Below are 56,118 nucleotides of genomic sequence, written 5' to 3' on the forward strand. Positions count from 1 at the left end.
CAGCATGATGGGCAGCGAGATCAGGCCCATCGAGATCACCGAGGCAGCCACCACGCCGGTGGTTGCCGCGAGCAGTGCGCCGACGAAGATCACCGCCAGGGCGAGGCCGCCGCGCATCGGGCCGAAGACCTGGCCGACCGTGTCGAGCAGGTCTTCCGCCATGCCGCTTCGCTCGAGGATGAGCCCCATGAGCGTGAAGAACGGCACCGCCAGCAGCGTGTCGTTGGCCATGATGCCGATCAGCCGCTGGGGCAGCCAGGCCATCACCGAGGACTGGAACACGCCCAGCTCGACGCCGACGAGGCCGAAGAACAGGCCGCAGGCACCGAGGCTGAAAGCGACCGGGAAGCCCAGTAGAAGGAAGCAGATCAGCCCCGCGAACATGATCGGGGCGAAATTGGCGACGATGAATTCCATGGTGTTCGGTGCTCGCCTGTTCAGTGCTGAGGCTTGGGCGCGGCGCCCGTTTCGGCCGCGGCTTGTGCGGCGTCCTTTTCGGCCTGCAGGCGCAAGGCCTCGATCAGCTCGGCCTCGGCCGTCTTGTCGGTCAGGCGGCCCATCGGGTCGGGGCCCTGGCCGCGCAGGAAGGCGATGCGCTTGATGAGCTCCGACCAGCCCTGCAGCAGCAGCAGCGTGAAGCCGGCCGGCAGCGCCGCCCACACGGGCCAGCGGATCAGGCCGCCCGAGTTGCCGGACATTTCGCCCGATTGATACATCTGGATGACCACGGGCACCGACAGGTAGAGCACCGTCAGGCACAGCGGGGTCAGGAAGAACGCGAATCCGATGATGTCGATCCAGACCTGCTTGCGCTTGGACAGGCGGCTGTTGAGCACGTCGATGCGCACGTGTTCCCGGTGCAGCAGCGTGAAGCCGGCGGCGATCAGGAACGACCAGGCGAACAGATACCACTGCACTTCGAGGAAGGCGTTCGAACTGGTATTGAGCACCTTGCGCACGATGGCGTTGAGTGCGCTGATCACCGTGGCGGCCAGGATCAGCCATATCGCGTACTTGCCCACCTGGGCGTTGAGCCAGTCGATGGCCCGGGACAGCTTCAGCAAGCCTTGCATCACATCTCCATTTTTGTATTGGATCGCCTCCATATACGAACGCACCCGACGCACCGGCGTTGTGCGCCGGCGGGTCGGGTGCATGAGGCGGGGTGGATTTTATAGGTGCAATCGAAAGTGTCGTTTGGGGGGCTACCCGGGGGAAGGGCCGTGGCGATAATGCCGGATGGCCCACACACCGCGCCTTCCTCCGGCCGCGGCTGCGGCAACGCCGCAGTCCATCGACTCCCCCGACATGTGCCGGGCCGGCCGCGACATGCTGTCGCTGGCGTTGATCGACGCTCGCAACCACACCCTGCACCTGTTGTCGCTCTTCGAGCAGGCGCTGGGGCGGGCAATGCGCGTGGAGCCGATGCCCGACGTGGTGCCGCCCGTCTGGCTGGCCGGCTACATCGGCTGGTTCGCCGAATGGTGGATCGGGCGCAACACGCAACGCTCCTTCGGCAGCGACTGTCCGGTGCGTCCGACCCGGCTGGCGTCCATCGAGCCTGGCGCGGACGACTGGTGGAGCCTGCAGCGGATGCCCCGGGCGCAGGAGCACGCAATTCCGGACCTGCCCGATCTCGCGCAGACCAAGGCTTATCTCCTGGACACGCTGGAGAGCACGCTCGACCTGCTCGACAACGCGGCCGAGACCGATGCCGGGCTGTACTTCTACCGTCTCGCGCTGTTCCACGAGGACATGCGCGGAGAGCAGTTCGTGGTGATGGCGCAGACGCTGGGGCTGCCGCTGGGCGTCGAGCAGGCGCCCATCGCCGTCACCCGCGAGCCGCTGCTGTTGCCGGCCACGCGCTGGGAGCTGGGCATGCCCGAGAGCGGCTTCGCCTTCGCGCAGGAACGCGCCGCGCACCGGGTGGACGTACCCGAATTCGAGATCGACGCGCAGCCCGTCACCTGGAACCAGTACATCGAGTTCGTCGAGGACGGCGGCTACGACCGCGAGGAACTTTGGCACGGCGAAGGCTGGCGCTGGCTCGGCGCGCAGATCGAGGGCCGGCGCGGGCCGCGCCACGTCGAGCAGATCGGCGCGGCGCGCAACGGCACGGGCGGCTCGGTGCTGCAGCGGCGCTTCGGCGCCACCGTGCGCGCGGCCGGCCACCACAGCGTCGTGCACCTGAACTGGTGGGAGGCCGATGCCTGGGCACGATGGGCCGGGAGGCGCCTGGCTACCGAGGTCGAATGGGAGATCGCTGCCCACCACGCCGTGCGGCGCGGCTTCCGCTGGGCCGACGTTCATGAGTGGACCGCGGGCACCTTGCAGCCCTGGCCCGGCTATCGGGCCGATCCGTGGAGCGAGGGTACCGGGTTCGATCCGGCAGCGGGCTTCGGCCGGGCACGCGTGCTGCGTGGAGCGTCGTTCGCGACGCGGGCACGCCTGCGATCGCTGCGCCGCCGCGGCTTCGCGCTGCCGGAGCGCGACGACGGCTTCTTCGGCTTCCGTACCTGCGCGCTCTGACTGTAAAGCTGCTCAGCGCTCGCCGCCGGTCTCGGAGGCAAGCGGCGGCGCCACTTCCTCCAGCGGCTTGCGTTCCGCATCGACCGCGTGGCGCAGCGCCAGCAGCCCCGCCACGATGACCAGTCCGGCCCCGATGCAATAACCCACCATCACGGCGCCGCGGCTGCCGGTCTCGATCAGCAGGCCGAACAGCAGCGGCGCCGCGAAGCCGCCCGCGCCCATGCCGACCGCATAGAAGATCGCGATGGCGATCGCGCGCATCTCCAGCGGAAACACCTCGCTCACGGTGAGATACGCCGAACTCGCCGCCGCCGACGCCAGGAAGAACACCGCCGACCAGCACAGCGCCTGACTGCGTGCGTCGAGCCAGCCCTGCATGAAGGCCCAGCCGGTGAGCGCGAGGCCGACGCCCGCGAGCACATAGGTCAGCGCGATCATGCGGCGCCGGCCCACACTGTCGAACAGCGGCCCCAGCAGCAGCGGCCCCAGCACGTTGCCCAGCGCGAACGGAAAGATATAGAGCGCCACGCTACCCTCGGGCACGCCGTAGAAGCGGGTGAGCACCAGCGCGTAGGTGAAGAAGATCGCGTTGTAGAAGAAGGCCTGCGAAATCATCAGCGCCAGCGCGACCATGCTGCGTTGCGGATAGCGCTTGAACAGCACGCGGGCCACCTGGCGCATCGGCGGGCTGTTCGGTCTGGCGGCTGTGTAGTTCACGACGAAGCCCCGCGGCGCCGGCAGCGGGCCGTGCTGCGCCTCAACCTCTGCTTCTATGCGCTCGACGATGCGTTTCGCCTCGTCGGCCCGCCCGTGCGCAATGAGCCAGCGCGGGCTCTCGGGCACGTGGCGCCGCACCAGCAGGATGGCCACCGCCAGCACCGCGCCCAGCGCGAACCCGGCGCGCCAGCCCCACACCGGGCCGATCACGCGCGCGTCGAGCAGCACCAGGCTGAGCGCCGCGCCCAGCGCGGCACCGATCCAGAAGCTGCCGTTGATCGCGAGGTTGACACGCCCGCGCACCCGCGCCGGAATCAGTTCGTCGATGGCCGAGTTGATGGCCGCGTACTCGCCGCCGATGCCCAGCCCGGTAAGGAAGCGACACAGCGCGAAGAAGGCGAAGTTCGGCGAGAAGGCCGTGGCCAGCGTGCCCACCGTGTAGACCGCCAGCGTGATCAGGAAGAGCTTCTTGCGCCCGAGCCGGTCGGTCATGCGCCCGAAGAGCAGGGCCCCGACCACCGCGCCCGCCACGTACACCGAGCCCGACAGCCCGATCTCGCCGGCCGTGAGCCCCAGCGTGTCGGGCCGCTCCAGAACCGCGCCGATGGAGCCCACCAGCGTGACCTCCAGGCCGTCGAGAACCCAGGCCACGCCCAGCGCGATCACCACGCGCCAATGCCAGCGCGACCACGGCAGGCGGTCCAGGCGGGCGGGGATGTCGCTGCGCAGAGCCGTCATGCGCGAAATTATGTGAAGCGCGCCGGCTCCACGGTTGTAGGACCGGCGCTGCAATGCGCCGGTCGAATGGCTCTGGCGTTCGGGTCCCGGCGTTCAGGCCGCGACGGGCACCGACACCTGCCGGATGCCCATGGCCTCGAGCGTGTCGGCAATGGCCGCCACCGCGCCCGGGATGCCCGCCTMGCCGAAGTGCCCCATGCAGCCGACGCGGAAGGTCTCCACCTGCGTCAGCTTGCCGGGGTAGAGGATGTAGCCGCGCTTCTTGACCTCCTGGTAGAAGGTCTTGAAGTTGTAGTTGGCGTCGTCCGGCGCGTGGAAGGTGATGATGATCGGCGCCTGGATGGCCGGGTCGAGGAAGCTGCGGAAGCCCAGCGCGGCCAGCCCGTCGATGAGCCCCTTGCAGTTGCGCGCGTAGCGTGCGCCGCGCGCCTTCAGGCCGCCTTCCTCGACGTACTGCGCAATGGCTGTGTCGAGCGCCGCGACCACGTGCGTGGGCGGCGTGAAGCGCCATTGCGTGGTCTTTTCCATGTACACCCACTGGTCGTACAGGTCCATGCTCAGCGAGTGGCAGTTGCCTTCGCATTTTTCGAGCGTGCTGCGCTTGATGACCACGAAGCCCATGCCCGGCACGCCTTCGAGGCACTTGCCCGACGCGGCGACGACCGCGTCGAAGGGCGTCTTGCGCGCATCGATCTCGATGGCGCCGAAGGAACTCATGGCGTCGATGATCAGCCCGCAGCCGTGCTTCGCGACGACCATCGCGATCTCGTGCAGCGGGTTGAGCACGCCGGCGCCGGTCTCGCAATGCACCACCGCGACGTGGGTGATGCTTGGGTCGGCCGCGAGCGCGCGGTCGACGTCGGCGGGCGAGACCTGCTTTTCTTCCGTGTAGTCGATGGTGCTCAGCTTGCGCCCGAGCACCTTGCAGATCTTGGCCAGGCGCTGGCAGTAGGCGCCGTTGCTCGGCACCAGCACATGGCCGTCGCGCGGAACCACGGTGCCGATGGCCGCTTCCACCGAGAAGGTGCCGCTGCCTTGCAACGGAACGCATTCATGCGTGCCCGTGCCGTGCACGATGTTCAACACTTCCTTGCGGATGCGCGCGGTGATCTGGTTGAAGTCGGCGTCCCACGATCCCCAGTCGCGCAGCATCGCATTGCGTGTGCGGTCCGAAGTGGTCAGGGGGCCGGGGGTGAGCAGGATGGGGTAGTCGGCTTGACTCATGATGTCTCCAGGCAAGGAAGGGAACGGGGGCAAGGGTTGTCTTGGCTTCAGCCGCGGCTCAGGTTGCGCCAGGCCTGCGTGCGCGACAGCAGCACGCGCGTGAGCAGCGAATAGGCGATGCACACGACGGTCGAGGTGACGACGATCAGGCTGGCCAGCGCCGCCGCCGGGCCGATGTCGCCGGCGTCGTCCAGATGCATGATCGCGACCGAAGCCAGGATGGTCTCCGGCGTGTAGAGAAAGATGGCGCAAGACAGGCTGGCCATCGACACCACGAAGAAATAGCGCCCGATGTCCAGGATGGCCGGCAGGCACACCGGCACCGTCACCCGCAGGAAGGTCTTGAAGAACGGCACCTTGAGCGAGGCCGACACGGCCTCGAACTCGTTGTCGATCTGCTTGAGCGCCGTCACGGCCGTGAGATGGCTCGAGGTGTAGTAGTGCACCACCATCGAGATGATCAGGATCGCCATCGTCTGGTAGAGAAAGTTCAGCGGGTTGGCCGGATGGTTGAAGAACATCACGTAGCCCAGGCCGAGCACCAGGCCCGGCACCGCCATCGACAGCACCGCCATCAGGTGCATGCCCTTGCGCATCAGGCCCAGGTTGCGCGTCTTCTCGATCAGGTAGGCGCCCACGAACACGATGAGCGAGCCGGCCACGGCGGTGGCCATGGCGACGATCAGGCTGTTGGTGTAGGCGTCGGCCATGTCGCTTTCGATCAGCACGAAGTGGTAGTGCTTGAGCGTGAGCGACAGGTCATAAGGCCACAGCGAGATCAGCGAGGTGTAGATCGCCATGCCGATGGTGGCCAGCAGCAGGCCGCACACCACGGTGCAGAACAGCGTCAGCAGCGGATCGGCGAGCTTGCGGCGCTTGGGGCTGTAGGGCACAGAGCGGGCCGTGAGCTGCGCCTTCAGCTTGCGCCGCACCACGTAGTCGATGACGAAGGAAATGATCGACGGAACGAGCAGCAGCATGCCCACCACCGCTCCGATGGAGAAGTTGTGCTGCCCCACCACCTGCTTGAACACATCGACCGACAGCACGTTGAAGTTCCCGCCGATCACCTTGGGTGCGCCGAAGTCGCTCACCACGTAGGTGAAGACCACGGTGGCCGCGCTGATCAGGCCGTACTTGCACGACGGCAGCGTGATGGTCATGAACTGGCGGAACGGCCGCGTGCGCAGCGCGGTAGCCGCTTCGTACAGCCGGCCGTCGGCCAGCGACAGCGCGGTGACCAGGATCATCAGCGCATGCGGAAAGGTGTTGTAGACCTCCGCCATGATGATCCCCGGCGCGCCGTAGATCGACACGCCGCCCAGCAGGAACTTGAGCGCTCCCTGGTTGCCGAACCACTGCACGAAGGAAATGGCCGAGAGCAGCGAGGGCGCCAGCAGCGGAATCAGCGCGATGAGGCGGAACACCGCCTTGAGCGGCGTCGGCATGCGGCTGCGTGTGAGTGCGTACGCGAAGACGAAGGCAGTGGGCACCGAGATCATCACCACGGCAGCCGACACCCAGATCGAGTTCCATGCCGCGCGCAGCAGGCTGGGCGTCTGGAAGTAGGTGATGAAGTGGGTGAGGCCGACGAAGCGGCCCTCCCTGTCCTGCACCGCATGCGCCAGGATGGTCAGCAGCGGCGCGATCAGGAACACGAACAGCATCACCATCACCACGAGCAGGATCGCCCGGGCAATGGTTTCGTCTCGGCTCCAGCGCATGACGGGGCGTGCGTTGAATGCGGCGAGTGCGGGAAGAGGGCGGGCCAGCGTGTTCATGGCTTCGGTGCGCGGGCGGAGAAGGCGCGGATGCGGTTTGCGCGCAGCGCGATGTCGATGGTGTTGCCTTCGCGGATGTCCAGGTCGTGCAGCTGGTTGAGCGAGAAGTGCAGGCCCAGCGCCTGGCCGTGCAGCGCATCGGCTGTGACCTCGGCGATGCAGAGGCCGCCGAGGAACTCGACCTTGGTGACCAGCGCCCGCAGGCGGTTGGCCGTGTCGTCACGCAGGTGCTCGACCGCACGGTCTTCGGGGCGCAGGTAGAGATTGACGGCTTCGCCGGGCTCGAAGGCGCCGTCGCAGGCATCGCACTGCAGTTCCATATCGCCCACCTTGAAGCGCTGGTTGCCCAGCGCCACCGCGCGCAGCACGTTGACCTTGCCGACGAAATCTGCAACGAAGGGCGTGGCCGGCTGTTCATAGACTTCCATCGGCGTGCCGACCTGCTCGATCACGCCGTGGTTCATGACCACGATGCGGTCCGCCATCGACAACGCTTCTTCCTGGTCGTGCGTGACCATGATGGTCGTGATGCCGACCTGCTTCTGCAGCCGGCGGATTTCGCCGCGCAGCCGGATGCGCTCCAGCGCATCGAGCGCCGACAGCGGCTCGTCGAGCAGCAGCAGGCCGGGCCGCGTGGCAAGGGCCCGTGCCAGCGCCACGCGCTGCTGCTGCCCGCCGGAGAGCTGGCTGGGGTATTTGCTGCCCGAGGTCGGCAGGCCGACCAGCTTCAGCAGCTCTTCGACGCGGGCCTTGATCTCGCCGCGCCGGGCACGGCTGTTGACCAGGCCATAGCCGATGTTCTCGGCGATCGACAGGTTGGGAAACAGCGCATACGACTGGAACACGATGCCGTAGTCGCGCCGGTTTGGCGGCAGCCACGAGACGTCCTTGCCGTTTTGCAGGATCTGCCCGGAGGTCTGCGTCTCCAGCCCCGCGATGATGCGCAGCAGCGTGGTCTTGCCGCAGCCCGAGGGGCCGAGAAAGCACAGCATCTCGCCCGGGTTCACCCGCAGGTGCACGTCGCGCAGCGCACTGAAGGATTCGAAGTCCTTGCGCACGCCGATGATCTCGAGCGCTGCGGGAGCGCTAGCAGGCACCGGGCTGGCAATGAACTTGGTGTCGGTCATATCCATTTTTCGCACTCGTCGTTGGCGCACGCCTCGGGAATGGGCGTCGCGGGTTGTGAGAGGGACTACGGGCCTGTCGAACCGATTCGTGGGACACCGCGGAACCGGCTTTGCCGGGCCGCAGGTGTCGCCCCCGGTAGGGGGTTGGCGAAGCGACACGAAGTGCGCGCAGCCTGGGGGCGAGCCCTATTTCGGTTCGGCCTTGCCTTCGTAGCGCTTGCTCCACTCGGCCAGGATGCGCTCGCGGTTCTTTGCCGCCCAGTTGATGTCGTTCTTTGCCAGCAGCTTTTCGTAGTTGTCCGGAATGCCTTCCAGCTTCGAGGCCACGCCGGGGTAGGCCACCACCGCCCACCAGGTGGAAGTGATCTGGTTGGCCTCCTTGCTGGCCATCCAGTCGGCGAAGCGCTTGGCCTGGTCCAGCTTCTTGCTCGTCTTCATGATGCTGGTGGCCTCGATGTCCCAGCCCAGGCCTTCCTTCGGGAAGATCAGGTCGACCGGCGCGCCCGACTTCTTGACCTGGTGCGCGCGGAACTCGAACGAGATGCCGATGGGGAACTCACCCGCGCCGGCCTGCTTGCAGGGCTTGGAGCCCGAGTGCACGTACTGCGCGATGTTCTGGTGCAGCGCGTCCATGTACTTCCAACCCTCGGCGTCGCCCATGTTCTGCAGCCAGGAAGACACGTCGAGGTAGCCCGTGCCGCTGGAGGCCGGGTGGGGCATGGTGATCGTGCCCTTGTAGACCGGCTTGGCCAGGTCCTGCCAGGTTTCCGGCTTGGGCAGGTTCAGCTTCTTGGCCTCTACGCGGTTGAAGCAGATGGTGGCGGCCCACACGTCCATGCCCACCCAGGCCGGCGGGCGCGCGGCATCGGAGTAGGCCGGGTTCAGCTCCTTGAAGCCCTTGGGCTCGTAGGGCAGGAGCATGCCTTCCTGCTGCAGCAGCGCGAGGCTGCTGGCGGCCAGGCCGGCCACCACGTCGGCCTGCGGGTTGGCTTTTTCGGCCAGCAGCTTGGCGGTGACGATGCCGGTGGAGTCGCGCACCCACTTCACCTCGATGTCGGGGTTGGCTTTTTCGAAGGCGTCCTTGTAGAGCTTCATGGCGTCGGTCTCGAGCGCCGTGTAGACCAGGAGCGAGGTCTTTTGCGCCCATGCGGCGCCGCTGGCCGCAAGGCCCAGCGCTGCCGCACACAGAACCGCCGTGAGACGGCGCGTGCTTTGTTTCATCGTCATCTGTTTCTCCTGAGAGGGCTTGCTGTCACTGGAAGGGGTGAGTGGCGGGCTCCGGCAATGGCTGTACCAAGCTCCGGTGAGCAAAATGTAGATTGGTGATTGAAGACTGTCAATAAAAAATTGTTGACAGTTTTCAATTCATCGGGAAAATACGCCCCCATGGTCACCAGCAATCACTCCGCCGCCCTCGCATTCCTCCAGTCCAGCTCGCTGCCGATGCTGATGCAGGAAGAAATCGAGCGTTTGATCATGACGGGCGAGCTTCCCGTCGGTAGCCGCATCAACGAGAGCGAGCTTTCGCAGCGCTTCAACACCAGCCGCGGCCCCATCCGGGAAGCGCTGCGGGCGCTGGAAGAGGCCGGCCTCGTGCGCAACGAAAAGAACCGCGGCGTCTTCGTGCGCGAGATCGCGTTCGAGGAAGCCGACGAAATCTACGAGCTGCGCGAGGCGCTGGAAGAAGTCATCGGTCGGCGCGTGGCGGTTGCCATCAAGCCCGACGCCATCGAGCGCCTGCGCGCCATGCTCGACGCGATGCGTTCGGCAGCCCAGGCGCAGGACGTGGAGCAATACGCGCAGCTCAACCTGCAGTTCCACGAAATCCTGCTCGACACCGCAGGCAGCAAGAAGCTGACCGAAACCTACAAGCGCCTGGTCAAGGAACTGCACCTTTTCAGAATGCGCGCGCTCGACAGCGGCGGCGGCCTGCGGGTCTCGGCCGACGAGCACCGCGTGATCGTCGATGCCATTGCCAGCGGCAATCCCGACATCGCTGGGCAGGCGCTGCGCCAGCACGTCGCCGACAGTCGCGCCCGCATGCACAAGGCCTTCGGCCGCGCCGATTCCGCTCCCATTGAAGCCCCGAACAACCCACCCCAAAAGGAAGTCTGAAATGACACAGGAGACACTCGAAGTCAACGCCCGCAGCTACCGCTGGATGTCGCGCCCGGTGGTCGTGGTGTGCGTCGACGGCTGCGAGCCCGCGTACCTCGACGCGGCGATCGCCGCCGGCGTGGCCCCGTACTTCGACCGCATGAGAAAGTCCGGCGCCGACCTGCTGGCCGACTGCGTGGTGCCCTCGTTCACCAACCCCAACAACCTGTCCATCGTGACCGGCGTGCCACCCGCCGTGCACGGCATCTGCGGCAACTACTTCTTCGACCGCGAACTCGGCCAGGAAGTCATGATGAACGACCCCAAGTACCTGCGCGCGGGCACCGTGCTGGCCGCCTTCGCGGATGCGGGCGCCAAGGTCGCGGTGGTGACCGCCAAGGACAAGCTGCGCAAGCTCCTGGGCCACCGCATGAAGGGCATCTGCTTCTCGTCGGAGAAGTCCGACCAGGTGACGATGGAGGAGAACGGCATCGACAACGTGCTCGACATGGTCGGCATGCCCGTGCCCTCGGTGTACAGCGCCGAACTGTCGGAGTTCGTCTTCGCCGCCGGCGTCAAGCTCATGGCGTCGCGCCGCCCCGACCTCATGTACCTGTCGACCACCGACTACGTGCAGCACAAGGCCGCCCCCGGCAGCCCCGCCGCCAACGCCTTCTACGCCATGATGGACGGCTACCTCGCRCARCTSGACGCCCTGGGCGCCACCATCGTCGTCACCGCCGACCACGGCATGAACGACAAGCACGACGCAGCCGGCGCGCCCAAGGTCATCTACCTGCAGGACGTGCTCGACGGCTGGTACGGCCAGGACGAGGCACGGGTCATCCTGCCGATCACCGACCCCTACGTGGTGCACCACGGCGCGCTCGGCTCCTTCGCCACCGTSTACGCGCCCGCTGAAGCCAGCGTGCCCGGCTGGATCGAGCGCATCAAGGGCATCCCCGGCATGGAGCTGGTGCTCTCGCGCAAGGACGCCGCCGAACGCTTCGARCTGCCGCCCGAYCGCATCGGCGACATCGTGGTGGTCAGCGAGCAGAGCACGGTCATCGGCACCTCGGCCAGCCGGCACGACCTCTCGGCGCTGGAAGTGCCGCTGCGCTCGCACGGCGGCGTCTCSGAGCAGCGCGTGCCGCTGATCTGCAACCGCCCGGTCACCGGCATTGCCRCCGGGCGCCGGCTGCGCAACTTCGATGCGCTGGACATCGCGCTGAACCACGCCCAGTAACGACAACGACTCCCGGAGCACTTCCCCATGAGCCAAGCCATCCTGAAGCCAGGCACCGTCCACCGCGAGGCCCTGCGCATTGCCGGCGAGCGCGTGCACCGCGACCGCACGATCGAGGTGACCTACCCCTACACCGGCGAAGTCATCGCCACCGTGCCCAAGGCGACGCTGGACGACGTGCGCCATGCGCTGCGCGTCGCGCGCGACTACAAGCCCACGCTCACGCGCTACGAGCGCTACAGGATCCTGATGCGCGCGGGCGAGMTCATCGCCTCGCGCCTGGACGAGATCTCGCGCGTCATCACGATGGAGTCGGGCCTGTGCCGCAAGGACTCGCTGTACGAGGTRGGCCGCGCCTCCGACGTGCTGCTGTTCGCGGCCAACCAGGCCCTGGTGGACGACGGCCAGGTGTTCTCCTGCGACCTCACGCACCACGGCAAGAGCCGCAAGGTCTACACGCTGCGCGAGCCGCTGCAGGGCGCGATCACCGCGATCACGCCGTTCAACCATCCGCTGAACCAGGTGATCCACAAGGTGGCGCCGGCCATTGCGACCAACAACCGCATCGTGCTCAAGCCCAGCGAGAAGACGCCGCTGACGGCCTTCCTGCTGGCCGACATCCTGTACGAGGCGGGGCTGCCGCCGCAGATGCTGTCGGTCCTCACCGGCGATCCGGCGGAGATTGCCGACGAGCTGCTGACCAACGCCGACGTCGATCTGGTCACCTTCACGGGGGGCGTGCCGATCGGCAAGTACATCGCGGGCAAGGCGGTGTACAAGCGCCAGATCCTGGAGCTGGGCGGCAACGACCCGATCATCGTGATGGAGGATGCCGATGTCGAGGAGGCGGCGACGCTGGCGGCCAGCGGKTCGTACAAGAACTCGGGCCAGCGCTGCACGGCGATCAAGCGCATGCTGGTGCACGARTCGGTGGCCGACCGGTTCGTCGAGCTGYTGGTGGCCARGACGAAGGCGCTGAAGTACGGCGATCCGATGGACCCGGCCACGGACATGGGCACGGTGATCGACGAGGCGGCGGCGATCCAGTTCGAGTCGGTGGTCAAYGAGGCCATCAAGGCCGGTGCGAAGCTGCTCTATGGCAACGAGCGCCGCGGTGCGCTGTACTCGCCGACGGTGCTCGACCATGTGGACCCGCAGATGACGGTGGCCAGGCACGAGACCTTCGGGCCGGTGTCGCCGGTGATCCGCTTCAGGAACATCGAAGAAGCGATCCGCATCTCCAACGGCACGGCCTACGGGCTGTCGTCGGCGGTGTGCACGAACCGGATGGACTACATCACGCGCTTCATCCGCGAGCTGAACGTGGGCAGCGTCAATGTGCGCGAGGTGCCGGGCTACCGCCTCGAGCTCACCCCCTTCGGCGGCATCAAGGACTCCGGCCTGGGCTACAAGGAAGGCGTGCTCGAGGCCATGAAGAGCTTCACCAACACCAAGACCTATTCGCTGCCCTGGTAGACAACGATGAGCTTGAGCATTCCCGACATCGTCGGCCTGTTCGAAACCAAGGGCGGCGCGCAGTACGACGGCGAGCCGGTCACGCAACTGGAGCATGCGCTGCAGTCGGCGCACCTGGCGGAGCAGGCTGGCGCCGGCAGCGAACTGATCGCCGCCTCGCTGTTGCATGACCTGGGCCATCTGCTGCACGACTTCGGCGGCACGCCGACGCAGCAGGGCCTGGACGACCTGCACCAGTACCGCTGCCTGCCGTTTCTTCGCGCGTTGTTCGGCCCGGCCACGCTGGAGCCGATCCGCCTGCATGTGGATGCCAAGCGCTTCCTCTGCGCCAGGGAGCCCGGCTATCTCGAAGCGCTGTCGCCCGATTCGAAACGCAGCCTGCAGTTGCAGGGCGGCGTGTTCGACTCGGCGCAGGCCAGCGCTTTCGAGGCCCTGCCGTATGCAATGGACGCGGTACGCCTTCGGCGCTGGGACGACACGGCCAAGTGTGCCGATGCGAAGACGCCAGACCTGGCGTACTACGCACGACATCTGGCGATCGCGTCGAAGCCGGCTGCCACGGCACCGGCATGAGCGCCGCGTCATCGGTCGATCTGACCAGACGCCAGGCCACGGCGCAGGACATTCCCTTTCTGCTCGCGCTGAGGCAGCAGACGATGAACGGCCACGTCATTGCGTCAGGGGCCGAGGTCAGCGACGCGCATCACATGGCGCGGCTGATGCATCGCTTCGAGTGCGCCGAGGTCCTGCTGCACGAGGGGATGCCGGTGGGCCTGCTCAAGGTGTCGCGCGACCCGCATGAATGGGTCGTCATCCAGATCCAGCTGGCGCCCGGCTATCAGGGCGGCGGCATCGGCACCGGGCTGCTGGCCGAAGTCATCGACGAGGCCGCACGCGTGGGCGTCGACCTCACGCTCAGCGTTCTGAAGGCGAATCCCGCGAAGTCGCTCTATGAGCGCTTCGGGTTCGTCGTCGAGCGGGAGTCCGAGTTTTCCTACGAGATGCGGCGCAAGCCCTGAAAAAACTGCGAGCCCGACATGCGCCCCTTCTGGATCGAACAGGCTCTCTTCAACGACGGTGACCTTGCGCCCGCGCTGCAGGGCGAGCAGAGCGCCGATGTCTGCATCGTCGGCGGCGGCTTCACCGGCCTCTGGACGGCCATCCAGGCCAAGCTGCAGTCGCCCGCGCTCGATGTCGTCATCCTCGAGAGCGATCTCTGCGGTGCAGGCGCGAGCGGCCGCAACGGCGGCTGCCTGCTCACATGGTCGGCCAAGTTCCTCACGCTGCGCCGGCTGTTCGGCGAGGACGAGGCGGTGCGCCTCGTCAAGGCATCCGAGGCCGCGGTGCAGCACATCGCCGACTTCTGCGCCGCGCACGGCATCGACGCCGAGCTGCGGCAGGACGGCACGCTCTACACCGCCACCTCGCAGGCGCAGATCGGCACGCTCGACCCGATGATGCAGGCGCTGGAGGCACGCGGCATCCATTCCTACCGCACGCTGCCGCCGGAAGAGGTGGCGCGGCGCTCCGGCTCCGCGCGCAACCTGGCGGGCGTGTATTCGCCGATTGCCGCGACCGTGCACCCCGGCAAGCTGGTGCGCGGGCTGCGGCGAGTGGCGCTGGCCATGGGCATCCGCATCCACGAGCGCACGCCGATGCTGGACTTCGGCACCGGCCATCCCGTCGTGGTGCGTACGCCCACCGGCAGCGTGCGCGCGAAGAAGCTGGTGCTCGCGATGAACGCATGGATGGCCAGCACCTTCCCGCAGTTCGAGCGGACCATCGCCATCGTGTCGAGCGACATGGTCATCACCGAGCGGTGTCCCGAGCTGCTGCAGAAGATCGGCCTGACCGACGGCGTGTCGGTGCTCGATTCGCGCACCTTCGTCTATTACTACCGCAGCACGGTCGACGGCCGCATCATGCTGGGCAAGGGCGGCAACACCTTCGCCTGGGGTGGCCGCATGGCCAAGGTGTTCGACGAGCGCTCGCCGTACGAAGCCGAGCTGACGCAGGCCCTGCGTTCCTTCTTTCCGGCATTGAGCGACACGCCGATCACGGCCAGCTGGAACGGCCCGTCCGACCGCTCGGTGACGGGCTTTCCGTTCTTCGGCAGGCTCGATGGCGCGCCGCACATCTACTACGGCTTCGGCTACTCGGGCAACGGCGTCGGGCCGACCTATATGGGTGGACAGATCCTGTCGTCGCTGGTGCTCGACCAGGACAACGCATGGACCCGCAGCCCGATCACGCGGGGGCCGCTGGGGCACTTTCCGCCGGAGCCGGTGCGCTACATGGGCTCGATCGTGGTGCGCAACGCGATCCGCCGCAAGGAACTGGCCGAGGACGAGAACCGCCAGCCGTGGCTGGTGGACCGCATGCTCAGCAAGCTGGCCAACGCCGCGGGCAAGGCCGACAAGGCCTGATGCCCCGCGCGGCCCTGATCTGCTTCAGTTGGTTTCGGCGAGGGCGTCGGCCAGCGCGTTGACCATGCGGTCGATCTCGGCCTTCTCCGCGATGAAGGGCGGTGCCAGCTGGATGGTGTCGCCGCCGTAGCGCACGTAGAAGCCCTTCTTCCAGCAGTTCATCGCGATCTCGTACGGGCGGCGCGCGGGCTCGCCCGGCAGGGCGGCGATGGTCAGGCCGGCGGCCAGGCCGTAGTTGCGGATGTCGGTGATGTGCTTGCTGCCCTTCAGGCTGTGCACCGCGTTCTCGAAGTGTGGCGCCAGCGCCTGCACGCGGCCGATCATGTCTTCCTTCTGCAGCACGTCGAGCGCGGCGATGCCGGCGGCGCAGGCCACGGGGTGTGCGCCGTAGGTGTAGCCGTGCGGGAACTCGAGCATGTAGTCGGGGCCCCCTGCCGCCATGAAGGTGTCGTAGATGTCCTTGCTCGCCACCACCGCGCCCATGGGCTGCGCGCCGTTGGTGATCTGCTTGGCGATGTTCATGATGTCGGGCGTCACGCCGAAGGCCTCGGCGCCGGTGAGCGCGCCGCAGCGGCCGAAACCGGTGATGACCTCGTCGAAGATCAGCAGGATGTTGTTGGCGGTGCAGATCTCGCGCAGGCGTTTGAGGTAGCCCTTGGGCGGAAWGACGACGCCGGCCGAGCCCGCGAAGGGTTCCACGATGACGGCTGCGATGTTCGATGCGTCGTGCAGCGCGATGATGTCGAGCAGGCGATCGGCCAGCTCGACGCCGTTGTCGGCCATGCCGCGCGTGAAGGCGTTCGAGGCGAGCTGCGTGTGCGGCAGGTGGTCGGCTTCCACGCCCTGGCCGAAGAGCTTGCGATTGGCCGCGATGCCGCCGACCGAGATGCCGCCGTAGTTGACGCCGTGGTAGCCCTTCTCGCGGCCGATCAGGCGGGTCTTGCTGGCCTGGCCCTTGGTGCGCCAGTAGGCGCGCGCAAGTTTCAGCGAGGTATCGGCCGCCTCGGAGCCGGAGCCGGTGAAGAACACGTAGTCGAGGCCGGCGGGCGTCATCTCCTTGATCTTGTTGGCCAGCTCGAAAGAGAGCGGGTGGCCGAACTGGAAGGCGGGCGAATAGTCGAGCTTGGCGATCTGGCGGCTCACCGCCTCGGTGATCTCGGGGCGGCCGTGGCCAAGGCCCGAGCACCACAGGCCCGAGAGACCGTCGAAGATCTTGCGGCCGTCGGCGTCGGTGAAGTAGGCGCCCTTGGCTTCCACGACGATCCGCGGATCGGCTTTGAAGTTGCGGTTGCCGGTGTAAGGCATCCAGTGCGCATCGAGCCAGGCGGCGTCGGTGCGCGCGGCGGACGTCGGTTCGATGGCGGGCGTGGCGATGGTCATGGCGTTTCCCGCGCGCTGGCGGGCTCCGGAGGGTGATGGGATGTGCCGATTGTTCGCAGACCCTTCAGTGTGGAGAATGGCGCAATATCAATGTTCACTTGACGTTTTATGCAAGTAAAGGAGATGGCCCCAAATGGTGCCTCCGGCACCCGCAACCGCGCTGTTCTGGGGCAGCTCAGCGACATGGACCTGCGCCTGCTCAAGGTGTTCAGGAGCGTGGTCGACTGCGGCGGCATGGCGGCGGCCGAGCTGGAGCTGAACATCGGCACCTCCACCGTGAGCCGCCATGTGAAGGACCTGGAAACGCGCCTCGGCCTGGTGCTGTGTCGTCGGGGCAGGGCGGGCTTCGCGCTCACCGCCGAAGGGCAGCGGGTGTACGACGAGACGCTGCGGCTGCTGGCATCGGTCGACGCCTTCCGCGGCAGCATCGACGACATCCACAACCGCATGGGCGGGCAGCTCGACGTGGCGCTGTTCGACAAGACGGCGACCAACCCGCAGGCGCGCATCGGCGATGCCATCGCGCGCTTCACCGAGATCGCGCCCGAGGTACGGCTGGCCGTGCACGTGGGCTCGATCAACGCCATCGAGCAGGGCGTGCTGGAGGGCAACTTCCAGATCGGCATCATCCCGGCGCACCGAGCTTCCAAGAGCCTGGTGTACGCCGACCTGTTCGACGAGACCATGCTGCTGTACTGCGGGGCGGGGCATCCGCTCTTCGGCATGAGCCACGGCAAGCTCACCTGGGCACGGCTGCGCGAGCACCATTTCGCGGGGCTGGGCTACCACTCGCCCAACATGGAGCTGAGCCATCGCGCGAAGCTGTCGCGCATGGCCACGGGCTTCGACCAGGAGGCGATCGCGACGCTGATCCTCTCGGGGCGCTTCCTGGGCTTTCTGCCCGACCACTATGCGCAGGTGTTCGAGGAGCGCGGGCTCATGAAGGCGGTGCTGCCGGCGCGCTTCAACTACGCGTGCCGCTTCGTCAGCCTGCTGCGGCGCTCGCCGAAGCCGTCGCGGGCGGTGCTGGCGTTCCAGGAGTGCCTGGAAGAGGCGCACCGGAAGTAGGAGCGAGCGAAAGGGTCAGCGCTGCCCGCTGGGCAGCAGCAGATGCTTGGCGCCGATGTGCGCCTCCATCTCGTGCATGTGCTGCTCGGCGTCGACCATGTGCTCGGTCATCAGCCGGCGTACCTCGTCGGCGTCTTCCTTGCGGTAGGCCGCGAGCAGCTGCGTGTGGTAGTCGACATTCGCCTCGCCGAAGTGGTGATGGTCGAGCGCCTTCTTGTAGACCACGAGGTCGCGCAGCAGGTCGTTGAGGAAGCGGCACATGAAGGAGAGCACCGGATTGGGGCAGCTCTCCGCCAGCATGGTGTGGAAGGCCAGTTCGGCCTCGCGCTGGATGCGCAGTTCGTCCTCGCTGGTCGGTTCGACCGTGCACAGCCGCACGTTTTCTTCCAGCTTCTCGAACTGCTCGGGCGTCAGTTTGCCCACCACGCTCGCGGCCAGCTCGGGCTCCAGCGCCTTGCGCAGCTGGTAGATATGGTGGCCGTCCAGATGATGGAAATGCAGGAAGTTGCGCAGCGGCTCCGACGCATGCTCCACCGACACCTGCTGCAGATAGGCGCCGCCGCCGGGGCCGGTGCGGATGGAGATCAGGCCGCGCACCTCCAGCGCCTTCAGCGCCTCGCGCACGGTGCTCTTCGAATAGCCGAAGAGCTCGATCAGTTCCTTCTCGTTCGGCAGCCGGTCGCCGGGCTGCTTGCGCTCCGCCACGATCCATCGCTTGACGTCTTCGACGATGACGTCCGAGAGCTTCTGCCGCTTAGGACGGTTCTGCCCCACTCTCATTGAAACGCTCCATGCACATCGGGAGATGCGCGGGATGCGCAACAGCGCGCGATCTTAAACGGCGCGCTGCGGGGGATCGGTGTGGTCTTGGGCACAGGGCTTGCTAGCGGGTTTTTACCAGCATATTAATCCAATTTATCCGCTTAAATTCGCCGGCAATCGCAGGCACCCCCGTTTCCTTCATCCCTTTCTTCCCACCAACCTCGACCGGAGAACTCATGCAACGCAGACAACTTCTTCAGCTGGCCGCCCTGTCGGCTGCCCCCGCCTCGCTCCTGGGCGGCCGCGCCGCCTTCGCCCAGTCGGCGGACGCGATCCGATTCGGCTGCCCGGTCCCGATGTCTGGCGCCTTCGCCGCCAACGGCAAGTACGCCGACCTGGGCATGAAGCTGGCCATCGAGCAGTACGGCAGCGTGCTGAAGCGTCCGCTGGCCTACACGGTGCTCGACACCGAAGGCAAGCCGGCCACCGCCGTGCGCAAGGTGCAGGAAGCCTCGCAGCAGCAGGGCACGAAGTTCTTCGCGGGCGGCATCCTGTCGTCGGAAGCGCTCGCCATGGGCAAGGAGGCCGAGAAGGCCGGCGGCCTGTTCATCACCACCGCGGGCGCCGACGAGATCACCGGCAAGGACTGCAACCCCGCCACCTTCCGCTGGTCGGTGCCCACCTTCGGCGCCATCGAGCAGACGGTGCGCCCGCTGATCGCCAGCATGCCCAAGGCCAGGCGCTGGTACACCATCACGCCGCAGTACGTGTTCGGCGACGGCCTGCTGAGCGCCGCCAAGACCATCTTCCAGGAGAAGGGCATCGAGCACGTGGGCAACAGCTACCACTCGCTCAACGAGAAGGAGTTCAGCGGCTACCTCACCAACGCCATGGCCGCCAAGCCCGACGTGCTGCTGCTGCTGAACTTCGGCGCCCAGTCGTCGGCCGCGCTGCGCCAGGCGGTGAGCTTCGGCATGCACAAGAACATGACGATCCTGATGGCCTGGGCCTCGGGCCTGGAGCAGTTCGACGAACTCGGCGCGGACCTGTGCGACGGCGTGTACTTCGGCGCGCAGTACTGGCACACGGCCGACACCCCGCTCAACAAGGACCTGGTGAAGCGCACCGCCGACAAGCTCAAGATCGTGCCCAACTACAGCCTCGCCGGCTCGTACATCTGCACCAAGATCCTGATCGACGGCATCGTGAAGGCGGGTACGGTCGACCAGAAGGCGGTGATCGCCGCGCTCGAGGGCATGAAGTTCGACGGCCTCACCGGCATCGAGGAAATCCGCAAGGCCGACCACCAGGTCATCAAGGACTACTACCTGCTCAAGGGCAAGGCCAAGTCGAAGATGGCGAACCCGGCCGACTATGTCGACGTGGTGAGCTCCGGCAAATCCTTCCTCCCGGTCGACAAGACCGGCTGCAAGTTGGGCTGACCCCCAGGCTTGCCCACTTCGTGTGGCCGCCAACCCCCTTTCAGGGGGCAACACCAGCGGACCGGCAAAGCCGGTTCCGCGGTGTTCCTGGAAGGGGCCGCGCGTGCGGGGCTGCACTCTGCAACTACCTACATCTATGTCCGTCTACCTGCTCCAGACCATCAACGGGATCGGCATTGGCATGCTGTATTTCCTGCTGGCGGTCGGCCTGTCCATCGTGTTCGGCCTGCTGCGCTTCGTGAACTTCGCGCACGGGGCCTTCTACCTGCTGGGCGCCTACTTCTGCTTCCAGGCCATGCAATGGGGCCTGGACTTCTGGGCCGCGCTGGTGCTGGTGCCGCTCGTCGTGGGCGCGCTGGGCTGGCTGGCCGAGAAGCTGCTTCTGCGCCGCGTCTACGCCAAGGCGCATGAATTCCACATCCTCGTTACCGTGGGCCTCGCGCTCGCGGTGCAGGAGATCGTCATCGTGTTCTGGGGCCCGCTGGGCAACAGCGTGTCCACGCCCGACCTGCTGCAGGGCGTGGTCATGTGGGGCTCCTTCGTCTATCCGAAGTACCGGCTTTTCGTGATCGGCTTCACCGCCGTGCTCGCGGTGCTCCTGTGGTGGGTGCTCGAGGGCACGCGCCTGGGCAGCGCGGTGCGCGCGGGCAGCGAGTCGACCGAGATGGTGTCGCTGCTCGGCATCAACGTGTTCCGCGTGTTCAGCCTGGTGTTCGCGCTCGGCGCGGCCACGGCGGCGCTGGCCGGCGTGCTGGCCGCGCCGATCCGCGGCGCCGAGCCTTTCATGGGCGTGGAGGCGCTGGCCGTGGCCTTCGTGGTGGTGGTGATCGGCGGGCTCGGCAGCTTCGGCGGCGCGCTCGTGGGCGGGCTGCTCATCGGCATCGTGCAGAGCCTGATGAGCACCATCTGGCCGCCGGGCGCGAGCCTGATGATCTACATCGCGATGGCGGCCGTGCTGCTGCTTCGTCCCCATGGCCTGCTCGGCCGCAAAGCATGAACGGACACGCCATGCCGAGAAAAATCACTTTCCTCCTGGCGCTGGTCGCGGTGCTGGGCCTGCCGCTGGTGCTGAGCTCGGGTTCGCTCGCGAGCGAGGTGCTGATCTACGCGCTGGCCGCGCTGGGCTGCAACCTGCTGCTGGGCTACACGGGGCTGCTGTCCTTCGGGCAGGGCATCTTCTTCGGGCTGGGCAGCTACACCATCGCCATCCTGCTCACGCGGCTGAGCCTGCCGATGCCGCTCGCGCTGGCCGCGGCCGTGGCCATGGGCGCGCTGGGCGCGGCGGTGGTGGGCTGGGTCGCCATCCGCCAGCGCGGCACCTACTTCGTGATGCTCACGCTGGCCTTCGCGCAGATGTTCTATTTCATCGCCTACACCGCCACCGGCCTCACCGGCGGCGACAACGGCCTGCTCGACGTGCCGCGCCCCGGCTTCATGGACACGCCCTGGAAGTACTACGCCTTCGTGGCCGTGGTGTTCCTCGTCGCGTTCGGCCTGCTGCTGCGCGTGACCGATTCGGTCTTCGGCCGCACGCTGCTGGCCATCCGCGACAACGAGGACCGCGCCGCCGCCGTGGGCTACGACCTCAAGCGCTTCAAGCTGCTGGCCTTCGTCATCTCTGGCGCCGTCACCGGCCTCGCGGGCGGGCTGCACGCCATGATGACCGGCATCGCGCCGCTGTCGAACGCCGAGTACCACACGAGCGAGATGATCCTGGTCATCACCGTGATCGGCGGCACCGGCAACCTGTTCGCATCGGTGCTGGGATCGGCTTTCTACGTGCTGCTGGCCGACTGGCTCTCCACGCTGTGGCCGCGCTGGCTGCTGTTGCTGGGCCTGCTGCTGATCGGCGTGAGCATCGGCATGCAGCGAGGGCTCTGGGGGCTGGGCGAGAGCGCATGGCGGCGCATTTTCCGCAGGGCGGACCCCGGTGCCGTTGCTCCAGTCACACCCCCCGCACAGGGAGAAAAAGCATGAGCGACGTTCTCATCGAAGCCGTCGGCGTCACCAAGCACTACGGCAAGTTCGCGGCGCTCGGCGGGGTCGACCTGAAGATCCGGCGCAACACCGTGCATTCGGTGATCGGCCCCAACGGCGCGGGCAAGACCACGCTGTTCCACATGCTCACCGGCACCGGCATGACTACCGGCGGGCGAATCCTGTTCGACGGCCACGACGTGACGCGCGAGCCCGACCACAAGCGCGTGCAGCGCGGCATGGCGCGCTCTTTCCAGGTGACGGCGCTGTTCGCGAGCCTTCCGGTACGTGAGAACCTGCGCGTGGCGGCGCAGGGGGTCTCGCCGCGCCAGGCCATGAACTGCTGGCGCGCGCCGGTCGGCGAGCTGGCCTGCACGCGGATCGTCGACGAGGTGCTGCAGCGCATCGGGCTGGAGCGGCTGGCGGACACGCCGGCCGGCGAGCTCTCGCACGGCCAGCAGCGCCGGCTCGAAGTGGGCATGGCGCTTGCGGCGAGGCCGAAGGCGATCTTCCTCGACGAGCCGACCTCGGGCATGGGCATCGACGACCTCGACGACATGAAGCAGCTGATCCGCGGCCTGCGCGACGCGCACACCGTGGTTCTCATCGAGCACAACATGAACATCGTGATGGACATCTCCGACACTGTCACCGTGATGCAGCTGGGCCGCGTACTGGCCGAGGGGCTTCCGGGCGACATCCGCGCCGATGCGCGCGTGCGCACCGCCTACCTGGGCAACATGATCACGGGAGGCAAGGCATGAACATCCTCGAAGTCGAGAAGCTGCACGCCCACTACGGCAAGAGCCATGTGCTGCAGGGCGTGTCGATGACCGTGGGCGAGGCCGAGCTGGTCACGCTGCTGGGGCGCAACGGCGCGGGCAAGTCGACCACGCTCAAGAGCATTGCCGGCGCGGTGGCGCCCACCGGCGGACGCGTGCGCTTCCAGGGGGCCGACATCGCGGGCATGCCGGCGCACCGCATCGCCACCCGCGGCGTGTGCCTGGTGCCCGAGCACCGAGGCATCTTCAAGCTGCTGACGGTGGAAGAGAACCTGCTGCTCGGCCTGCGCCGCCAGTCGCCCTGGCAGCTGGCGGACATCTACCGCATCTTTCCGCGACTGAAGGAGCGCCGGCGCAACGGCGGCGGGCAGCTCTCGGGCGGCGAGCAGCAGATGCTGGCCATCGGCCGGGCGCTGATGAACCACCCGCGCCTGCTGATCCTCGACGAGCCGGTCGAGGGCCTGGCGCCGGTGATCGTGGAAGAGATCGTCGCGCAGCTCAAGACCATCAAGGCGGCCGGCGTGGCGATCCTGCTGGTTGAGCAGAACCTCGAAGTCTGCGTGCAGCTGGCCGACCGCCACTACATCGTGGAGCAGGGCGTGATCGTGCACGAGGCCGGCAACGCGGCCTTCATGGCCGACCACGAAGTGAAAGACCGCTATCTGGGCGTGGGCCTTGCTTGAGGCTTCCCGCAGACCCTCCATTCCTTTTCGCAAAGCCATGAAGAACTCTCAAAACGAACTCCGCATCGACGGCCGGCGGCTCTGGAACTCGCTGATGGAACTGGCCCGGCTCGGCGCCACCGAGAAAGGCGGTGTCTGCCGCATCGCGCTCACCGAGCTCGACCGCCAGGGGCGCGACCTGTTCTCGCGCTGGGCACGCGAGGCGGGCTGCGAGCTGCGCGTGGACGCCATCGGCAACATCTTCGCGCGCCGCGCCGGGCGCAACAACGCGCTGCCACCGGTGGCCACCGGCAGCCATATCGACACCCAACCCACGGGCGGCAAGTTCGACGGCAACTACGGCGTGCTCGCCGGGCTGGAAGTGATCCGCACGCTGAACGACGCCAGGGTGGAGACCGAGGCGCCGCTCGAGGTGGCGGTGTGGACCAACGAGGAGGGCTCGCGCTTCGTGCCGGTGATGATGGGCTCGGGCGTGTTCGCAGGCGCCTTCACGCTGGAGCATGCGCTGGCGCAGCGCGACAACGACGGCATCAGCGTCTCCGACGCGCTGGCTGCCATCGGCTATGCCGGCAGCGCTCCCGTCTCGGCGGCGGCGTCGCCGGTGGGCGCGTACTTCGAGGCGCACATCGAGCAGGGCCCGGTGCTCGAAGCCAACGAGCGCGTGATCGGCGTGGTCGAGGGCGCGCTGGGCCAGCGCTGGTACGACGTTGTGGTGCAGGGCATGGAAGCCCACGCCGGCCCCACGCCGATGGAGCTGCGCAAGGACGCGCTGCTGGCCGCTTCCGAGCTCGTGATCGAGGTCAACCGCATCGCGCTGGCCCATGCGCCGCATGCGCGCGGCACCGTAGGCTGGATCGAAAACTATCCCAACTCGCGCAACGTGATTCCGGGCCGCGTGAAGCTCAGCGTCGACCTGCGCGCGGCCGACGACGTGGTGCTGTCGGCGCTGGACGCCGCGCTGAAGGAGACCGTGCAGCGCATCGCCGCGAAGGCCAAAGTGGAGATGTCGGTGGAGCAGGTCGTGTACTTCCCGCCGCAGCCCTTCACGCCCAGGCTGGTGTCGGCCGTGCGCGAGGCCGCGCAGGCGCAGGGCATGAGCTGGATGAACGTGATCAGCGGCGCGGGCCACGACGCCGTGTACCTCGCGCGCGTGTGCCCCACGGCCATGATCTTCGTGCCCTGCCGCGACGGCATCAGCCACAACGAGATCGAGGACGCGCAGCCCGATCACCTGGAGGCCGGCTGCAACGTGCTGCTGCAGGCGATGCTCCAGAGCGCGGGAGTGGCGCAATGAAGGTGCTGATCGCGCGTCTCAACCACGAGACCAACACCTTCTCTCCGGTGCCCACGCCGCTCGCGGCCTTCGGGCCCGACGGCCCGACCTTCGGCGAGCAGGCCTACCGCGACAACAAGGGCATGCGCACCGCGATGTCGGCCTTCATCGACCTTGCCGAAGCGGCGGGCGCCACGGTGGTCACGCCGGTATCGGCCTCGGCCAACCCGAGCGGACCGGTCGATGCGCAGGCCTACACCTTGCTTACCCAGTGCATCGTCGACGCGGCGCCGGGCTGCGACGCCATCCTGCTCGACCTGCACGGCGCGATGGTGGCGCACAACAGCGCCGACGGCGAAGGCGACCTGCTGCTGCGCCTGCGCGCGTCGGCGCCGGGCGTGCCCATCGGCGTGGCGCTGGATCTGCACGCCAACGTCACGCCCGCGATGGTGGAGAACGCCGACGTGATCGTCGGCTTCAAGACCTACCCGCACGTCGACATGTACGAGACCGGCGAGCACGCCGGCCGGCTGCTCTTCGACATGCTTGCCGGACGCAGCAGGCCGCACATGCGCTGGCACCGGCTGCCGCTGATGGCGCACACGCTGCGCAGCGCCTCCTTCACCGGCGCGATGAAGCAGGCCATCGAGGCGGCGCGGGAGGCGGAAGAGTCGGAATCGCTGGCTGTGTCGATCCTCGCGGGCTTCTCGCTGTCGGACATCGAGGCGCCGTGCATGAGCGTGATCGCGGTCGATGCGCATTCGCCCGAACGCGCGCAGGCCACGGCCGACCGCATCGCGGCACAGATGTGGGCGCAGCGCGAAGCCTTCGTCTACCGCAGCGAGCCGCTGGCGGAGTCGATCGCGCGCGCAAAGCTCATCGCCGAGGGCGCGACGCGCCCGGTGCTGCTGCTCGACCATGGCGACAACTGCATGTCGGGCGGGAGTTGCGACACCATGGACGTGCTGCAGGAAGCGCTGGCCCAGGGACTGCACGGCATCGGCGTGGGGCCGCTGTGCGACCCGGAGGCGGTGGCGCAGCTTGTCGCGGCGGGCGAGGGCGCGCAGATGACGGTGGCGCTCGGCAACAAAGTCTCGCTCGCGGGCATCGGCCTCGAGAAGACGCCGGTGCGCCTGACGGGCATCGTGCGCACCATCGGCAACGGCGAGTACGTCATCACCGGGCCCACCTACACCGGCCAGCGCAGCAGCATGGGCCGCACGGTGCTCTTCGACATCGGCGCGGCGCGCATCGTGGTGACCGAGCGCACGCAGGAGCCGTGGGACATCGGCGTCTTCGAGTGCGCGGGGCTCGATCCGCGCAAGGAGCGCTTCCTGCTGCTCAAGTCGCGCATGTACTGCCGGCCGGTGTTCGAGCCCCTCTCGGCGGCGCTGGTGGAGTGCGACAGTCCGGGCGTCACGAGTTCGGACTACGGCCTGTTCCCGTTCAGCAAGGTGTGCCGGCCGGTCTTTCCCCTCGACGCCATGTGATTGCGAGGAGCGGTGAGGGAGGAGGGGCTCCGGCAGCCGCATTCCATGACCTGCGAGGTCATCGACCCGTTTCGCACGCGGCGCGACCATTCCTTCACCCCGCGATGTTGCGGGTCGACACCCCGAAAGGAATGGTCAACATGAACACTGCCGCACACGATGCCACCACCATCGCCCAACGCTACATCGCAGTCTGGAACGAAACCGATGCCGAGCGCCGCGCCGCGCTGATCGAAGCCGGCTGGACCGCCGACGCTCACTACGTCGACCCGATTGCGCAGGCCAGCGGACGCGAGCAGATCAGCGCGCTGGTCGGCGCGGTGCATCAGCGCTATCCGGGTTTCCGCTTCAACCTGCTGGGCAAGCCCGATTCGCACGGCGAACACCTGCGCTTCTCGTGGACATTGGGACCGAGCGGCGCCGAAGACATGATCCAGGGCACCGACTTTGCGCGGATCGATGCGGGCAAGCTGCGTTCGGTGACGGGCTTCCTGGACAAGGTGCCGGTCGGCGCCTGATCGGCGAAGACTGAACGAAAACTGAACGAAAACTGAACGGAGAAGGCCTGCTTCAGTCCTGCGCCCCGGCAGGCCGCCCGCGCCAAAGCTTGCGGTAGACGGTCGCGCGGCTGATGCCCAACGCCCGTGCCGCTTCCGCCACATTGCCGCGCGCATCGGCCACCGCCTTTCGGATCAGCGCGGCTTCCACGTCGCGCAGCCGGGGCCGCCCGTCGGCGGAAACGGCGGCGCAAGAGGCGCTGGCATTGCCACCTCGCTGAGGCCGCACCTGCACCCGCAGGCCGGACCACAGCGGCACCTCGAGCACGGCGTCGCCGCGACGGGCCGCGTCGAACATCATGTGAAGGGGCAGGGCGAACAGGTCGTTGAAGTTCAGGGCGTGGTCGCTGTGCGGCAGCGGCTGGTGCAACATCTGCCGGGCCGCTGCGTTGGCTCCCGTCACGGTGCCGGCCGCGTCGATGCACAGCAGCCCTTCGGTCGCTTCACTGCCCGAACTGCCCGGCCATGCCAGGTGCAGCAGCAGTTCGCAGGGCTCGCGCATCACCAGCATGTTCTCGATGTTGCGCGCGGAGAGAGTGGCCAGGTGGCGCAGTTCGGGCCGCTCGACCACCTGCACGCCGGTCAGGTCGAGCATGCCGATGCAGTCGCCCCGGGGGCCGAAGAGGGGGGCGCCGGCGCAGCTGTAGACGCTGGTGTCGTCGAAGAAATGCTCACCGCGGTGCAGCCACACCGATTCCTGCTCGGCCAGCGCGGTACCGATGGCGCTGGTGCCGATGGCGCGCTCGGACAGATCGACTCCGATTCGTCCGATGTCGCGCGCGTAGCGGCTCGCCGCATCGGTGCCGTCGGGCAGGTTGCCCACGTCGACCACGATGCCCTCGGCATCGGTGAGCACGGCGAAATAGCGGGTGTCGGCGATGGCACGGGAGAGTTGCTCGATCACCGGCCGGGCCGCGGCGACCAGCGCCCGGTTGCGCTCGACGATGTCGATACTGGCCGATCGGCTCACCGGCTCGAATGCGACGCGCTGCTGCGGCCGCCGGCCGGCCTCGATGCAGCGCTGCCAGGAGCGGGTGATCCATGAATCGATGCGGGCGGCCCCGCGTGCCCGCTGGGGCGCCTCGCCCTCGATCAGTTCGCGGCGGGCTTGGGCGATTGCCAGGGAGCGCTCAGGAGGCGGCGAAACGATTGATACGGACATCGTGGTTTTTCGCGCTTGTACGCGGGCTTTTCCTGGCCCGCCGGACGGCAAGCTGTTTCATTTTGAGAATTTCGCGCGCTCTGTGCAAGTGTCAAGGGTTTTGCCTAGGATAGTGCGAAAGGTCGGCATCCAAGATGCTTTCGCTGAAACAGCCATCACCTTTTACGGAGACAGCCAAATGCAGGTCGCATTCAAGGTCAACGGCCGCCAGGTCACGGTCGACGCCCCTCCCAACACCTTCCTCGTCCACGCGCTGCGCGAGCATCTCCATCTCACCGGAACGCACGTCGGCTGCGACACCGCCCAATGCGGCGCCTGCACCGTCCACGTGAACGGGCGCGCGGTCAAGTCGTGCAACGTGCTGGTGGCCCAGGCGGCCGGCGCCGAGGTCACCACCATCGAGGGCATCGCCGAGGCCGACGGCACGATGCATCCCATGCAGGCGGCGTTCAAGGAATGCCACGGTCTGCAGTGCGGCTTCTGCACTCCCGGCATGGTCATGAGCGCCATCGACCTGTGCACCCACCATCCCAAGTCGAGTGAAACCGAGATCCGCGAGCTGCTCGACGGCAACCTCTGCCGCTGCACGGGCTACCAGAACATCGTCAAGGCAGTGAAGATGGGCGGCGAGGCGATGGCCTCGGGCACTCCCGTCAAGACAACCGTCACGGCGTGAAGGGAGCGACATCATGGGTGCTTCCGACTTCTCGAACCTGCCCCACATCGGCGAGGCTCTGCGCCGCAAGGAGGACTACCGCTTCCTGACGGGCGCCGGGAACTACACCGACGACATCACGCTGGCCAACCAGAGCCATGCGGTCTTCGTGCGCTCGCCGCACGCCCACGCCGTCATCAAGTCGGTCGACACCGCCCAGGCGCTGAAGATGCCCGGCGTGGTCGGTGTCTTCAGCGGCAAGGACATCGAGGGCAAGATGGGCGGCCTGCCCTGCGGCTGGCTCATCAACAACCCCGACGGCACCCCGATGAAGGAGCCGATGCACCCGATCCTGGCCATCAACAAGGTGCGCTACGTGGGCGACCACGTGGCCATGGTGGTCGCCGAGACGGTGGAGCAGGCAAGGAACGCCGCCGAGGCGGTGGTGGTCGACTACGAGGTGCTCCCCGCGCTCGTGAGCGTGGCCGACGCCGCGAAGAAGGCCGGCGGCGTCACGCTGCACGACGAGGCGCCCGACAACCAGTGCTACAAGTGGGCGCTGGGCGACAAGGCGGCGGTCGATGCGGTGTTCGCCAATGCCGCGCATGTGACGAAGCTCGACCTCGTCAACAACCGGCTGGTGCCCAACCCCATCGAGCCGCGCGTGGCCATCGGCAGCTACAACCGCGCCGGCGACGACTACACGCTGTACGTGTCCAACCAGAACCCGCACGTCGAGCGCCTGCTGATGACGGCCTTCGTGCTGGGCCTGCCAGAGCACAAGGTGCGGGTGATCGCACCCGACGTGGGGGGCGGCTTCGGTTCCAAGATCTTCCTGTATGCCGAGGACGTGTGCCTGACCTGGGCAGCGAGACAGCTCAACCGCAACATCAAGTGGACGGCCGACCGTTCGGAATGCTTCCTGTCCGACGCGCATGGCCGCGACCACGTGAGCCACGCCGAGATGGCGATGGACAAGGATGGCAAGTTCCTCGCGCTGCGCGTGCATACCGACGCCAACCTCGGCGCCTACCTGTCGACCTTCTCGACGGCGGTACCGACCATCCTCTACGCCACGCTGCTGGCGGGCCAGTACACCACGCCGCAGATCTACGTCGAGGTGGATGCCTGGTTCACCAACACCGCGCCGGTCGACGCATACCGCGGGGCGGGGCGGCCCGAAGCCACCTACCTGCTTGAGCGGCTGGTGTCGCGCTGCGCGTGGGAGATGAAGCTGGGGCAGGACGAGATCCGCAAGCGCAACTTCATCACCGCCTTCCCGTACCAGACGCCGGTAGCGCTGCAGTACGACACCGGCGACTTCCATGCCTGCATGGACAAGGCCCGGGTGCTGGCCGAGGTCGACGGCTATGCGGCGCGCAAGGCGGCCAGCGAAGCCAACGGCAAGCTGCGCGGCATCGGCTACTCGAGCTACATCGAGGCCTGCGGCATCGCGCCGTCGAACATCGCGGGCGCGCTCGGTGCGCGCGCGGGCCTGTTCGAGTGCGGCGAGATCCGCGTGCATCCCACGGGCAGCGTCACGGTGTTCACCGGCTCGCACAGCCACGGCCAGGGCCACGAGACCACCTTCGCGCAGGTCGTGGCGGCACGGCTTGGCATTCCGGTCGAGAACGTCGACGTGGTGCACGGCGACACCGGCCGCGTGCCCTTCGGCATGGGCACCTACGGCTCGCGTTCCATCTCGGTGGGCGGCGCGGCCATCATGAAGGCGCTGGACAAGATCGAGACCAAGGCCAAGAAGATCGCCGCGCACCTGATGGAGGCGAGCGACGCCGACATCGAGTTCGCCAACGGCGAGTTCACGGTCAAGGGCACCGACAAGAAGATCCCCTTCGGCCAGGTGGCGCTCACGGCCTACGTGCCGCACAACTACCCGCTCGACAAGCTGGAGCCGGGCCTGAACGAAACCGCCTTCTACGACCCGACCAACTTCACTTTCCCGGGCGGCACCTACATCTGCGAGGTCGAGGTCGACAGGCAGACCGGCGAGGTCAGGGTCGACCGTTTCACCGCGGTGGACGACTTCGGCACCATCATCAACCCGATGATCGTCGAGGGCCAGGTGCACGGCGGGCTGGTGCAGGGCATCGGCCAGGCGCTGCTGGAGAACTGCGTCTACGACAACGAAACCGGCCAGCTGCTCACCGGCAGCTTCATGGACTACGCCATGCCGCGCGCCGGCGACTTCCCGCAGTTCAAGCTGGACACCGTGTGCACGCCGTGCACCCACAACCCGCTGGGCACCAAGGGCTGCGGCGAGGCGGGGGCCATCGGCTCGCCGCCGGCCGTGATCAACGCCGTGCTCGACGCGCTGGCGCCGCTGGGCGTCAAGGATTTCGACATGCCCGCTTCTCCCGCCCGCGTGTGGGAAGCGATGCAGGCTGCAGCCGCCAACCCCTGAACCAAGACGAAGAACAAAGAAGGAATCACACCATGTACGCCTTCACACTTGAACGGCCCGCCTCGGTGGCCGACGCGGCAAGGCTCGCGGCCGCCGGCGCCAAGCCGCTGGCCGGCGGACAGACCCTGCTGGCTTCCATGAAGCTGCGGCTTTCTGCGCCCGAGCAGCTCGTGGACCTGAGCGGCATCAAGGAGCTCACCGGCATCACGAAGACCGGCGACGCCATCACCATCGGCGCCATGTCGCGCCACCTCGACGTGGCGAACAACGCCGACGTGAAGGCCGCCTACCCTGCGCTGGCCGACCTGGCTTCGCGCATCGGTGACCGGCAGGTGCGCGCGATGGGCACCATCGGCGGCTCGGTGGCCAACAACGACCCGGCCGCGTGCTACCCCAGCGCGGTGCTGGCCTCGGGCGCGACCATCGTCACCTCCAGGCGCGAGATCGCGGCCGACGACTTCTTCCTCGGCCTCTTCACCACGGCGCTGGAAGACGGCGAGCTGATCACCGCGATCCGCTTCCCGGTCCCGAAGCGCGCCGTGTACGAGAAGCTGCGCCAGAAGGCGTCGAACTTTCCGCTGGTCGGCGTGTTCCTCGCGCAGTACGACAGCGGCGTGCGCGTGGCGGTCACCGGCGCGGGCAACGGCGTGTTCCGCCATGCCGGCCTGGAAGACGCGCTCAACAAGAGCTTCACCGCAGCCGCTGCCGCGGCCGTGAAGATCGACGCGAGCGATCTGAACAGCGACCTGCATGCCTCGGCCGCCTACCGCGCGAACCTGATCAGCGTGCTGACGCAGCGCGCAGTCACCAAGGCCCTGGGCTGAAGAAGCCGGGGTCGTTGTTCGCTCACCGGAAGACGCGACAGCTTCGCGTCTTCCGCTACGCTTCGCCATGATCTTCCCGAGCATCGACTCCCTCTCCGCCGGACTGATGCAGGCCGGCTACTTCGCCGACCGGCGCCTGGCCACGGCCGTGTTCCTCGCGCTCAAGCTGCAGCGCCCGCTGCTGCTCGAAGGCGAGCCCGGCGTCGGCAAGACCGAGCTGGCGAAAGCACTGTCGACCGCTCTCAACCGCGAGCTGCTGCGCCTGCAGTGCTACGACGGCCTGGAGCAGCGCGAGGCGCTCTATGAATGGAACTACGCGGCGCAGCTGTTGCATATGCGCGCCGCGGAGGCCACTGGTGCCGCCCGCGACGTGGAGGCCGAGGTCTACCAGCCGCACTACCTGATCCGCCGCCCGTTGCTGCAGGCGCTGCAGACGCCGCTGCCCGGCGCCGTGCTGCTGATCGACGAGGTGGACCGCGCTGATGAGCCCTTCGAGGCCTTCCTGCTCGAATACCTGGGCGAGTACCAGGTGAGCATTCCCGAGCTGGGCACGGTGCGCGCGGTGGTGTCCCCCGTCACCATCCTCACGAGCAACCGCACCCGCGAGCTCAACGACGCGGTGAAGCGCCGCTGCCTCTACCACTGGCTCGACTACCCCGAGCGCGAGCGCGAGCTGGCCATCGTGCGCGCGCAGGTGCCCGAGGCTGGAGAGAAGCTCTCGGCGCAGGTGGCCGCCTTCGTCGCGCGGCTGCGTGAGACGCCCTTCGCCAACGCCTTCCAGCGCGCGCCTGGCATCGCCGAGAGCGTCGAATGGGCGAGGGCGCTGATCGCGCTCGACACCGTGGAGCTCGACCCCGAAGTGGTGGTCGACACCGCCGGCATCCTGTTCAAGCAGCGCGACGACGTGGCCGCGCTGACGCAGGAGCTGGCGTCGGATCTGCTCAAGCCCGAGGCTTGATCGACCGATGGCCAGCACCGGTGTCCAGCAGCTAGGCGACGTCCGCAGAGGCAAGCTCGCGGGCAACATAGCAGCCTTCGGCCGTGCGCTGCGCCGTGCAGGCGTTCGCACCGATGCCATGCGCATCGCGCTGGCCGCCGAAGCGGCCTCGCTGGTGGGCGTGGAAGACAAGCTCGACCTGAGCGCCGCCATGGAAGCGGTGATGGTCAGCCGCGAGCAGGACCGCATGGTGTTCCGCGAACTCTTCGATGCCTGGTTCCGCGACCCGGAGCTGGCCAACAAGCTGCTCGCCCAGATGCTGCCGAGCGCCGAAGGCAAGGCCGAGCCATCGAAGCGCCGCCCGCGCGTGCGCGAAGCGCTCAGTGCGCCGCGCAACGCCGCGAAGCCGCTGGAGCCGGCCAGGCCCGACCGCGAGATCGAGTTCGATGCCGCCATGACGTCGAGCGACCGGCAGCGCCTGCAGCACGCCGACTTCAACGCGCTCGGCGCCGCCGAATACCGGCTGGTCGAGCGCCTCGCGCGCGACATCCGCCTGCCCATTCCCGAGCTGCCTTCGCGCCGCCTGCGCCCCGCCGGCGACGCGGGCCGGCAGCATGCGCGCATGCACTGGCCGGGCGTGCTGCACGAGGCGGCGCGCACCGGTGGCGAGATCCTGCGCCTGTCCCGGCTGGCCCGGCGCGAGCAGCCGTTGCCGTTATTGGTGCTGGTCGACGTGTCGGGCTCGATGGAGCGCTATGCGCGGCTGCTGCTGGCCTTTCTGCATGCCGCGACCCGGCGGGCCGGCCGGCGCGACGTGTTCGCCTTCGGCACCCGGCTGACCGACCTGACGCCGGCCTTCCGGCTGGCCGACACCGACGCGATGCTGGGCGCCGCCAGCCTCGCCATCGACGACTTTGCGGGCGGCACGCGGCTCGGCGCCTCGCTGGCCGAACTGCGCCGCGCCCATGCCCGCCGGCTGACCGGCCGCCGCACGCTGGTGCTGGTGATCAGCGACGGCCTGGACACCGGCGAGCCCTCCGTGCTGGAGCAGGAGCTGCTGTGGCTCAAGCGCCATTCGCGCCGCCTGCTGTGGCTCAACCCGCTGCTGCGCTTCGAGGGCTACGCCCCTCTGGCGCGTGGGGCCGCCGTGCTGCACCGGCAAGCGGGTGCGATGCTGGCGGTTCACAATCTCAGCGCACTCGAACAGCTCGCAGCGAGCCTGGCCGCCCTGATGCGGTCCGGCCGCTAGCGGTGCCAAGGAAGGAAGACAAAGGAAACCCACCATGGAAATGCTCGGAAACCGCCGCCTGGGCGTCACCCAACAACAGGCCTGGGAGGCGCTCAACGATCCCGAAACGCTGAAGAAGTGCATTCCCGGCTGCGACAAGTTCGAGCTCACGGGCGACAACCAGTACAGCGTCGCGCTTGCGGTCAAGATCGGCCCGGTCTCGGCCAAGTTCAACGGCAAGGTGATGCTGTCGGACATCGTGGCGCCCGACGGCTACAAGCTCACCTTCGAAGGGCAGGGCGGCGTGGCCGGCTTCGCCAAGGGATCGTCGAGCGTCACGCTCAAGCCAGTCGCTTCTGAAGCGGTGGCTGCTCCTGATGTCCCGGCCGATGGCGGCGCCATCGCGCACGAGGCGGATGCCGCGACACCGCCCGCCGCCCCCGCAGGCTGCGAACTCGACTACACCGTGCAGGCCCAGGTCGGCGGCAAGATCGCCCAGCTCGGCCAGCGCCTGATCGACGGCGCGGCCAAGTCCACGGCCGACGATTTCTTCAAGCGCTTCGAAGCCGAGATGCAGAGCCGCTACGGCCCGCCGCCCGCGCCGGCCGCGGAGCCTGCCGAGGCGCCGGCGGAGAAGGCCGGCATGATGTCCGGGCTCATGAAGAAGATCGGCCTGGGCAAGAAGGACGACAAGGACGCGCCCGCCGCACCCGGCGGCGACGCCGCCTGAAACCCCGGACCGCACCGTCATGGAAAACCTCGACGTCATGGTGCTGCGCACGCTGCGCGACTGGCGGCGTGCCGGCAAGCGCGCGCTGCTGGCGACGGTGGTGCGCACCTGGGGCTCGTCGCCCCGGCCCGTGGGCTCGATCATGGCCCTGGCCGAAGACGGCGCGGTGGTCGGCTCGGTCTCGGGCGGCTGTATCGAAGACGACCTGATCGCGCGCTACAGCCATGCCCACGGCAAGGCGGAAGACGTGCCGCTGGGCGCGCCGCCCGCACTCGTGAAATACGGCATTACCGCCGACGAGGCGCACCGCTTCGGACTGCCCTGCGGCGGCACGCTGGAACTGCTGCTCGAATACGCGCCCGACGCCGGATCGCTCGAACTGCTGGTGGCGCAGCTGGAGCAGGGCAAGCTGATGCAGCGCACGGTGACGCTGGCCACCGGCGCGGTGCGCATCGCCGAGGCGACGGCGCCCGACGAGCTCACGGTGAACGACACCGAGCTGACGAACACCTTCGGCCCCGAATACCGCATGCTGCTGATCGGCGCCGGCCAGCTCGCCGAATACCTCGCCACCATGGCCAAGTTCAGCGGTTTCGCCGTGACCTTGTGCGACCCGCGCGCCGAGTACCGCACCGCATGGTCGCTGCCCGGCGTGCACATCACGACCGAGATGCCCGACGACGCGGTGACCGCCTTCAGGGCCGACCGCCGCAGCTGCGTGGTCGCGCTCACGCACGACCCCAAGCTCGACGACCTTGCGCTGCTGGAGGCGCTGCGAAGCGACGCCTTCTACGTCGGCGCCATCGGTTCGCGCCGAAATGCCGACGCGCGGCGCGAGCGCATGATCGAGCACTTCGACCAGACCGAGGAGTCGCTCGCGCGGCTGCGCGGGCCCATCGGCATCTACATCGGCAGCAAGACGCCGCCGGAGATCGCGGTGAGCGTGATGGCGGAGATCCTCGCGGTGAAGAACGCGGTGACGCTGCCGCGCGAGATGGAAGTGGCGCAGGCCAAGGAGCGGCTGCTGGCCGCCTGAGCCGGCGGCGCGGCCTTCCTTCGTCGATCAGCCCTCGTAGGGCGGGATCGGTCCCTGGTCCGAAGGCGCCGGCGGCGGCACGTCGCCGTTCTTCTGCCGCTCGCGGAACAGCGCGGCGCGCATCAGGAAGATGGTGGTGACCGGCGTGGTGAGCGCCACGAACAGCACGATCAGCACCGCGTGCATGAAGAGGCTGTGGCCCTGCGCCGAGAAATACACGATGGTGGCGACCGTCATCGACCACACGCCGCCGGTGGCGCCCAGCGTGGGCGCGTGGATGCGGCGGAAGAAGGTGGGCAGGCGCACGAGGCCGAAGGAGCCGATGGCCGCGAAGGCGGCGCCCAGCACCGCGAAGACGGCGGTGACGATCTCGGCCCACAGCGGCAGCGGACCCGCGATGAAATCGTTCATCGGAATACCTCCGTGCTTCGCACTGCGGTGCGAGCTTGCCTGGGGCGGCCCGGCGCGGCGCTCATTCGATCACCTCCCCGCGCAGCAGGAACTTGGCCATCGCCGTCGAGCTCACGAAGCCGAACAGCGCGATCAGCATCGCGGCACCGAAGTACACGTCGCTCGCATAGACGATGCCCAGCACCAGCATCATCAGCATGCCGTTGATGTAGAGGCAGTCCAGCGCCATCACGCGGTCCTGGGCGGATGGGCCGATCAGCAGGCGCGCGACGGCGCACAGCATCGCCACCGCCAGCAGGAACAGCGCGAACTTGAGCGACCAGAAAAGGATGGGCGTCATGATTCGAAGATCTCCATCAGCGGACGTTCGTAGCGGCTCTTGATCTGCGCGATGAAGGCCGCCTCGTCCTCGAGGTCGAACACGTGGATCAGCAGGGTGCTGCGGTCGAAGGCCACCTCGCCCCAGGCGGTGCCGGGCGTGAGGCACATGATCATCGCGAGCACCGCGAGGCCGTTGGGGTCGCGCATGTCCAGCGGTATGCGCAGGAAGCTTGCCTGGATCTTCTCGCTGCGGCGCGTGAGCAGCGCGCGCGACACCGCGAACACCGACACCGACATGTCGTAGAGCACGACGCCGCACAGCCGCAGCGCCACGCCGGGCCGGCGCATGCGTACCGTGGCGGGGCGCAGGCCCTTGGTCAGCAGCGGCACCGCGATGGCGAGCAGCACGCCCGACAGCAGCGTGCTCGCCTCCAGCGACTGGTTGAGCAGCAGCCAGATGACGAACAGCGCGAGCGACAGCGGCGGAGACGGGATCAGGCGCCTCATTGCGAGCCTGCCTTTTCTTCGGCCTTGGCGGCGGCCACCGGGTTCGGCACCTGCCGCGCCTCCATCACCGCCGCGCGATAGGCCGTGGGCGTACGCAGGCCCTCGGCGGTGGCCATCGCGTGGCGCATCACCGGCTCGGCCCAGACCGTCAGCGCGATGCAGGTCGCGATGAGCCCGGCCACCGGCAGGACCTCCAGCGCCGGCAGCGAGGGCAGGTTGCCGTGCGGCTGGGTCCAGAAATGGCGGATGCCGGTGCGGCTCAGCGCGATCAGCGCGATGAAGCCCGAGGCGATCAGCAGCACCAGGAAGGTCCAGCCGGCAGTGCCGATGGCACCGCTGCCGTTCATCAGCCCCGAGAGCATCGCGAACTTGCCGACGAAGCCCGACAGCGGTGGCAGGCCGGTCAGCAGCAGTGTGCAGATCATGAAGCTCAAGCCGAGGAAGGCGACGCCCGCCGGAATGGCCCGGCCGTAGAGCGCCTGCGCGTCGTCGTCGAGGTTCACGTCGCTCAGCGCGCTCAGGTCTTCGGCCAGGAAGGGCGCCGTGCCCGCGGCCTCGTGCGGCGCCACGCTCATGCCGGCATTGCGCCAGCGCTCGATCATGTCGGTCAGCAGGAAGAAGGCGCTCACCGCCAGCGTGGAGCTCAGCAGGTAGAAGAGCGCGCCGGCCCACACGGCCGGCTGCCCCAGGCCGACGGCGGCGAGCAGCGTGCCGGCCGACATCAGCACGCTGAAGCCCGCGAGGTTGGAAAGCCGCTGCGTGCCGAGGATGCCCAAGGCCGCCACGAAGAGCGTGGCAATGCCCGCGCCCACCAGCACCGGCTGGCCGAAGGCGGCCGATGCGCCGGTGTCGGGTGCGAACAGCACCGTCCACAGCCGCAGCACGGTGTAGACGCCCAGCTTGGTGAGCAATGCGAACACCGCGCCCACCGGCGAGACGGCCGCGCTGTAGGCCGGCACCAGCCAGAAGTTGAGCGGCCAGGCGCCTGCCTTGGCGAAGAAGGCGGTGAAGAGGATGGCGGTGGCCGCATGCACCAGCCCGCGGTCGCCCGGCGAGAGCTCTGCGATGCGCAGCCCCAGGTCGGCCATGTTGAGCGTGCCGGTCACGCCGTAGAGGATGGCCGCGCCGATAAGGAACAGCGAAGAGGCCGCGAGGTTGATCGCGATGTAGTGCAGACCCGCCTGCACGCGCAGCCGGCCCGAACCGTGCAGCAGCAGGCCGTAGGAGGCCGCGAGCATCACTTCGAAGAACACGAACAGGTTGAACAGGTCGCCCGTGAGGAAGGCGCCGTTCAGGCCCATGAGCTGCAGCTGCAGCAGCGGGTGGAAGTGCACGCCCGCGCGGTCCCAGCGCGAGGTGGAGTAGATCGACGCGGCGAAGGCGATCACGCCGGTGAGCGCCACCATCATGGTCGAGAGCCGGTCGGCCACCAGCACGATGCCGAATGGCGCGCGCCAGTTGCCCGGCAGGTACACGCCGATGGAGCCGGGGCCGCCGCCGGTGTCGGGCGCGTTCACCCAGCGCAGCAGCGCCAGCGCGGCCAGCAGGCCGACCAGGCCCGAGACCACGCTCAGGGCCGACTTGGCGCGCCGGCGGTTCTCGCCCAGCAGCAGCATGAGCGCGGCAGTGAGCATGGGCACGAGGACCGGTACCGCCACCAGGTGCGGCATGCTGAACTCGAGCAGCTGGTCGAGCAGATGAAAGACGTCCTTCACTCTGCCTCCTGCCGTTCTTCACCGTCCACATGGTCGGTGCCGGTGAGGCCGCGCGAGGCGAGCATCACGACGAGGAAGAGCGCCGTCATCGCGAAGCCGATCACGATCGCGGTGAGCACCAGCGCCTGCGGCATCGGGTCGGCCGTGTTGGCCAGTGTGGCGGTCAGGCCCTTGATGAGCACCGGCTCGCTGTCGACCTTGAGCCGGCCCATGCTGAAGATGAAGAGATTGACTGCGTACGAGATCAGCGTCAGACCCATGATGACCTGGAAGGTGCGGGGGCGCAGCAGCATGTAGACACCCGAGCCGGTGAGCACGCCGATGGCAAGTGCGAGCACGATTTCCATCAGCCAGCTCCTCCCTCGGAGGTGGCGGCGGCGGTCGCCTCCGCCTCTTTTTCTTTTTGCTCGTCGGCCCAGCGGTGGCTTCGTATCGACTGGTGGGCCAGCGCGGTCAGGATCAGCATGGTGGCGCCGAGCACCAGCGCGAACACGCCGGTGTCGAAGAAGAGGGCGCTGGGCACGTGCACCTCGCCCAGGAGCGGCAGGTGCAGGTGCGCGGTGTGCGTGGTGAGGAAGGGATAGCCGAGGAACACCGCGCCGACGCCGGTGGCAAGCGCCAGCAGCAGGCCGATGGCGATCCAGCGGCGCGGGTAGATGCGCAGGTGCTCCTCCACCCATTCGGTGCCAGAGACGATGAACTGCAGCACCAGCGCGACCGACATCACCAACCCCGCGACGAAGCCGCCGCCCGGCGCGTTGTGGCCGCGCATGAAGAAATAGACCGACACCAGCACCGAGACCGGCAGCAGCAGGCGCACCAGCACGGCCGGCACCATCAGGTAGCCGACGGCGGTGTCCTTGGCGCGGCGCGGGTTCAGCAGGTCGCTGCTGCCGTCGTCGGCCTGCAGCCGCTGCTGGATCGGCAGCGCCATCGACTCGATGGCCGGGCGGAAGCGCCGCAGCAGTGCGTACACCGTGAGCGCCACGATGCCCAGCACCGTGATCTCGCCGAAGGTGTCGAAGCCGCGGAAGTCGACCAGCATCACGTTGACCACATTGGTGCCGCCGCCCTCGGTGAGCGCGCGTTCGAGGAAGAAGGGCGAGATGCTCTGCGGGAAGGTACGCGTCATCATGGCCCAGGCCAGCGCGGCCATGCCGCTGCCGGCGATGGCTGCGATCAGCAGGTCGCGCCCGCGCCGGCCCCACGGCTTGAGCCGTGCGCGCGCGGGCTGCACCACGTCCTTGCTGCGCATCGGCAGCCAGCGCAGCCCCAGCAGGATCAGAACCGTGGTGACGGCCTCGACCACCAGCTGCGTCAGCGCGAGGTCGGGCGCCGAGAACCAGATGTAGGTGACGCACGAGACCAGCCCCGCGGCCGCGGCCAGCATCAGCGCCGCCAGCCGGTGGAACTTGGCCTGCCAAGCGGCGGCCACCGCGCAGGTGCCGCCGATGAGCCATGTCATGGCGAACATCGGCGAGAAGGGCAGCCGCTCGCGTGTGCCGGGCGCGGCGGGTGTGAGCCAGAGCGAGGCGGTCGCGCCGGCGACGGCCACCACCACCAGCAGCAGCAACTGCCACTGCATGCGCTTCGTGCCGAAGAGGCGGCGGCTGCGCCGGCCGGCCTCGCTCAGCAGCGCCATGATGTGTTCGAAGATGAGCTGGCCATCGAAGCGGTGCAGCAGCGGCGTGTGTTCGAGCCCGCCGCTCGCGCGCTGTCGGCGGTGCAGCAGGTACAGCGCGGCGCCGCCCGCCAGCGCCACGAAGCTCATCAGCAGCGGCAGGTTGAAGCCGTGCCACACGGCCAGGCTGTACTCAGGCAGCGTGCCGCCAACCACCGGCGTGGCCGCGGCCGCGAGCATCGGGCCGACCGACCAGGCCGGCGCCACGCCCACCACCAGGCACAGCAGCACCAGCAGCTCGACCGGCACCCGCATCCAGTGCGGCGGCTCGTGCGGATGCTTGGGCACCTCGTCGCCGCAGGGCGGGCCGAAGAACACGTCGAACACGAAGCGCGCGGAGTACGCCACGCTGAAGATGCCCGCCACGGTGGCGATCAGCGGCAGGCTGACGTCTACCCACGGCGTGGCCTGGATGAACACCGTCTCCGCGAAGAACATCTCCTTCGAGAGAAAGCCGTTGAGCAGCGGCACGCCGGCCATCGAGGCGCTGGCGATGATGGCCAGCGTGCCGGTGATGGGCATGAGCCGCATCAGGCCGCTGAGCTTGCGGATGTCCCGCGTGCCGGTCTCGTGGTCGATGATGCCCGCCGCCATGAAGAGCGACGCCTTGAAGGTGGCGTGGTTCATCACGTGGAAGACCGCCGCCACGGCCGCGAGTGGGCTGTTCAGCCCCAGCAGCAGCGTGATGAGCCCGAGGTGCGAGATGGTGGAGTAGGCCAGCAGCGCCTTCAGGTCGCGCTGGAACATCGCGATGAAGCCGCCGAGCAGCAGCGTGATGGCGCCGGCGCCGCCGACCATCCAGAACCACTGCTCGGTGCCCGAGAGCACCGGCCACAGCCGCGCCATCAGGAACACGCCCAGCTTCACCATGGTGGCCGAGTGCAGGTAGGCCGACACCGGCGTGGGCGCGGCCATGGCGCGCGGCAGCCAGAAGTGGAAGGGGAACTGCGCGCTCTTGGTGAAGGCGCCGAGCAATACCAGCGTGAGCGCGACGGGGTAAAGCGCGTGCGCGCGGACGAGGTCGCCAGAGGCCAGCACCACGTCGAGTTCGTAGCTGCCGGTGATGCGGCCCAGCACCAGCACGCCGGCCAGCAGGCACAGCCCGCCCGCGCCGGTGACGGTGAGCGCCATGCGCGCGCCGCGCCGCGCGTCGCGGCGGTGGTGCCAGTAGCCGATCAGCAGGAAGGAGAACAGGCTGGTGAGCTCCCAGAACAGCACCATCTGGATCAGGTTGCCCGAGAGCACCACGCCCATCATCGCGCCCATGAACGCGAGGAAGAACGCGAAGAAGCGCGGCACCGGGTCGGAGGCCGACATGTAGTAGCGCGCATAGAGCACCACCAGTGCGCCGATGCCCAGCACCAGCATGCAGAACAGCCATGCGAAGCCGTCCATGCGGAACACGAGGTTCAGGCCGAGGGCGGGCAGCCATTCGATCTGCTGCCGCAGCACGCCGCCGTTGGCGATCTGCGGGAAGAACCATGCGGCCTGGATGGCGCAGCCCAGCGCGACCAGCCCCGCCAGCGTCGACTCCCTGTTGCGTGCGTTGGACGGCATCAACGCGGCCAGCACGCTGGCGATGAAGGGGAGGGCGACGAGAAAGACCAGGGGCATTGGGGTCGATTCTATCGGCGGGCCTTATGGAAAGCCTTATCTATAACCGCAAGACATAAGGCGGATTTAGCGCAGCTTTCACCGGACTCAGGATGAAAACGCCTGCACCGTGCGGACGCCCAGCCAGGTGAGGAAAAGCGATCCGCCCAGATGGGCCGCGGCCGTCACCATGGCCACGCCCAGCCTGCCCTCGAGCAGCATCGTCGTGACTTCGGCCGAGAAGCTCGAGAAGGTGGTGAGGCCGCCGAGAAAGCCGGTCACCAGCGCGAGCCGCCAGACAGGATCGAGGTTGGGCAGCAGCTGGAAGGTGGCGATGGCAAGGCCGATGAGATAGCCGCCGATCAGGTTGGCCGCCAGCGTGCCCCAGGGCATGAGGCCGCCGGCGCCGAACCAGAGGGCGAGGCCCCAGCGGGACAGGGCGCCGATCGAGGCGCCGATGCAGATCGCGAAGATTGGAAGGAGCATGCCCCCGATTGTCAGGGCGCCATCTGCTGCGGCAGCCACGTCACCAGCTGCGGCACGAAGTAGATGATGAGCACCGCCGTCACCATGAGGAAGAACATCGGCAGCGTGACGCGCGCGATGTAGAGCAGGTCCTTGCCCGTCATGCCCTGCAGCACGAACAGGTTGAAGCCCACCGGCGGCGTGATCTGCGCCATCTCGACCACCACCACGACGAAGATGCCGAACCAGACCGGGTCGATGCCCGCCGCATTCACCGTCGGCATGATCACACCCATGGTCAGCACCACCATCGAGATGCCGTCGAGGAAGCAGCCGAGCACGATGTAGAACACCGCCAGCATCAGGATCAGCTGGAACTTCGACAGGCCCAGCGAGCCGATCCATTCCGCCAGGTGGCGCGGCAGGCCGATGTAGCCCATGGCCAGCGTGAGGAAGGCCGCGCCAGCGAGGATCAGCGCCATCATGCAGTACAGGCGCGTTGCGCCCAGCAGCGCTTCCTTGAAGCTGTTCCAGGTCAGCGAGCCCTGCGCGCCCGAGATGACCATCGCCCCCACCACGCCCACGGCGGCGGCCTCGGTGGCCGTGGCGATGCCCGCGTAGATGGAGCCGAGCACCGACAGGATCAGCAGCGCCACCGGGATCAGCGACATCGACGCCCTGAGCTTCTCGGCGAAGGGCAGCTTCGCGTCGGCCGGCGGCACCCGATCGGGATTGCGCAGCGCCCAGAACACGATGTAGCCCGAGAACAGCAGCGCCAGCAGGATGCCGGGAATGACGCCCGCGATGAACAGCCGCGCGATCGATACGTCCGCGCTCACGCCGTAGACGATCATGATGATCGAGGGCGGGATCAGCAGCCCCAGCGTGCCCGCGCCCGCCAGCGTGCCGATGACGATGTCGTCGGGATATCCGCGCCGCTTGAGCTCGGGCAGGCTCATCTTGCCGATGGTGGCGCAGGTGGCCGCGCTCGACCCCGACACCGCCGCGAACACCGCGCAGCCCACCACGTTGGTGTGCAGCAGCCGGCCCGGCAGGCTCTGCATCCAGGGCGCGAGGCCCTTGAACATGTCCTGAGAGAGCCGCGTGCGGAACAGGATCTCGCCCATCCACACGAAAAGCGGCAGCGCGGTGAGCGTCCAGCTCGAGGCCGATCCCCAGATGGTCACGGCCATGGCGTCGCCGGCGGGGCGAGACGAGAAGATCTGCATGGCGATCCAAGCCACGCCCGAGAGCGTGAGGCCGATCCAGACGCCGCTGCCGAGGATGAGGAACAGCACGGCGATCAGCACGCCCGCGATGGCGATGTCACTCATGGCGAAGCGCCTCCGTCTCGGCAGCCTTGGCGGGGCGGCCGCGCCACTCGATCACGAACTCGTCCAGCGAGGCGACCGCGAAGACGATGGCGCCGAGCGCCATCGACAACTGCGGAATCCACAGTGGGGTGGCGTCGTTGCTGGTGGAGATGTCGTGGTAGCCGTAGGACTGCCAGGCCAGCCGCATGCTGTACCAGGCGAACAGCAGCGCGAGCAGCGCCGCCGCGCCCATCGCCCAGCGCTCGAGCCAGCGCTGGGCGGCGGGCGGCAGGTTCTGCAGCACCAGTGTCACGCGGATGTGCTCGCCGCGCTTGAGCGTGTGCGCGAGCGCCATGAAGCCCGCGCCGGCCATCAGGTAGCCGGCGTAGGCGTCGATGCCGGGAATGTTGAAATGAAGCTGCCGGCCGAGGATGGACAGCAGCACCATCACCAGCAGGCCGATCATGAAAAGCGCCGCCAGCGCGGCGGCGCTCATGTAGAGAAGATCGAGCGTCTTGCGCATCGGGTGCGTTCGGTTCAAGTCCGCATCACATCTTCTTGTAGGCGTCCAGCACGGCCTGGCCTTCGGCGCCGGCCTTTTCGGTCCACTCCTTGATCATGGTGTCGCCGACCTTCTTCATGTCGGCCTTGAGCTGCGCGGAGGGAACGTGCACCGTCATGCCGTTCTTCTTGAGCAGCTCGAGGTATTCCAGGTTCTTCTTCTTCGACAGTTCCCAGCCGCGCTTCTCGGCGTCGGCCGCGGCCTTGAGCACCGCGTCCTGCGTGGGCTTGTCGAGGGCGTCGAAGGCCTTCTTGTTCATGAGCACCGCGTTCTTCGGCAGCCAGGCCTGGGTGTCGTAGAAGTTCTTGATGTACTCGTAGGTCTTGGTGTCGTAGCCGGTGGAGCCCGAGGACATGTACGACTCGATCACGCCGGTGGCCATGGCCTGCGACAGCTCCGCCTGCTGCACGGTGACCGGCTGGGCGCCGACGAGCTCGCCGATGCGCGCGGTGGCGGGGCTGTATGCGCGCCACTTCACACCCTTGAGGTCGGCGGCCGATGCGATCTCCTTCTTCACGAAGATGCCCTGCGGCGGCCATGCCACGGTGTAGAGCAGCACGATGCCCTGTTCGCCCAGCTTCTTTTCCAGCGCCGGCTTCTGCGCCTGGTAGAGCTTCCACGCGGCGTCGTAGCTGTCGGCCAGGAATGGAATGCCGTCCGCGCCGAATATCTGCCATTCGTTCTGGTAGTTCACGAGAAGGATCTCGCCGAGCTGCGCCTGGCCGCCCTGCACCGCGCGCTTGATCTCTGGGGCCTTGAACAGCGAGGCGTTGGCATGCACCGTGATCTTGAGCTTGCCTGCGCTGCCCTTTTCCACATCACTCGCGAACTGGGTGATGTTCTCCGTGTGAAAGTTGCTCGCGGGGTAGGCGGTGGGCAGGTCCCACTTGGTTTGCGCGAAGGCTGCGGCGCCGAGGGTCAGGCCAGCGAGGGCAATGCCGAACTTGTGATTCATGAGCTCTCCAGAACGTTTGGAATTGAGGACGCAAATGAGCTTACGTGCAAATTCCGGGCCACTTGCTGAGGCCTTTCCCTGCCATTCGCATACGTTCCGCCTTCCATCCGCCTGCCATGGCGCGAATGAAAAAGCCGCCCGAAGGCGGCCTTGCATATTTCTATCCGAGTGGAATCAGGGCTTGGCCTTCGCTCCCTTCGATGCGGCAGGTGCCGCGTCGCCGAAGCTCTTGCCGTTGACCGTCAGGCCTTCAGCCGAGAGCTTGGCCGCCTTCTTCTCCTTGACGCCCTTCACGCGCTGCATGAAATCGGGCCAGTCCTTGAACTCGCCCTGCTTGCGCGCGTCGAGGATGCGCTTGGACATCGACGGGCCGACGCCCTTGATGCCGTCGAGATCGGCTTCCGTACCCTTGTTGACGTCGACGGCCGCGGACGCGGCGATCGCGAACAGCATGGCGGTGGTGGCCAGGATCTTCTTGAACATATTTTTTACTCCCTCTATTCGTTGATGAATGACAGCCGACGGAATCGTCGGCCCGCGCTCAACGAAGTACCGGAAGAGGGCGTTGACCCACGAGGGCCCGGCAGGCCTTCATGTGACCATTGTTCAGGAACGTGATCAGAGTTCTTCGACGCGGCGCGGCGGATAGCTGTCCCATGCCTGGCAGCCGGGGCAGTGCCAGAAGTACTGGTGCGCCTCGAAGCCGCAAGCCGCGCAGCGGTAGCGCATGAGCGGCCGCGTGGCCTGGTCGAGCGCTCGTTGCACCTGCGGATGGAACTGCTCGTGCTCGAAGTGTTCGCCCGCGAGCCAGCGGGAGGCCGCGACCAGCGAGGGCTGCTGGGCGAGGTGCGCGATGTAGCCGTCGCGCGGCGTCGGGTTCGGCTCCTCGGCCGTGGCGCTCGGCTTGCCCCCCAGTGCCATCAGCGCTTCGAGCACGTCGATGGAGGGCGATTCGACATAGCGGCGCTGCAGCAGTTCGAGCGCGTCGGCTTCGCGGTGCGCGGCCACCGCGGCCTGCTGCAAGGTGGCGGCATAGAGCGGCAGCGCCAGCGGTGCGGTGTCGCTCAGGGCCACGAGTGTGTCGAAGGCTGCGTTCGCCTCACCCTTGCGCAGTTGCAGGTTGGCGGTGTCGATGGCCGGGCGCGGGGCCTGCGGCGCGAGTTCGACGGCCTGTTCCAGCAGCTTGGCAGCGCCGGGCAAGTCGCCCGCCGCCACGCGCTCGGTGGCCTGCTCGCAGAGGTGATGCGCGCGGCGCGTGCTGTAGCTGGCCTGGTCGGACTCGTCGAGCTTCTGCGCCACGTCGGCCGCCTGGGCCCATTCGCGCGAACGTTCGTAGATGGCCAGCAGCGCGAGCCGCGCCTCGTTCTCGTAGCGCGTGCCCTCGAGCTTCTGCAGAGCGGCCTCGGCCCGGTCGAGCAGGCCGGCGCGGAGGAAGTCCTGCGCGAGCGCGTGCTGTGCGCGTTCGCGGTCGCTGCGGCTGAGGTCGCCGCGGCCCAGCAGGTGCTCGTGCACGCGCACCGCGCGCTGGTACTCGCCGCGGCGGCGGAACAGATTGCCGAGCGCGAAGTGCAGTTCCTGTGTGTCGGGGTCGTTCTGGACGGCCTCGATGAAGGCGTCGATGGCCTGGTCCTGCTGCTCGTTGAGAAGGAAGTTGAGCCCGCGGAAATAGGCCTTGGGGGCTTGCCTGTTCTCGAGCTTGAGCTGGCGGATGTCGAAGCGCGATGCGAGCCAGCCCAGCACGAAGGCGATGGGCAGGCTGATCAGCAGCCAGCTGGGATCAAAGTCCATGTTGACGTACGGCGGGGAGATCGGTGGCGGAAATGGATGGCACCGGCGCGGTGGCAGCTGCGGCCGCGGGTGCCGCGGTAGGCGGTGTTTCGGAAGGAGCGGTGGGCAGTTGAGCCGCGGCGGCGCGGTGCTTCCACCAGCCCGGCAGCATGCCCAGCGCGCCCACCACGAGTCCGCCCGCAAAGGCCGCGAGCACGACCAGCACCAGCGGCGCTCGCCAGTAGGTGCCGAAGAAGAAGTAAACGGTCGCGTCGTGCTGGTTGTTCAGCGCGAAGGCGAAGAGCGTAAAAAAAATGGCTGCCTTGAGCAGCCACAGGAGGTATTTCATAGCCGTTCCCGTTGCCGGGAGCATTCTACGTTTGCGGGCATTCCGGTCGTCCGCGCATCAGGCCTTGCGGCCCTTGGTTTCCTTGCCCGCGTCGAGCTCGGCCGTCTTTGCGTCGACCGCTTCGCGCAGCGCCTTGCCGGGCTTGAAGTGCGGCACCCGCTTCTCGGGGATCTGCACGCTCTCGCCCGAGCGCGGGTTGCGGCCGATGCGCGGCGGGCGCCGGTTGACCGAGAAGCTGCCGAAGCCGCGGATCTCGATGCGGTGGCCGCGTACCAGTGCGTCGCTCATGGCGTCGAGGATGGTCTTGACGGCGTATTCGGCATCGCGGTGCGTGAGCTGTGCAAAGCGGGCTGCGAGTTCTTCGACGAGGTCCGAGCGTGTCATAGGCCAAACATAAACGAAAAACGTGGGCGAAAAAAAAGACAGAGCGGCCCCGGGGCCTGCTCTGTCTTCCGGCTCAGCTTACTTGCTGTCGTTGTTGTCCAGCTTGGCGCGCAGCAGGGCGCCCAGGCTGGTCGTGCCCGCGTTCTCGCGTGCCGACTGCTGGCTCAGGCTGGCCATGGCGCCTTGCTCGTCGACCATGTCCTTCTGCTTGATCGACAGCTGGATGTTGCGGGTCTTGCGATCCACGTTCACGACGATGGCCGTGACTTCGTCGCCTTCCTTCAGCACGTTGCGGGCATCTTCGACGCGGTCGCGCGAGATTTCCGAAGCACGCAGGTAGCCGACGATGTCTTCGCCGAGGTCGATTTCAGCGCCGCGGGCGTCCACGGTCTTGACCTTGCCGGTCACGATCTGGCCCTTGTCGTTCACCGTGGTGAAGGTGGTGAACGGGTCGCTGTCGAGCTGCTTGATGCCCAGCGAGATGCGCTCGCGGTCGACGTCGACAGCCAGCACGATCGCTTCGACTTCCTGGCCCTTCTTGTAGTTGCGAACGGCGGTTTCGCCGGCTTCGTTCCACGAGAGGTCGGACAGGTGAACCAGGCCGTCGATGCCGGCAGCCAGACCCACGAACACGCCGAAGTCGGTGATCGACTTGATCGGGCCCTTGACGCGGTCGCCACGCTTCGTGTTCTGAGCGAACTCTTGCCACGGGTTGGCCTTGCACTGCTTCATGCCCAGGCTGATGCGGCGCTTGTCTTCGTCGATTTCCAGGACCATGACTTCGACTTCATCGCCCAGCGAGACGATCTTGTTCGGAGCGATGTTCTTGTTGGTCCAGTCCATTTCGGAGACGTGCACCAGGCCTTCGATGCCGGGTTCGAGTTCGACGAACGCGCCGTAGTCGGCGATGTTCGTGACCTTGCCGAACAGGCGGGTGCCTTGCGGGTAGCGGCGCGAAACGCCCATCCACGGGTCGTCACCCATTTGCTTGAGACCCAGCGACACGCGGTTCTTTTCGGTGTCGAACTTGAGGATCTTGGCGGTGATTTCCTGGCCGGCCTGAACGACTTCGCTCGGGTGGCGGACACGGCGCCATGCCATGTCGGTGATGTGCAGCAGGCCGTCGATGCCGCCGAGGTCCACGAACGCACCGTATTCGGTGATGTTCTTGACCACGCCGCGCACCACTGCGCCTTCCTTCAGCGTTTCCATCAGCTTGGCGCGTTCTTCGCCCATGCTGGCTTCGACCACGGCGCGGCGCGACAGCACGACGTTGTTGCGCTTGCGGTCCAGCTTGATGACCTTGAATTCGAGGGTCTTGTTCTCGTAGGGGGTCAGGTCCTTGATCGGACGCGTGTCGATCAGCGAGCCCGGCAGGAATGCGCGGATGCCGTTGACCAGGACCGTGAGGCCGCCCTTGACCTTGCCGCTGGTGGTGCCGGTGACGAAGTCGCCCGATTCCAGGGCCTTCTCCAGGGCGAGCCACGAAGCCAGACGCTTGGCGGTGTCGCGCGAGAGGATGGTGTCGCCGTAGCCGTTTTCAACGCTGCCGATGGCAACGGAAACGAAATCGCCGGCCTGAACTTCGAGTTCGCCCTTGTCGTTCTTGAACTCTTCGATCGGCACGTACGCTTCGGACTTCAGGCCGGCGTTGACGACGACGTGGTTGTGTTCCACGCGCACGACTTCGGCGGTGATGACCTCGCCCGTGCGCATTTCGGAACGCTTCAGGGACTCTTCGAACAGATCGGCAAAAGATTCAGACATGTATGTTTCCTTCCGTCAGGCAGGGTTGGCAGGCGCTCTTGCGAAATTGCGTGCGGCTGCTGTGGGTCTGTAGACGGCGGTTTTGTGGGCATGAGCCCGGTTGGTTGAACAACCAGCAGGCCGGTGCGCTGTCGCGCGGAAGGAGCCTGCTGGAGCGGTATGCGCCTACGGATATGCCGTTGGGCGCCAGCTTTTCAAGCGGACCTGAAAGGCTGTCACTTCAAGCCGCTCAAGCGGGCTTGAACGGCTGAATCTGCTGCCACCAGTCCAACACCGTGTCGATCGATTGCTCGATGGACAACTGCGAGTTGTCGAGGTGGCGGGCGTCCTGCGCCGGCTTCAGGGGGGCGACGCTGCGGGACGAATCCCTGGCGTCACGGGCCTCCAAGTCGGAGCGAAGACTGTCGAGTGTAGTCGAAATTCCCTTTGAAATCAACTGCTTATGGCGCCGTTCGGCCCGCTGGGCGGCACTGGCCGTGAGGAAGACCTTGAGCGCCGCATCGGGGAAGATCACGGTGCCCATGTCGCGGCCGTCGGCCACCAGGCCTGGGAGCCGGCGAAACCGCTGCTGCAGCGCCAGCAGTGCCTCGCGCACGGCCGGCAGCGCGGAAACGCGGGAGGCGTCCATGCCGGCGGCTTCGGTGCGGATCTCGTCGCTTACGTCTTCCCCGTCCAGCAGGACCTTGCCTTCGGTGAACTGCAGGGGCAGGGCGGCGGCCAGGGCCGCAACTTCGGCCTCGTGTTGCGTGTCGGCGTTCAGGCCGGCGCGGCGCACCGCGAGGCCTGTCACCCGGTAGAGCGAGCCCGAATCGAGGTAGTGGTAGCCCAGCAGGCGCGCCACCTCGGCGGCCAGAGTACCCTTGCCGGAGGCGGTCGGGCCGTCGATGCAGATCACGGGCACTTCGGCGGCCTCGGCCACGCAGAAGAGTGTCTCGAAGTAGTCGGGGAAGGTCTTGGCGACGCAGTGCGGATCGAGGATGCGCACCGGCACGCCCGCCGGATTGAACGCCGCCAGCGAGAAGCACATCGCCACGCGATGGTCGTCGTAGGTGCGGATGCTCGCGGGGCGCCAGCCGGCCTGCGCCAGCGGGTGCACCCGGATGAAATCGGGCCCGGCCTCGACCGTGGCGCCGAGCTTGCGCAGTTCGTTGGCCATGGCGTCGATGCGGTCGGTTTCCTTCACGCGCCAGCTCGCGATGTTGCGCAGCGTGGTGGGGCCGTCGGCATAGAGCGCCATCACGGCCAGCGTCATCGCGGCGTCCGGAATGTGGTTGGCGTCGAGGTCGATGGCCTTGAGCGGCCAGGCGCCCCGGCGGATCTCGAGCCAGTTCGGCCCGCTGTCGACCAGCGCGCCCATCTGGCGGGCGGCGTCGATGAAGCGGATGTCGCCCTGGATCGAATCGGCGCCCACGCCCTCGATGCGGATGCCATCCTTGCCCGAAACGCCGGTTGCGATGGCGCCGAGCGCGATGAAGTAGCTGGCGGACGAGGCGTCCGCCTCGACGTGGATGTCGCCCGGCGAGCTGTAGCGGCTGCCGGCGGGGATGGTGAAGCGCTCCCAGCCGTCGCGGTGAACCTGGATGCCGAAGCGCGCCAGCAGGTTCAGCGTGATCTCGATGTACGGCTTGGAGATCAGCTCGCCGACCACCTCGATCACGATGTCGTTGGCGGCAGCCAGCGGCAGCGCCAGCAGCAAGGCGGTGAGGAACTGGCTCGACACGTCGCCGCGCACGCGGATCGGGGCGTCGAGCGCCAGATCGCCATGCGGCACCGGGTGGATGCGCAGCGGCGGGTAGCCGGGGTTGCCGAGGTAGTCGATGCGGCAGCCGAGCTGGGTCAGCGCATCGACGAGGTCGCCGATGGGGCGCTCGTGCATGCGAGGAACTCCGCTGAGTTCGAACTCGCCGCCCAGCAGCGACAGGGCGGCCGTCAGCGGGCGCATCGCGGTGCCTGCATTGCCAAGGAACAGCGGCAGCAGCGCCTCGCTGGGCTTCAGCTGCCCGCCGAGGCCGGTGATGCGCAGCGTGCCGCCGGCCGGATCGACGCCGCAGCCCAGGGCGCGCAGCGCGTCGAGCATCACGCGGGTGTCGTCGGAATCCAGCAGGTCGTGGATGGTGGTGGTGCCGCTGGCGAGCGCCGCCAGCAGCAGCACCCGATTGGAAATGCTCTTGGAACCCGGCAGCCGGACCGTGCCGGCCGCGCCCGTGAGGGGCGGGAGGTCGAGGAAAGTCGTCGAGAACATCTCAGTTGTCCTGCTGCTGCGACGAGGTGTCGGTGGCCGGCTTCCAGGCTGCCCGCGTCTTGCTGGCGGCGGCGATCGAAAGTTCGAGGCCCTGCAGGTCGCTTGCGGTCATCATCGTCTCGAAATTGTCCAGGGCCTTGCGGAAGGCGCGCGACTGTTCGAGCACGTGCTCGCGGTTGGCCAGCAGCACGTCGCGCCACATGACCGGATCGCTCGCGGCGATGCGAGAGAAATCGCGGAAGCCCGGTCCCGCGAGGCTCAGGAAGCGCTCGCCCTGAGGCTGCGCGGCCAGGCCGTTGATGTACGCGAAGGCCAGCAGGTGCGGCAAGTGGCTCACGGCGGCGAAGGCGCCGTCGTGCTCCTCATGCGTCATGGTGACGACGTTGGCGCCGATGCCGCTCCAGACCTGCGTGGCCCGCTGCACGTTGGAGCGCAGCGTGGTCTTCACCGGTGTCAGCACCACCTGCCGGCCGGTGAAGAGCGATGCCTCGGCATGCTCGATGCCCGAAAGCTCCTTGCCGGCGATAGGGTGCGCGGGAACGAAGCTCGCGAACTGGCGCTGCAGGCCGTTGCGCGCCGCCTCGATCACGTCGCCCTTGGTCGAGCCTACGTCCATCACCAGCGTTTCGCTGGAAATGCCGTGGCGGATGGCCTTGAAGGTCGCTTCGGAAGCCGCCACCGGCACCGCCAGCAGCACGATGTCGGCGCCCGACACCGCCAGCAGCGCCGAGGGCGCCGCCACATCGATCACGCCGAGCTGGCGCGCCCGTTCCGTGGTGGAGGGAGATTTGCTGTAGCCCACCACGCGTTTCACCAGCTTCGCGCGCTTGAGTGCGAGCGCGAAGGAGCCGCCCATCAGGCCGCAGCCGATCAGTCCAAGTTGTTCGAACATGCTGTCTCTGTGTGTCAGCCTGCCGTTCAGGCCTTGACGGGGTAGGCGCCGAGCACCTTGTAGAAGGCGCAGAGCCCGCGCAGCTCGGCCAGCGCCGCGGCCACGTTGGGCTGCGAGGGGTGGCCGTCGAGGTCGATGTAGAAGTAGTACTCCCACTGGCCGGTGCGCGCGGGGCGCGATTCGAAGCGCGTCATCGAGACGTTGTTGACCTTCAGCGGCACGAGCAGGTCGTGCACCGCGCCGGGACGGTTGGGTACCGAGACGATCAGGCTGGTGCAGTCGCGGCCGGAGGCCGGCGGCATGGCCAGCGTCTGCGGCAGGCAGATCACCGAGAAGCGGGTGCGGTTGTACGAGTCGTCCTGGATCGCGTGGGCCACGATGTGCAGGCCGAAGCGGGTGGCGGCGCGTTCTCCGGCCAGCGCCGCCCAGTTGGGGTTGGTGGCCGCGAGGCGCGCGCCCTCGGCGTTGCTCGACACGGCGCGGCGCTCGGCGTTGGGCAGGTGCTTGGACAGCCAGGTCTGGCACTGAGCCAGCGCCTGCGGATGGGCCAGCACTGCCTCGATGCCATCGAGCGAGTTGTTGCTGCGCAGCAGGTGGTGGCGCACCAGCAGGCTGACTTCGCCGACGACGTGCGTGGGCGAGTGCAGGAACAGGTCGAGCGAGCGAGTGACGACGCCTTCGGTGGAGTTCTCGACGCCGACCACGCCGTACTGGGCGCTGCCCGCGGCGGTGGCGTGGAACACCTCGTCGAAGCTGGCGCAGTAGATCAGGTCGGCGGCACCGCCGAAGTACTCGATGGCGGCCTGTTCGCAGAAGGTGCCCTCGGGGCCCAGCACGGCCACGCGCTGCGGCGATTCGAGCGCCAGGCAGGCCGACATGATCTCGCGCCAGATGGCTGCCACATGAAGGTCCTTGAGCGGGCCGCCATTGCTCTTCTGCATCTTGTCGATGACCTGCGCCACGCGATCGGGGCGGAAGTATGGCGTGCCTTCGCGCTTCTTGACCTCGCCGACCAGCTCGGCCACGTGGGCCCGCTCGTTGAGCAGGCTCAGCAGTCGCTGGTCGAGCGAGTCGATCTGCACGCGCAGATCGGCCAGGCTTTCGGAATTGTCGGGAAAGGAGGAGGGCGGTGTGGGTGCGGAGGCGGTCATCGGTGCGAGCGGCTGGGCATGCGCCTAGGCATGCGATCGCTCGAATTCTCGCATGTAGGCCACGAGAGCCTGCACCCCTGCCAGCGGCATGGCGTTGTAAATGCTCGCGCGCATGCCGCCGACCGACTTGTGGCCCTTGAGCTGCAGCAGCCCGGCTTCGCGCGCGCCGGCCAGGAAGGCCTCGTTGCGGCCTTCATCGGCCAGGAAGAACGGCACGTTCATCCGCGAGCGGCAGCTTGGGTCGATCCGGTTGGCGTAGAAGTCGGAGCCGTCGATGAAGTCGTACAGCAGCTTCGCCTTGGCGATGTTGCGCTGCTCCATGGCGGCGACACCGGTGTACTCGCCCTCGGTCTGCTGCAGCAGCCACTGGAACGTGAGCCCCGCCATGTAGATGCCCCAGGTCGGCGGGGTGTTGTACATGGAGTGGTTGTCGGCCACGGTCTTGTAGTTGAAGGCGCTCGGGCAGATCTCGAGCGCATGGCCCAGCAGGTCGTCGCGCACGACCACGATGGTCAGGCCGGCGGGGCCGAGGTTCTTCTGGGCGCCGCCGAAGGCCAGGCCCACGCGGCTCCAGTCGACGCTGCGCGAGGCGACGTGCGAGGAGAAGTCGATGACCAGCGGCGCATCGCTGCCGAGCGCGGCCAGGTCGGGCAGTTGCTGGAACTCGATGCCGTTGATGGTCTCGTTCGAGCACACGTGCACGTACGAGGCATCCTTGGAGAGCCGCCAGGTCGACGGATCGGGCAGCTTCGTGTGCTGGTCGTCGGCGTTGCTGGCCGCCACGCGCGCGGCGCAGTAGCGCTGCGCCTCCTTGTGCGACTTGGTGCTCCAGCTGCCGGTGATGACGAAGTCGGCGGTCTTGCCGCGCGACAGGTTCAGCGGGACGATGGCGTTCTCGCCGAGCCCGCCGCCCTGCATGAACAGGATGTGGAAGTGCGAGGGAATGGCCAGCAGGGTGCGGATGTCGGCCTCGGCCTGCGTACAGATCGAACCGAATTCCTTGCCGCGATGGCTCATCTCCATCACGCTCATGCCGCTGCCCTGCCAGTCGAGCATTTCGGCGGCGGCGCGCTGCAGCACCGCCTCCGGCATGGCAGCCGGACCGGCCGAGAAGTTGTAGGGGCGCTTGCCGGCTGGCGTCTGCTGCTGGGTCACGTTGCTCTTACTTCTTGGCGGGAGCCTTGGCAGGTGCCTTGGCGGGGGCTGCGCCGCCGTCGGTCGGGGCGCCGAGCGCCTTGGCGACGGCAGTGTCGAGGGCCTGCATCTTGGGCTCGACCGTGGCACGCGTCTCGGTCACCAGCTTTTCGGTGAGGGCGGTCTGCATCTTGGGGTTCAGTTCCTGGTACTTCTTGCTCAGCGGCGAGTTGATCCAGGCCAGCAACTGCTTGAGCTCTTCTTCGCTGAAGTTCTGCTCCATCAGCGGGGTCAGGGCGCCGGGTGCCAGCTGAACGGCCTTGTCGCGCACGATGGGGTAGGTTTCGTCGAAGTATTTTTTCAGCTCGGCGTCGGCGGCCTTGGCGGCGGCTTCGCGCTTGGCCTCGGGCACCTGCGTCTGCAGGTATTGCGAACCCGCCTGCGCGATCGGGGCACTCGACTGCTCGACCAGACCACGAGCCAGCGACTCGATGCCCGGGCGCTGGATGTCGATGAACTGCTTGATGAGCGTGGCCTTGTCCTGGGCCAGGGCGGCCATCGAGGTGCTTGCCAGGGCGACCGCCAGAAGTGCGAGTTTGATTTTTTTCACTGAGGATTCTCCGTTGAAGATGAGGAAGTATCGTCTGCGTCCGGCTCGGTTTCGCCGTTCGCGTCGTTTTCGACGATACGTTGTAGCCCGCTGAGTTTGGCGCCTTCGTCGAGCCCGATCAGCGTAACGCCCTGCGTCGCGCGACCTAGTTCACGAATTTCGGCAACCCGGGTGCGCACCAGCACGCCCTTGTCGGTGATGAGCATGATCTCATCATCCGCATGCACGAGAGTGGCGGCAACGACCTTGCCGTTGCGCTCACTCTGTTGAATCGCGATCATGCCCTTGGTTCCCCGGCCATGGCGGGTGTATTCGGTAATGCTTGTTCGCTTTCCGTAACCATTTTCCGTGGCGGTGAGTACGCTCTGCTGCTCATCCTCGGCCACCAGCATCGCAATCACGCCCTGTCCGGCTTCGAGCGACATGCCGCGCACGCCGCGCGCATTGCGGCCCAGCGGGCGCACATCTTCCTCGTCGAAGCGCACGGCCTTGCCGCCGTCGCTGAAGAGCATCACATCGTGCTTGCCGTC

Annotated in this window: 54 protein-coding genes (2 of these 54 running past the window's edge); 23 read left to right on the plus strand and 31 right to left on the minus strand. The window is 67.5% G+C overall.

Annotation, left to right across the window (positions count from 1 at the left end; genetic code table 11):
- On the minus strand, positions 1–417 hold the 5' portion of the coding sequence (locus tag QMO14_RS05345) for a TRAP transporter large permease subunit (RefSeq protein ID WP_301505214.1). The gene continues 1,434 nt to the left of window position 1, outside the view; the window shows 417 of its 1,851 coding nt (coding positions 1–417); it begins with the start codon at positions 415–417; its stop codon lies off the left edge, out of view.
- 20 nt (positions 418–437) lie between these two features.
- Positions 438–1,073, minus strand: a complete 636-nt coding sequence (locus QMO14_RS05350) for a TRAP transporter small permease subunit (RefSeq protein ID WP_301505216.1) — start codon at positions 1,071–1,073, stop codon at positions 438–440.
- Between the two features lie 166 nt (positions 1,074–1,239).
- On the opposite strand from QMO14_RS05350, the gene QMO14_RS05355 reads away from it, so the two are divergent.
- On the plus strand, positions 1,240–2,529 hold the full coding sequence (locus QMO14_RS05355) for an SUMF1/EgtB/PvdO family nonheme iron enzyme (RefSeq protein ID WP_301505218.1): 1,290 nt from the start codon (positions 1,240–1,242) through the stop codon (positions 2,527–2,529).
- Between the two features lie 12 nt (positions 2,530–2,541).
- Here QMO14_RS05355 and QMO14_RS05360 read toward each other — a convergent pair whose 3' ends face one another.
- The 5 genes from QMO14_RS05360 to QMO14_RS05380 form a co-directional block, all read right to left on the minus strand.
- Positions 2,542–3,984 carry an MFS transporter gene (locus QMO14_RS05360; protein WP_301505220.1) on the minus strand — a complete coding sequence of 481 codons (1,443 nt, stop codon included), beginning with the start codon at positions 3,982–3,984 and terminating at the stop codon, positions 2,542–2,544.
- Positions 3,985–4,077: 93 nt separating this feature from the next.
- Positions 4,078–5,208, minus strand: a complete 1,131-nt coding sequence (locus QMO14_RS05365) for a 2-aminoethylphosphonate--pyruvate transaminase (protein WP_301505223.1) — start codon at positions 5,206–5,208, stop codon at positions 4,078–4,080.
- Positions 5,209–5,255: 47 nt separating this feature from the next.
- Positions 5,256–6,989: a putative 2-aminoethylphosphonate ABC transporter permease subunit gene (locus QMO14_RS05370; RefSeq protein ID WP_301505225.1), complete on the minus strand. Its 1,734-nt coding sequence runs from the start codon at positions 6,987–6,989 to the stop codon at positions 5,256–5,258.
- The gene (locus tag QMO14_RS05375) at positions 6,986–8,122 is read right to left on the minus strand and encodes a putative 2-aminoethylphosphonate ABC transporter ATP-binding protein (RefSeq protein ID WP_301505227.1); all 1,137 of its coding nucleotides are present in this window, start codon (positions 8,120–8,122) and stop codon (positions 6,986–6,988) included. Before QMO14_RS05375 ends, QMO14_RS05370 begins: the two co-directional genes overlap by 4 nt.
- Positions 8,123–8,302: 180 nt before the next feature.
- Entirely contained in the window at positions 8,303–9,343 is a 1,041-nt protein-coding gene (locus tag QMO14_RS05380; protein ID WP_301505228.1) for a putative 2-aminoethylphosphonate ABC transporter substrate-binding protein, read from the minus strand.
- 159 nt (positions 9,344–9,502) lie between these two features.
- Here QMO14_RS05380 and QMO14_RS05385 point away from each other — a divergent pair, with 159 nt between their 5' ends.
- The 6 genes from QMO14_RS05385 to QMO14_RS05410 are packed head-to-tail and all read left to right on the plus strand — an operon-like array spanning position 9,503 to position 15,361.
- Complete coding sequence (locus QMO14_RS05385) at positions 9,503–10,231, plus strand: phosphonate utilization associated transcriptional regulator (protein WP_301505230.1); 729 nt, start codon at positions 9,503–9,505, stop codon at positions 10,229–10,231.
- A 1-nt stretch (position 10,232) separates the two neighbouring features.
- Positions 10,233–11,459, plus strand: a complete 1,227-nt coding sequence (gene phnA, locus QMO14_RS05390) for a phosphonoacetate hydrolase (protein WP_301505232.1) — start codon at positions 10,233–10,235, stop codon at positions 11,457–11,459.
- A gap of 27 nt (positions 11,460–11,486) precedes the next feature.
- Entirely contained in the window at positions 11,487–12,935 is a 1,449-nt protein-coding gene (gene phnY, locus QMO14_RS05395; protein WP_301505234.1) for a phosphonoacetaldehyde dehydrogenase, read from the plus strand.
- 6 nt (positions 12,936–12,941) lie between these two features.
- Positions 12,942–13,508 (plus strand): phosphonate degradation HD-domain oxygenase, encoded by a 567-nt coding sequence (locus tag QMO14_RS05400; protein WP_301505236.1) that lies wholly within the window; start codon positions 12,942–12,944, stop codon positions 13,506–13,508.
- A complete protein-coding gene (locus QMO14_RS05405) occupies positions 13,505–13,954 on the plus strand; it encodes a GNAT family N-acetyltransferase (RefSeq protein ID WP_301505238.1) in 450 nt (149 codons plus the stop codon). The genes QMO14_RS05400 and QMO14_RS05405 overlap by 4 nt, the downstream gene beginning before the upstream one ends.
- A gap of 18 nt (positions 13,955–13,972) precedes the next feature.
- Complete coding sequence (locus QMO14_RS05410) at positions 13,973–15,361, plus strand: FAD-dependent oxidoreductase (RefSeq protein ID WP_301505239.1); 1,389 nt, start codon at positions 13,973–13,975, stop codon at positions 15,359–15,361.
- Positions 15,362–15,385: 24 nt separating this feature from the next.
- Here the strand turns inward: QMO14_RS05410 and QMO14_RS05415 are convergent, their stop codons facing one another.
- The gene (locus QMO14_RS05415) at positions 15,386–16,741 is read right to left on the minus strand and encodes an aspartate aminotransferase family protein (protein WP_301505241.1); all 1,356 of its coding nucleotides are present in this window, start codon (positions 16,739–16,741) and stop codon (positions 15,386–15,388) included.
- A gap of 123 nt (positions 16,742–16,864) precedes the next feature.
- Between QMO14_RS05415 and QMO14_RS05420 the strand changes: the two genes are divergently transcribed.
- Positions 16,865–17,809 carry a LysR family transcriptional regulator gene (locus QMO14_RS05420; protein ID WP_301505242.1) on the plus strand — a complete coding sequence of 315 codons (945 nt, stop codon included), beginning with the start codon at positions 16,865–16,867 and terminating at the stop codon, positions 17,807–17,809.
- A 15-nt stretch (positions 17,810–17,824) separates the two neighbouring features.
- Here the strand turns inward: QMO14_RS05420 and QMO14_RS05425 are convergent, their stop codons facing one another.
- Positions 17,825–18,589: a FadR/GntR family transcriptional regulator gene (locus QMO14_RS05425; protein ID WP_301505244.1), complete on the minus strand. Its 765-nt coding sequence runs from the start codon at positions 18,587–18,589 to the stop codon at positions 17,825–17,827.
- A 218-nt stretch (positions 18,590–18,807) separates the two neighbouring features.
- Here QMO14_RS05425 and QMO14_RS05430 point away from each other — a divergent pair, with 218 nt between their 5' ends.
- From QMO14_RS05430 to QMO14_RS05465, 8 genes are all read left to right on the plus strand, one after another.
- A complete protein-coding gene (locus QMO14_RS05430) occupies positions 18,808–20,013 on the plus strand; it encodes an ABC transporter substrate-binding protein (protein WP_301505246.1) in 1,206 nt (401 codons plus the stop codon).
- Positions 20,014–20,149: 136 nt separating this feature from the next.
- Positions 20,150–21,010 carry a branched-chain amino acid ABC transporter permease gene (locus tag QMO14_RS05435; protein WP_301505248.1) on the plus strand — a complete coding sequence of 287 codons (861 nt, stop codon included), beginning with the start codon at positions 20,150–20,152 and terminating at the stop codon, positions 21,008–21,010.
- An 11-nt stretch (positions 21,011–21,021) separates the two neighbouring features.
- On the plus strand, positions 21,022–21,990 hold the full coding sequence (locus QMO14_RS05440) for a branched-chain amino acid ABC transporter permease (RefSeq protein ID WP_301505250.1): 969 nt from the start codon (positions 21,022–21,024) through the stop codon (positions 21,988–21,990).
- On the plus strand, positions 21,987–22,754 hold the full coding sequence (locus tag QMO14_RS05445) for an ABC transporter ATP-binding protein (protein ID WP_301505252.1): 768 nt from the start codon (positions 21,987–21,989) through the stop codon (positions 22,752–22,754). Before QMO14_RS05440 ends, QMO14_RS05445 begins: the two co-directional genes overlap by 4 nt.
- The gene (locus QMO14_RS05450) at positions 22,751–23,455 is read left to right on the plus strand and encodes an ABC transporter ATP-binding protein (protein WP_301505254.1); all 705 of its coding nucleotides are present in this window, start codon (positions 22,751–22,753) and stop codon (positions 23,453–23,455) included. Before QMO14_RS05445 ends, QMO14_RS05450 begins: the two co-directional genes overlap by 4 nt.
- 37 nt (positions 23,456–23,492) lie before the next feature.
- Complete coding sequence (locus QMO14_RS05455) at positions 23,493–24,749, plus strand: Zn-dependent hydrolase (RefSeq protein ID WP_301505256.1); 1,257 nt, start codon at positions 23,493–23,495, stop codon at positions 24,747–24,749.
- Positions 24,746–26,218 (plus strand): M81 family metallopeptidase, encoded by a 1,473-nt coding sequence (locus QMO14_RS05460; protein ID WP_301505257.1) that lies wholly within the window; start codon positions 24,746–24,748, stop codon positions 26,216–26,218. Before QMO14_RS05455 ends, QMO14_RS05460 begins: the two co-directional genes overlap by 4 nt.
- A 140-nt stretch (positions 26,219–26,358) precedes the next feature.
- Entirely contained in the window at positions 26,359–26,736 is a 378-nt protein-coding gene (locus QMO14_RS05465; protein WP_301505259.1) for a nuclear transport factor 2 family protein, read from the plus strand.
- Positions 26,737–26,788: 52 nt separating this feature from the next.
- Here the strand turns inward: QMO14_RS05465 and QMO14_RS05470 are convergent, their stop codons facing one another.
- Positions 26,789–27,937: a helix-turn-helix domain-containing protein gene (locus tag QMO14_RS05470; protein ID WP_301505261.1), complete on the minus strand. Its 1,149-nt coding sequence runs from the start codon at positions 27,935–27,937 to the stop codon at positions 26,789–26,791.
- Positions 27,938–28,115: 178 nt separating this feature from the next.
- Between QMO14_RS05470 and QMO14_RS05475 the strand changes: the two genes are divergently transcribed.
- The 7 genes from QMO14_RS05475 (at position 28,116) to QMO14_RS05505 (ending at position 35,769) form a co-directional block, all read left to right on the plus strand.
- Complete coding sequence (locus tag QMO14_RS05475; RefSeq protein WP_301505263.1) at positions 28,116–28,613, plus strand: (2Fe-2S)-binding protein; 498 nt, start codon at positions 28,116–28,118, stop codon at positions 28,611–28,613.
- Positions 28,614–28,626: 13 nt separating this feature from the next.
- Positions 28,627–31,014: a xanthine dehydrogenase family protein molybdopterin-binding subunit gene (locus QMO14_RS05480; RefSeq protein ID WP_301505264.1), complete on the plus strand. Its 2,388-nt coding sequence runs from the start codon at positions 28,627–28,629 to the stop codon at positions 31,012–31,014.
- Between the two features lie 32 nt (positions 31,015–31,046).
- On the plus strand, positions 31,047–31,838 hold the full coding sequence (locus QMO14_RS05485) for a xanthine dehydrogenase family protein subunit M (protein ID WP_301505266.1): 792 nt from the start codon (positions 31,047–31,049) through the stop codon (positions 31,836–31,838).
- A gap of 67 nt (positions 31,839–31,905) precedes the next feature.
- Positions 31,906–32,796 (plus strand): MoxR family ATPase, encoded by an 891-nt coding sequence (locus QMO14_RS05490; protein ID WP_301505268.1) that lies wholly within the window; start codon positions 31,906–31,908, stop codon positions 32,794–32,796.
- A gap of 7 nt (positions 32,797–32,803) precedes the next feature.
- Positions 32,804–34,024 carry a VWA domain-containing protein gene (locus QMO14_RS05495; protein WP_301505270.1) on the plus strand — a complete coding sequence of 407 codons (1,221 nt, stop codon included), beginning with the start codon at positions 32,804–32,806 and terminating at the stop codon, positions 34,022–34,024.
- A gap of 34 nt (positions 34,025–34,058) precedes the next feature.
- Positions 34,059–34,733 (plus strand): CoxG family protein, encoded by a 675-nt coding sequence (locus QMO14_RS05500; RefSeq protein WP_301505272.1) that lies wholly within the window; start codon positions 34,059–34,061, stop codon positions 34,731–34,733.
- A gap of 19 nt (positions 34,734–34,752) precedes the next feature.
- Positions 34,753–35,769, plus strand: coding sequence for an XdhC family protein (locus QMO14_RS05505; RefSeq protein ID WP_301505274.1), 1,017 nt, complete (start codon positions 34,753–34,755; stop codon positions 35,767–35,769).
- 27 nt (positions 35,770–35,796) lie between these two features.
- Here the strand turns inward: QMO14_RS05505 and mnhG are convergent, their stop codons facing one another.
- From mnhG to gyrA, 21 genes are all read right to left on the minus strand, one after another.
- The gene (gene mnhG, locus QMO14_RS05510) at positions 35,797–36,180 is read right to left on the minus strand and encodes a monovalent cation/H(+) antiporter subunit G (protein ID WP_301505276.1); all 384 of its coding nucleotides are present in this window, start codon (positions 36,178–36,180) and stop codon (positions 35,797–35,799) included.
- A gap of 61 nt (positions 36,181–36,241) precedes the next feature.
- A complete protein-coding gene (locus tag QMO14_RS05515; RefSeq protein ID WP_126022905.1) occupies positions 36,242–36,520 on the minus strand; it encodes a K+/H+ antiporter subunit F in 279 nt (92 codons plus the stop codon).
- A complete protein-coding gene (locus tag QMO14_RS05520) occupies positions 36,517–37,008 on the minus strand; it encodes a Na+/H+ antiporter subunit E (protein WP_301505279.1) in 492 nt (163 codons plus the stop codon). The genes QMO14_RS05515 and QMO14_RS05520 overlap by 4 nt, the downstream gene beginning before the upstream one ends.
- Positions 37,005–38,678 (minus strand): monovalent cation/H+ antiporter subunit D, encoded by a 1,674-nt coding sequence (locus tag QMO14_RS05525; RefSeq protein ID WP_301505388.1) that lies wholly within the window; start codon positions 38,676–38,678, stop codon positions 37,005–37,007. The genes QMO14_RS05520 and QMO14_RS05525 overlap by 4 nt, the downstream gene beginning before the upstream one ends.
- Positions 38,679–38,719: 41 nt before the next feature.
- Positions 38,720–39,070 (minus strand): Na+/H+ antiporter subunit C, encoded by a 351-nt coding sequence (locus QMO14_RS05530; protein WP_093236787.1) that lies wholly within the window; start codon positions 39,068–39,070, stop codon positions 38,720–38,722.
- On the minus strand, positions 39,070–42,018 hold the full coding sequence (locus tag QMO14_RS05535; protein ID WP_301505283.1) for a monovalent cation/H+ antiporter subunit A: 2,949 nt from the start codon (positions 42,016–42,018) through the stop codon (positions 39,070–39,072). The genes QMO14_RS05530 and QMO14_RS05535 overlap by 1 nt, the downstream gene beginning before the upstream one ends.
- 87 nt (positions 42,019–42,105) lie before the next feature.
- Complete coding sequence (gene crcB, locus QMO14_RS05540; RefSeq protein WP_301505285.1) at positions 42,106–42,483, minus strand: fluoride efflux transporter CrcB; 378 nt, start codon at positions 42,481–42,483, stop codon at positions 42,106–42,108.
- Positions 42,484–42,494: 11 nt separating this feature from the next.
- Entirely contained in the window at positions 42,495–43,796 is a 1,302-nt protein-coding gene (locus QMO14_RS05545) for a TRAP transporter large permease (protein ID WP_301505287.1), read from the minus strand.
- Positions 43,789–44,298, minus strand: a complete 510-nt coding sequence (locus QMO14_RS05550) for a TRAP transporter small permease (RefSeq protein WP_301505389.1) — start codon at positions 44,296–44,298, stop codon at positions 43,789–43,791. The genes QMO14_RS05545 and QMO14_RS05550 overlap by 8 nt, the downstream gene beginning before the upstream one ends.
- Positions 44,299–44,323: 25 nt before the next feature.
- Entirely contained in the window at positions 44,324–45,292 is a 969-nt protein-coding gene (locus QMO14_RS05555; protein WP_301505289.1) for a TRAP transporter substrate-binding protein, read from the minus strand.
- A 174-nt stretch (positions 45,293–45,466) separates the two neighbouring features.
- Positions 45,467–45,775 carry a helix-hairpin-helix domain-containing protein gene (locus QMO14_RS05560; protein ID WP_301505291.1) on the minus strand — a complete coding sequence of 103 codons (309 nt, stop codon included), beginning with the start codon at positions 45,773–45,775 and terminating at the stop codon, positions 45,467–45,469.
- Between the two features lie 135 nt (positions 45,776–45,910).
- The gene (gene lapB / locus QMO14_RS05565; RefSeq protein WP_301505293.1) at positions 45,911–47,080 is read right to left on the minus strand and encodes a lipopolysaccharide assembly protein LapB; all 1,170 of its coding nucleotides are present in this window, start codon (positions 47,078–47,080) and stop codon (positions 45,911–45,913) included.
- On the minus strand, positions 47,070–47,408 hold the full coding sequence (locus QMO14_RS05570; protein ID WP_301505295.1) for a lipopolysaccharide assembly LapA domain-containing protein: 339 nt from the start codon (positions 47,406–47,408) through the stop codon (positions 47,070–47,072). The genes lapB and QMO14_RS05570 overlap by 11 nt, the downstream gene beginning before the upstream one ends.
- A gap of 57 nt (positions 47,409–47,465) precedes the next feature.
- Positions 47,466–47,792, minus strand: a complete 327-nt coding sequence (locus QMO14_RS05575; protein ID WP_301505297.1) for an integration host factor subunit beta — start codon at positions 47,790–47,792, stop codon at positions 47,466–47,468.
- Between the two features lie 78 nt (positions 47,793–47,870).
- Positions 47,871–49,559, minus strand: a complete 1,689-nt coding sequence (rpsA, locus tag QMO14_RS05580; RefSeq protein WP_019654767.1) for a 30S ribosomal protein S1 — start codon at positions 49,557–49,559, stop codon at positions 47,871–47,873.
- A 229-nt stretch (positions 49,560–49,788) separates the two neighbouring features.
- Positions 49,789–51,801 carry a bifunctional 3-phosphoshikimate 1-carboxyvinyltransferase/cytidylate kinase gene (locus QMO14_RS05585; protein WP_301505301.1) on the minus strand — a complete coding sequence of 671 codons (2,013 nt, stop codon included), beginning with the start codon at positions 51,799–51,801 and terminating at the stop codon, positions 49,789–49,791.
- A 1-nt stretch (position 51,802) separates the two neighbouring features.
- Complete coding sequence (locus QMO14_RS05590; protein WP_301505303.1) at positions 51,803–52,693, minus strand: prephenate dehydrogenase/arogenate dehydrogenase family protein; 891 nt, start codon at positions 52,691–52,693, stop codon at positions 51,803–51,805.
- Positions 52,694–52,719: 26 nt separating this feature from the next.
- A complete protein-coding gene (gene pheA, locus QMO14_RS05595) occupies positions 52,720–53,844 on the minus strand; it encodes a prephenate dehydratase (RefSeq protein WP_301505304.1) in 1,125 nt (374 codons plus the stop codon).
- A 24-nt stretch (positions 53,845–53,868) separates the two neighbouring features.
- Positions 53,869–54,936: a 3-phosphoserine/phosphohydroxythreonine transaminase gene (gene serC / locus QMO14_RS05600; protein WP_301505391.1), complete on the minus strand. Its 1,068-nt coding sequence runs from the start codon at positions 54,934–54,936 to the stop codon at positions 53,869–53,871.
- Between the two features lie 70 nt (positions 54,937–55,006).
- Positions 55,007–55,588, minus strand: coding sequence for a DUF2059 domain-containing protein (locus QMO14_RS05605; RefSeq protein WP_301505307.1), 582 nt, complete (start codon positions 55,586–55,588; stop codon positions 55,007–55,009).
- Positions 55,585–56,118: the 3' end of a DNA gyrase subunit A gene (gyrA, locus tag QMO14_RS05610; RefSeq protein ID WP_301505309.1), read on the minus strand. Its footprint extends 2,112 nt past the window's final position; only the last 534 of its 2,646 coding nucleotides appear in the window; its start codon lies beyond the right edge, outside the window; it ends in the stop codon at positions 55,585–55,587. Before gyrA ends, QMO14_RS05605 begins: the two co-directional genes overlap by 4 nt.

The sequence above is a fragment of the Variovorax sp. CAN15 genome (genome assembly GCF_030462475.1).
Classification (GTDB): Bacteria; Pseudomonadota; Gammaproteobacteria; order Burkholderiales; family Burkholderiaceae_C; genus Variovorax.

Excerpts from the sequence above, each read along its gene's own strand:
- QMO14_RS05350 (WP_301505216.1), bottom strand. The coding sequence starts at position 1,073 with ATGCAAGGCTTGCTGAAGCTGTCCCGGGCCATCGACTGGCTCAACGCC.
- QMO14_RS05355 (WP_301505218.1), top strand. The coding sequence starts at position 1,240 with ATGGCCCACACACCGCGCCTTCCTCCGGCCGCGGCTGCGGCAACGCCG.
- QMO14_RS05360 (WP_301505220.1), bottom strand. The coding sequence starts at position 3,984 with ATGACGGCTCTGCGCAGCGACATCCCCGCCCGCCTGGACCGCCTGCCG.
- QMO14_RS05370 (WP_301505225.1), bottom strand. The coding sequence starts at position 6,989 with ATGAACACGCTGGCCCGCCCTCTTCCCGCACTCGCCGCATTCAACGCA.
- QMO14_RS05375 (WP_301505227.1), bottom strand. The coding sequence starts at position 8,122 with ATGGATATGACCGACACCAAGTTCATTGCCAGCCCGGTGCCTGCTAGC.
- QMO14_RS05380 (WP_301505228.1), bottom strand. The coding sequence starts at position 9,343 with ATGACGATGAAACAAAGCACGCGCCGTCTCACGGCGGTTCTGTGTGCG.
- QMO14_RS05385 (WP_301505230.1), top strand. The coding sequence starts at position 9,503 with ATGGTCACCAGCAATCACTCCGCCGCCCTCGCATTCCTCCAGTCCAGC.
- QMO14_RS05400 (WP_301505236.1), top strand. The coding sequence starts at position 12,942 with ATGAGCTTGAGCATTCCCGACATCGTCGGCCTGTTCGAAACCAAGGGC.
- QMO14_RS05405 (WP_301505238.1), top strand. The coding sequence starts at position 13,505 with ATGAGCGCCGCGTCATCGGTCGATCTGACCAGACGCCAGGCCACGGCG.
- QMO14_RS05410 (WP_301505239.1), top strand. The coding sequence starts at position 13,973 with ATGCGCCCCTTCTGGATCGAACAGGCTCTCTTCAACGACGGTGACCTT.
- QMO14_RS05420 (WP_301505242.1), top strand. The coding sequence starts at position 16,865 with ATGGCCCCAAATGGTGCCTCCGGCACCCGCAACCGCGCTGTTCTGGGG.
- QMO14_RS05425 (WP_301505244.1), bottom strand. The coding sequence starts at position 18,589 with ATGAGAGTGGGGCAGAACCGTCCTAAGCGGCAGAAGCTCTCGGACGTC.
- QMO14_RS05430 (WP_301505246.1), top strand. The coding sequence starts at position 18,808 with ATGCAACGCAGACAACTTCTTCAGCTGGCCGCCCTGTCGGCTGCCCCC.
- QMO14_RS05435 (WP_301505248.1), top strand. The coding sequence starts at position 20,150 with ATGTCCGTCTACCTGCTCCAGACCATCAACGGGATCGGCATTGGCATG.
- QMO14_RS05440 (WP_301505250.1), top strand. The coding sequence starts at position 21,022 with ATGCCGAGAAAAATCACTTTCCTCCTGGCGCTGGTCGCGGTGCTGGGC.
- QMO14_RS05445 (WP_301505252.1), top strand. The coding sequence starts at position 21,987 with ATGAGCGACGTTCTCATCGAAGCCGTCGGCGTCACCAAGCACTACGGC.
- QMO14_RS05450 (WP_301505254.1), top strand. The coding sequence starts at position 22,751 with ATGAACATCCTCGAAGTCGAGAAGCTGCACGCCCACTACGGCAAGAGC.
- QMO14_RS05455 (WP_301505256.1), top strand. The coding sequence starts at position 23,493 with ATGAAGAACTCTCAAAACGAACTCCGCATCGACGGCCGGCGGCTCTGG.
- QMO14_RS05460 (WP_301505257.1), top strand. The coding sequence starts at position 24,746 with ATGAAGGTGCTGATCGCGCGTCTCAACCACGAGACCAACACCTTCTCT.
- QMO14_RS05465 (WP_301505259.1), top strand. The coding sequence starts at position 26,359 with ATGAACACTGCCGCACACGATGCCACCACCATCGCCCAACGCTACATC.
- QMO14_RS05470 (WP_301505261.1), bottom strand. The coding sequence starts at position 27,937 with ATGTCCGTATCAATCGTTTCGCCGCCTCCTGAGCGCTCCCTGGCAATC.
- QMO14_RS05475 (WP_301505263.1), top strand. The coding sequence starts at position 28,116 with ATGCAGGTCGCATTCAAGGTCAACGGCCGCCAGGTCACGGTCGACGCC.
- QMO14_RS05480 (WP_301505264.1), top strand. The coding sequence starts at position 28,627 with ATGGGTGCTTCCGACTTCTCGAACCTGCCCCACATCGGCGAGGCTCTG.
- QMO14_RS05485 (WP_301505266.1), top strand. The coding sequence starts at position 31,047 with ATGTACGCCTTCACACTTGAACGGCCCGCCTCGGTGGCCGACGCGGCA.
- QMO14_RS05490 (WP_301505268.1), top strand. The coding sequence starts at position 31,906 with ATGATCTTCCCGAGCATCGACTCCCTCTCCGCCGGACTGATGCAGGCC.
- QMO14_RS05495 (WP_301505270.1), top strand. The coding sequence starts at position 32,804 with ATGGCCAGCACCGGTGTCCAGCAGCTAGGCGACGTCCGCAGAGGCAAG.
- QMO14_RS05500 (WP_301505272.1), top strand. The coding sequence starts at position 34,059 with ATGGAAATGCTCGGAAACCGCCGCCTGGGCGTCACCCAACAACAGGCC.
- QMO14_RS05505 (WP_301505274.1), top strand. The coding sequence starts at position 34,753 with ATGGAAAACCTCGACGTCATGGTGCTGCGCACGCTGCGCGACTGGCGG.
- mnhG (WP_301505276.1), bottom strand. The coding sequence starts at position 36,180 with ATGAACGATTTCATCGCGGGTCCGCTGCCGCTGTGGGCCGAGATCGTC.
- QMO14_RS05515 (WP_126022905.1), bottom strand. The coding sequence starts at position 36,520 with ATGACGCCCATCCTTTTCTGGTCGCTCAAGTTCGCGCTGTTCCTGCTG.
- QMO14_RS05520 (WP_301505279.1), bottom strand. The coding sequence starts at position 37,008 with ATGAGGCGCCTGATCCCGTCTCCGCCGCTGTCGCTCGCGCTGTTCGTC.
- QMO14_RS05525 (WP_301505388.1), bottom strand. The coding sequence starts at position 38,678 with ATGCCGCACCTGGTGGCGGTACCGGTCCTCGTGCCCATGCTCACTGCC.
- QMO14_RS05530 (WP_093236787.1), bottom strand. The coding sequence starts at position 39,070 with ATGGAAATCGTGCTCGCACTTGCCATCGGCGTGCTCACCGGCTCGGGT.
- QMO14_RS05535 (WP_301505283.1), bottom strand. The coding sequence starts at position 42,018 with ATGCCCCTGGTCTTTCTCGTCGCCCTCCCCTTCATCGCCAGCGTGCTG.
- crcB (WP_301505285.1), bottom strand. The coding sequence starts at position 42,483 with ATGCTCCTTCCAATCTTCGCGATCTGCATCGGCGCCTCGATCGGCGCC.
- QMO14_RS05545 (WP_301505287.1), bottom strand. The coding sequence starts at position 43,796 with ATGAGTGACATCGCCATCGCGGGCGTGCTGATCGCCGTGCTGTTCCTC.
- QMO14_RS05550 (WP_301505389.1), bottom strand. The coding sequence starts at position 44,298 with ATGCGCAAGACGCTCGATCTTCTCTACATGAGCGCCGCCGCGCTGGCG.
- QMO14_RS05555 (WP_301505289.1), bottom strand. The coding sequence starts at position 45,292 with ATGAATCACAAGTTCGGCATTGCCCTCGCTGGCCTGACCCTCGGCGCC.
- QMO14_RS05560 (WP_301505291.1), bottom strand. The coding sequence starts at position 45,775 with ATGTTCAAGAAGATCCTGGCCACCACCGCCATGCTGTTCGCGATCGCC.
- lapB (WP_301505293.1), bottom strand. The coding sequence starts at position 47,080 with ATGGACTTTGATCCCAGCTGGCTGCTGATCAGCCTGCCCATCGCCTTC.
- QMO14_RS05570 (WP_301505295.1), bottom strand. The coding sequence starts at position 47,408 with ATGAAATACCTCCTGTGGCTGCTCAAGGCAGCCATTTTTTTTACGCTC.
- QMO14_RS05575 (WP_301505297.1), bottom strand. The coding sequence starts at position 47,792 with ATGACACGCTCGGACCTCGTCGAAGAACTCGCAGCCCGCTTTGCACAG.
- rpsA (WP_019654767.1), bottom strand. The coding sequence starts at position 49,559 with ATGTCTGAATCTTTTGCCGATCTGTTCGAAGAGTCCCTGAAGCGTTCC.
- QMO14_RS05585 (WP_301505301.1), bottom strand. The coding sequence starts at position 51,801 with ATGTTCTCGACGACTTTCCTCGACCTCCCGCCCCTCACGGGCGCGGCC.
- QMO14_RS05590 (WP_301505303.1), bottom strand. The coding sequence starts at position 52,693 with ATGTTCGAACAACTTGGACTGATCGGCTGCGGCCTGATGGGCGGCTCC.
- pheA (WP_301505304.1), bottom strand. The coding sequence starts at position 53,844 with ATGACCGCCTCCGCACCCACACCGCCCTCCTCCTTTCCCGACAATTCC.
- serC (WP_301505391.1), bottom strand. The coding sequence starts at position 54,936 with ATGCCGGAGGCGGTGCTGCAGCGCGCCGCCGCCGAAATGCTCGACTGG.